Annotated in this window: 53 protein-coding genes and 1 tRNA gene (1 of these 54 running past the window's edge); 24 read left to right on the top strand and 30 right to left on the bottom strand. The window is 32.5% G+C overall.

Features of this window, described 5'->3' with window-relative positions:
• The 4 genes from B4E59_RS03405 to B4E59_RS03390 all read right to left on the bottom strand — a co-directional run.
• Positions 1–447, bottom strand: the 5' portion of a protein-coding gene (locus B4E59_RS03405; RefSeq protein ID WP_125349774.1) for an FKBP-type peptidyl-prolyl cis-trans isomerase. 504 nt of this gene lie to the left of the window's left edge; only the first 447 of its 951 coding nucleotides appear in the window; the start codon lies at positions 445–447; the stop codon falls past the left edge of the window.
• Between the two features lie 41 nt (positions 448–488).
• Complete coding sequence (locus tag B4E59_RS03400) at positions 489–920, bottom strand: DUF8439 domain-containing protein (RefSeq protein ID WP_115001825.1); 432 nt, start codon at positions 918–920, stop codon at positions 489–491.
• Positions 921–1,129: 209 nt separating this feature from the next.
• Positions 1,130–2,218 carry a DNA polymerase III subunit gamma/tau gene (gene dnaX, locus B4E59_RS03395; RefSeq protein WP_115001827.1) on the bottom strand — a complete coding sequence of 363 codons (1,089 nt, stop codon included), beginning with the start codon at positions 2,216–2,218 and terminating at the stop codon, positions 1,130–1,132.
• Positions 2,219–2,246: 28 nt separating this feature from the next.
• On the bottom strand, positions 2,247–2,603 hold the full coding sequence (locus B4E59_RS03390; protein ID WP_286495544.1) for an SdpI family protein: 357 nt from the start codon (positions 2,601–2,603) through the stop codon (positions 2,247–2,249).
• Positions 2,604–2,716: 113 nt separating this feature from the next.
• On the opposite strand from B4E59_RS03390, the gene B4E59_RS03385 reads away from it, so the two are divergent.
• The 5 genes from B4E59_RS03385 (at position 2,717) to B4E59_RS03365 (ending at position 9,964) form a co-directional block, all read left to right on the top strand.
• Positions 2,717–5,281, top strand: coding sequence for an FtsK/SpoIIIE family DNA translocase (locus B4E59_RS03385; protein ID WP_291047234.1), 2,565 nt, complete (start codon positions 2,717–2,719; stop codon positions 5,279–5,281).
• A 33-nt stretch (positions 5,282–5,314) separates the two neighbouring features.
• Positions 5,315–5,944, top strand: coding sequence for an outer membrane lipoprotein periplasmic chaperone LolA1 (gene lolA1 / locus B4E59_RS03380; RefSeq protein WP_221854525.1), 630 nt, complete (start codon positions 5,315–5,317; stop codon positions 5,942–5,944).
• A 3-nt stretch (positions 5,945–5,947) separates the two neighbouring features.
• Positions 5,948–7,408 carry an LptF/LptG family permease gene (locus B4E59_RS03375; RefSeq protein WP_291047232.1) on the top strand — a complete coding sequence of 487 codons (1,461 nt, stop codon included), beginning with the start codon at positions 5,948–5,950 and terminating at the stop codon, positions 7,406–7,408.
• A 9-nt stretch (positions 7,409–7,417) separates the two neighbouring features.
• Positions 7,418–8,542, top strand: coding sequence for a 3,4-dihydroxy-2-butanone-4-phosphate synthase (ribB, locus tag B4E59_RS03370; protein ID WP_291047230.1), 1,125 nt, complete (start codon positions 7,418–7,420; stop codon positions 8,540–8,542).
• Positions 8,543–8,650: 108 nt separating this feature from the next.
• Positions 8,651–9,964, top strand: a complete 1,314-nt coding sequence (locus B4E59_RS03365) for a gliding motility protein GldB-related protein (protein ID WP_219034404.1) — start codon at positions 8,651–8,653, stop codon at positions 9,962–9,964.
• Between the two features lie 56 nt (positions 9,965–10,020).
• On the opposite strand, the gene B4E59_RS03360 is transcribed toward B4E59_RS03365, so the two are convergent.
• From B4E59_RS03360 to rpsA, 3 genes are all read right to left on the bottom strand, one after another.
• Positions 10,021–10,980 carry an EamA family transporter gene (locus B4E59_RS03360; RefSeq protein ID WP_291047227.1) on the bottom strand — a complete coding sequence of 320 codons (960 nt, stop codon included), beginning with the start codon at positions 10,978–10,980 and terminating at the stop codon, positions 10,021–10,023.
• A gap of 62 nt (positions 10,981–11,042) precedes the next feature.
• On the bottom strand, positions 11,043–11,519 hold the full coding sequence (locus B4E59_RS03355) for an Lrp/AsnC family transcriptional regulator (RefSeq protein WP_038332665.1): 477 nt from the start codon (positions 11,517–11,519) through the stop codon (positions 11,043–11,045).
• 193 nt (positions 11,520–11,712) lie between these two features.
• Positions 11,713–13,542: a 30S ribosomal protein S1 gene (gene rpsA, locus B4E59_RS03350; protein ID WP_219034405.1), complete on the bottom strand. Its 1,830-nt coding sequence runs from the start codon at positions 13,540–13,542 to the stop codon at positions 11,713–11,715.
• A gap of 241 nt (positions 13,543–13,783) precedes the next feature.
• Between rpsA and B4E59_RS03345 the strand changes: the two genes are divergently transcribed.
• Positions 13,784–15,415, top strand: a complete 1,632-nt coding sequence (locus B4E59_RS03345; protein WP_291047223.1) for an ABC1 kinase family protein — start codon at positions 13,784–13,786, stop codon at positions 15,413–15,415.
• Positions 15,416–15,490: 75 nt separating this feature from the next.
• On the opposite strand, the gene B4E59_RS03340 is transcribed toward B4E59_RS03345, so the two are convergent.
• Positions 15,491–16,990 carry an OmpA family protein gene (locus B4E59_RS03340; protein WP_291047221.1) on the bottom strand — a complete coding sequence of 500 codons (1,500 nt, stop codon included), beginning with the start codon at positions 16,988–16,990 and terminating at the stop codon, positions 15,491–15,493.
• Positions 16,991–17,055: 65 nt separating this feature from the next.
• A complete protein-coding gene (gene smpB / locus B4E59_RS03335; protein WP_038332657.1) occupies positions 17,056–17,508 on the bottom strand; it encodes an SsrA-binding protein SmpB in 453 nt (150 codons plus the stop codon).
• A 66-nt stretch (positions 17,509–17,574) separates the two neighbouring features.
• On the opposite strand from smpB, the gene B4E59_RS03330 reads away from it, so the two are divergent.
• The 5 genes from B4E59_RS03330 to B4E59_RS03310 all read left to right on the top strand — a co-directional run bounded on the left by B4E59_RS03330 (position 17,575) and on the right by B4E59_RS03310 (position 23,117).
• Positions 17,575–19,197 (top strand): ABC-F family ATP-binding cassette domain-containing protein, encoded by a 1,623-nt coding sequence (locus B4E59_RS03330; RefSeq protein ID WP_038332655.1) that lies wholly within the window; start codon positions 17,575–17,577, stop codon positions 19,195–19,197.
• Positions 19,198–19,293: 96 nt separating this feature from the next.
• The gene (locus tag B4E59_RS03325) at positions 19,294–19,560 is read left to right on the top strand and encodes a hypothetical protein (protein WP_291047219.1); all 267 of its coding nucleotides are present in this window, start codon (positions 19,294–19,296) and stop codon (positions 19,558–19,560) included.
• Positions 19,458–20,051, top strand: a complete 594-nt coding sequence (locus B4E59_RS03320; protein ID WP_349676116.1) for a histidine kinase — start codon at positions 19,458–19,460, stop codon at positions 20,049–20,051. Before B4E59_RS03325 ends, B4E59_RS03320 begins: the two co-directional genes overlap by 103 nt.
• A gap of 31 nt (positions 20,052–20,082) precedes the next feature.
• Positions 20,083–20,742, top strand: a complete 660-nt coding sequence (locus B4E59_RS03315) for a LytR/AlgR family response regulator transcription factor (RefSeq protein WP_291047217.1) — start codon at positions 20,083–20,085, stop codon at positions 20,740–20,742.
• Between the two features lie 98 nt (positions 20,743–20,840).
• The gene (locus B4E59_RS03310; protein WP_291051268.1) at positions 20,841–23,117 is read left to right on the top strand and encodes a cation:proton antiporter; all 2,277 of its coding nucleotides are present in this window, start codon (positions 20,841–20,843) and stop codon (positions 23,115–23,117) included.
• 89 nt (positions 23,118–23,206) lie between these two features.
• On the opposite strand, the gene gyrB is transcribed toward B4E59_RS03310, so the two are convergent.
• The 3 genes from gyrB to B4E59_RS03295 form a co-directional block, all read right to left on the bottom strand.
• Complete coding sequence (gene gyrB / locus B4E59_RS03305; protein WP_125349786.1) at positions 23,207–25,150, bottom strand: DNA topoisomerase (ATP-hydrolyzing) subunit B; 1,944 nt, start codon at positions 25,148–25,150, stop codon at positions 23,207–23,209.
• A 490-nt stretch (positions 25,151–25,640) separates the two neighbouring features.
• Entirely contained in the window at positions 25,641–26,267 is a 627-nt protein-coding gene (gene rsmG, locus B4E59_RS03300) for a 16S rRNA (guanine(527)-N(7))-methyltransferase RsmG (RefSeq protein WP_125349806.1), read from the bottom strand.
• A gap of 6 nt (positions 26,268–26,273) precedes the next feature.
• Entirely contained in the window at positions 26,274–26,720 is a 447-nt protein-coding gene (locus tag B4E59_RS03295; RefSeq protein WP_038332644.1) for an XrtF-associated fRMsr-like GAF protein, read from the bottom strand.
• 95 nt (positions 26,721–26,815) lie between these two features.
• Here B4E59_RS03295 and xrtF point away from each other — a divergent pair, with 95 nt between their 5' ends.
• Positions 26,816–27,358 carry an exosortase family protein XrtF gene (gene xrtF, locus B4E59_RS03290; protein ID WP_291051265.1) on the top strand — a complete coding sequence of 181 codons (543 nt, stop codon included), beginning with the start codon at positions 26,816–26,818 and terminating at the stop codon, positions 27,356–27,358.
• Positions 27,348–27,794: an exosortase F system-associated membrane protein gene (locus tag B4E59_RS03285; protein ID WP_125349788.1), complete on the top strand. Its 447-nt coding sequence runs from the start codon at positions 27,348–27,350 to the stop codon at positions 27,792–27,794. The genes xrtF and B4E59_RS03285 overlap by 11 nt, the downstream gene beginning before the upstream one ends.
• 14 nt (positions 27,795–27,808) lie before the next feature.
• Here the strand turns inward: B4E59_RS03285 and B4E59_RS03280 are convergent, their stop codons facing one another.
• Genes B4E59_RS03280 through B4E59_RS03265 form a run of 4 tightly spaced genes read right to left on the bottom strand, consistent with a single transcriptional unit; the run spans position 27,809 to position 29,716 of the window.
• Positions 27,809–28,345 carry a hypothetical protein gene (locus B4E59_RS03280; RefSeq protein WP_286495525.1) on the bottom strand — a complete coding sequence of 179 codons (537 nt, stop codon included), beginning with the start codon at positions 28,343–28,345 and terminating at the stop codon, positions 27,809–27,811.
• Between the two features lie 2 nt (positions 28,346–28,347).
• Positions 28,348–28,662: a hypothetical protein gene (locus B4E59_RS03275; protein ID WP_219034412.1), complete on the bottom strand. Its 315-nt coding sequence runs from the start codon at positions 28,660–28,662 to the stop codon at positions 28,348–28,350.
• A gap of 12 nt (positions 28,663–28,674) precedes the next feature.
• Positions 28,675–29,424 carry a 23S rRNA (guanosine(2251)-2'-O)-methyltransferase RlmB gene (gene rlmB, locus B4E59_RS03270; RefSeq protein ID WP_219034413.1) on the bottom strand — a complete coding sequence of 250 codons (750 nt, stop codon included), beginning with the start codon at positions 29,422–29,424 and terminating at the stop codon, positions 28,675–28,677.
• Between the two features lie 28 nt (positions 29,425–29,452).
• Positions 29,453–29,716: a hypothetical protein gene (locus B4E59_RS03265; RefSeq protein ID WP_221854513.1), complete on the bottom strand. Its 264-nt coding sequence runs from the start codon at positions 29,714–29,716 to the stop codon at positions 29,453–29,455.
• Positions 29,717–29,759: 43 nt separating this feature from the next.
• On the opposite strand from B4E59_RS03265, the gene B4E59_RS03260 reads away from it, so the two are divergent.
• The 3 genes from B4E59_RS03260 (at position 29,760) to B4E59_RS03250 (ending at position 33,734) form a co-directional block, all read left to right on the top strand.
• Positions 29,760–30,554 (top strand): thymidylate synthase, encoded by a 795-nt coding sequence (locus B4E59_RS03260; RefSeq protein ID WP_180905207.1) that lies wholly within the window; start codon positions 29,760–29,762, stop codon positions 30,552–30,554.
• A gap of 89 nt (positions 30,555–30,643) precedes the next feature.
• The gene (locus B4E59_RS03255; protein WP_286495522.1) at positions 30,644–33,178 is read left to right on the top strand and encodes a M1 family metallopeptidase; all 2,535 of its coding nucleotides are present in this window, start codon (positions 30,644–30,646) and stop codon (positions 33,176–33,178) included.
• Between the two features lie 67 nt (positions 33,179–33,245).
• A complete protein-coding gene (locus B4E59_RS03250) occupies positions 33,246–33,734 on the top strand; it encodes a dihydrofolate reductase (RefSeq protein ID WP_115001867.1) in 489 nt (162 codons plus the stop codon).
• Between the two features lie 59 nt (positions 33,735–33,793).
• Here B4E59_RS03250 and B4E59_RS03245 read toward each other — a convergent pair whose 3' ends face one another.
• The 6 genes from B4E59_RS03245 to B4E59_RS03220 all read right to left on the bottom strand — a co-directional run bounded on the left by B4E59_RS03245 (position 33,794) and on the right by B4E59_RS03220 (position 39,489).
• Positions 33,794–35,128 (bottom strand): MFS transporter, encoded by a 1,335-nt coding sequence (locus B4E59_RS03245; protein ID WP_180905208.1) that lies wholly within the window; start codon positions 35,126–35,128, stop codon positions 33,794–33,796.
• Between the two features lie 18 nt (positions 35,129–35,146).
• The gene (locus B4E59_RS03240) at positions 35,147–35,779 is read right to left on the bottom strand and encodes a bifunctional nuclease family protein (RefSeq protein ID WP_038332620.1); all 633 of its coding nucleotides are present in this window, start codon (positions 35,777–35,779) and stop codon (positions 35,147–35,149) included.
• Between the two features lie 108 nt (positions 35,780–35,887).
• The gene (locus tag B4E59_RS03235; protein ID WP_115001872.1) at positions 35,888–36,844 is read right to left on the bottom strand and encodes an electron transfer flavoprotein subunit alpha/FixB family protein; all 957 of its coding nucleotides are present in this window, start codon (positions 36,842–36,844) and stop codon (positions 35,888–35,890) included.
• 26 nt (positions 36,845–36,870) lie between these two features.
• Positions 36,871–37,617, bottom strand: a complete 747-nt coding sequence (locus tag B4E59_RS03230) for an electron transfer flavoprotein subunit beta/FixA family protein (RefSeq protein ID WP_115001874.1) — start codon at positions 37,615–37,617, stop codon at positions 36,871–36,873.
• Between the two features lie 68 nt (positions 37,618–37,685).
• Positions 37,686–38,519, bottom strand: coding sequence for a twin-arginine translocase subunit TatC (gene tatC / locus B4E59_RS03225; RefSeq protein ID WP_115001876.1), 834 nt, complete (start codon positions 38,517–38,519; stop codon positions 37,686–37,688).
• A gap of 4 nt (positions 38,520–38,523) precedes the next feature.
• On the bottom strand, positions 38,524–39,489 hold the full coding sequence (locus tag B4E59_RS03220) for a KpsF/GutQ family sugar-phosphate isomerase (protein ID WP_125349795.1): 966 nt from the start codon (positions 39,487–39,489) through the stop codon (positions 38,524–38,526).
• A gap of 164 nt (positions 39,490–39,653) precedes the next feature.
• Here B4E59_RS03220 and recQ point away from each other — a divergent pair, with 164 nt between their 5' ends.
• The 5 genes from recQ to B4E59_RS03195 all read left to right on the top strand — a co-directional run bounded on the left by recQ (position 39,654) and on the right by B4E59_RS03195 (position 45,497).
• Complete coding sequence (recQ, locus tag B4E59_RS03215) at positions 39,654–41,855, top strand: DNA helicase RecQ (protein WP_291051262.1); 2,202 nt, start codon at positions 39,654–39,656, stop codon at positions 41,853–41,855.
• 66 nt (positions 41,856–41,921) lie between these two features.
• Entirely contained in the window at positions 41,922–43,457 is a 1,536-nt protein-coding gene (gpmI, locus tag B4E59_RS03210; RefSeq protein ID WP_291047204.1) for a 2,3-bisphosphoglycerate-independent phosphoglycerate mutase, read from the top strand.
• Positions 43,458–43,484: 27 nt separating this feature from the next.
• Complete coding sequence (locus tag B4E59_RS03205; protein WP_280045217.1) at positions 43,485–43,907, top strand: BT0820 family HAD-type phosphatase; 423 nt, start codon at positions 43,485–43,487, stop codon at positions 43,905–43,907.
• Positions 43,904–44,713 (top strand): type I methionyl aminopeptidase, encoded by an 810-nt coding sequence (gene map / locus B4E59_RS03200; RefSeq protein WP_115001887.1) that lies wholly within the window; start codon positions 43,904–43,906, stop codon positions 44,711–44,713. The genes B4E59_RS03205 and map overlap by 4 nt, the downstream gene beginning before the upstream one ends.
• A 34-nt stretch (positions 44,714–44,747) precedes the next feature.
• Entirely contained in the window at positions 44,748–45,497 is a 750-nt protein-coding gene (locus B4E59_RS03195) for a class I SAM-dependent methyltransferase (protein ID WP_257468107.1), read from the top strand.
• An 86-nt stretch (positions 45,498–45,583) separates the two neighbouring features.
• Here B4E59_RS03195 and B4E59_RS03190 read toward each other — a convergent pair whose 3' ends face one another.
• The 4 genes from B4E59_RS03190 to B4E59_RS03175 form a co-directional block, all read right to left on the bottom strand.
• Positions 45,584–46,276, bottom strand: a complete 693-nt coding sequence (locus B4E59_RS03190; protein ID WP_286495559.1) for a GLPGLI family protein — start codon at positions 46,274–46,276, stop codon at positions 45,584–45,586.
• 27 nt (positions 46,277–46,303) lie between these two features.
• Positions 46,304–47,338, bottom strand: coding sequence for a hypothetical protein (locus B4E59_RS03185; RefSeq protein WP_219034878.1), 1,035 nt, complete (start codon positions 47,336–47,338; stop codon positions 46,304–46,306).
• A 140-nt stretch (positions 47,339–47,478) separates the two neighbouring features.
• Positions 47,479–50,316 (bottom strand): DNA polymerase I, encoded by a 2,838-nt coding sequence (polA, locus tag B4E59_RS03180; protein WP_291047200.1) that lies wholly within the window; start codon positions 50,314–50,316, stop codon positions 47,479–47,481.
• A gap of 96 nt (positions 50,317–50,412) precedes the next feature.
• Positions 50,413–50,745, bottom strand: coding sequence for a 2Fe-2S iron-sulfur cluster-binding family protein (locus tag B4E59_RS03175; protein ID WP_286495515.1), 333 nt, complete (start codon positions 50,743–50,745; stop codon positions 50,413–50,415).
• A 143-nt stretch (positions 50,746–50,888) separates the two neighbouring features.
• On the opposite strand from B4E59_RS03175, the gene B4E59_RS03170 reads away from it, so the two are divergent.
• On the top strand, positions 50,889–51,680 hold the full coding sequence (locus tag B4E59_RS03170; RefSeq protein ID WP_286495514.1) for a TIGR00266 family protein: 792 nt from the start codon (positions 50,889–50,891) through the stop codon (positions 51,678–51,680).
• A gap of 112 nt (positions 51,681–51,792) precedes the next feature.
• Positions 51,793–53,238: a DUF5723 family protein gene (locus B4E59_RS03165; RefSeq protein WP_280049431.1), complete on the top strand. Its 1,446-nt coding sequence runs from the start codon at positions 51,793–51,795 to the stop codon at positions 53,236–53,238.
• Positions 53,239–53,299: 61 nt separating this feature from the next.
• Here B4E59_RS03165 and B4E59_RS03160 read toward each other — a convergent pair whose 3' ends face one another.
• From B4E59_RS03160 to B4E59_RS03150, 3 genes are all read right to left on the bottom strand, one after another.
• Positions 53,300–54,352, bottom strand: a complete 1,053-nt coding sequence (locus B4E59_RS03160) for an NAD(P)/FAD-dependent oxidoreductase (protein WP_115001902.1) — start codon at positions 54,350–54,352, stop codon at positions 53,300–53,302.
• 148 nt (positions 54,353–54,500) lie between these two features.
• Positions 54,501–54,574, bottom strand: a tRNA-Met gene (locus B4E59_RS03155).
• Between the two features lie 203 nt (positions 54,575–54,777).
• Positions 54,778–55,959 (bottom strand): pyridoxal phosphate-dependent aminotransferase, encoded by a 1,182-nt coding sequence (locus B4E59_RS03150; protein ID WP_291051257.1) that lies wholly within the window; start codon positions 55,957–55,959, stop codon positions 54,778–54,780.
• 112 nt (positions 55,960–56,071) lie between these two features.
• On the opposite strand from B4E59_RS03150, the gene tpx reads away from it, so the two are divergent.
• Positions 56,072–56,572 carry a thiol peroxidase gene (gene tpx, locus B4E59_RS03145; protein WP_114997736.1) on the top strand — a complete coding sequence of 167 codons (501 nt, stop codon included), beginning with the start codon at positions 56,072–56,074 and terminating at the stop codon, positions 56,570–56,572.
• A 67-nt stretch (positions 56,573–56,639) separates the two neighbouring features.
• Here tpx and B4E59_RS03140 read toward each other — a convergent pair whose 3' ends face one another.
• The gene (locus B4E59_RS03140; protein ID WP_114997739.1) at positions 56,640–57,530 is read right to left on the bottom strand and encodes a 3-hydroxyacyl-CoA dehydrogenase family protein; all 891 of its coding nucleotides are present in this window, start codon (positions 57,528–57,530) and stop codon (positions 56,640–56,642) included.
• Positions 57,531–57,671: the final 141 nt, after the last annotated feature.

Here is a 57,671-nt window from a genome sequence, read left to right as displayed (position 1 = left end):
GTCTGCATTTTTCTTAACCAAGTTTTGTTGGTGATTTTTTGCATACGTATCTAAAATTCCCATTCCCGCTTCTTGTGTAATCAACAATTTTTTGTGACGTACAACATCCATAATCCCTTGAACAATAATATCCTTGTCCATTTGATCTAATTGTTGTTGGTTAATAACCGTCTCAATTTGCTGACCAACTTGTTGACCAATCGCGTAAGATTCTCTACCTTCTTTACCTGCTTTTAAGTAATCGCGGATCCCTTTTTCTAATTGATCGTAGTTGATACTATCAGTTTCAACTAAACGTCCTCCAAGACCTTTGATTTGCTCACCAAGACCAGTTCCGAAAGCATAAGAAGCTTTTTGATCTTCGCTTTCTAATTTGTCTACAGATTTTCCTTTGTTACAAGACACTAACGACGCAACAACAAAAATCCCTAAAAGAACTTTTTTCATTATTTATAAAAATTTATTGCAAGTTTAATAAGAAACTTTCATTAATCATACAAATCTAAACCAAATTCTTCTTTTAATTTTAACAAAATCGGGTTTTTATCTGATAATTTCTCAAATTTTTCTTTGTTTGATAAGATATGATTCGTTGCTTCCTTCTCAGAAAACTTAATTTGAATACTAAAATAGTGATTCTTAAGGAATGCTCTCAAACTATTTCTGATTCGATCACGGTATTCCTCAAATTCTTGTTCCGATGAATGAGAAGTAAATTCGAAAATAATTTCATCACCTTCCAAGCCAAGTTCAGTTGTCATCAAAGCATTATAGGACGGAATATTATGTTCGATTTTTAATCGATCCAAAAATCTTTTCCAGCCTTCTTTTACTTGATCCAATGTAAACTTTTCTCGAGGCAAATCATTTCGTAAAATCTCCTCTTGATGTTCTTCTACTTTTGCTCCAGGCAAAGCCATCTTAAGACTAAACGACGAATTACCATTTGTTCTAATCGGTTTTGAAGCACGCGTATATTCTTTGACTTCTTCTGAAATCGAAGTTTTAACGTGTTGCGTATTTACCTGTTGTGAAGTTTGTCCATTTTGAGGAATAGAATTATTTTGCTGAATTTGAAGAACTTCAATTTTAGAAGTTTGTTGTTCAGAAAAATAAAACGTTGGCGGAACTATCCTATACTTTTTTTTTTAAGCCCGTTTTCTTCTGCCGTTAACGAAGCCAATTGCATCAATGCAATTTCAACTGTTAAACGAGGATTCTTACTCGATTTGTAGTTTAAATCGGCCTCATTACAAATTTCAATTGCTCCAAATAAAAACGTTGCTGAACATTTTTGTGCATGCTCCAAATATTTTGCTTTTATACGCTCACCAACTTCCAACAAACTTACTGTATTAGCTGTTTTCGCCATCAATAAATCTCGGAAATGAGCGCCCAAACCGCAAATAAATAAATGTGCATCAAAACCTTTGTTCAAAATATCATTCAATTGCAACATCGCTTGCGGAATATCATTTTCCAAACACGCGTCTGTCATCTTGAAGTAATAATCGTAATCTAATACATTCAAGTTTTCTGCTACTGAAGAATAGGTCAAATTTTTATTGGTAAAAGTTGACATTCTATCAAAGATTGATAAAGAATCGCGTAACGCACCATCTGCTTTTTGAGCAATCAAATGCAATGCATCATCTTCAAAAGTTACTTGTTCTTTTTCAGCAACATTTTTCAAATGCCCTTTGATGTCTTCAACTCCAATTCGTTTGAAATCATAAATCTGACAACGAGAAAGAATAGTAGGAATAATTTTATGTTTTTCTGTAGTTGCCAAAATGAAAATAGCGTGCGCTGGTGGCTCTTCTAAGGTTTTCAGAAACGCATTGAAAGCAGCTGTTGACAACATATGAACCTCATCAATAATGTAGACACGATATTTCCCAATTTGAGGAACAATACGTACTTGATCGATTAAATTTCTGATATCATCAACCGAATTATTAGATGCCGCATCCAACTCAAAAATATTGAAAGCAAAATCTTGATCGCCTTCTACTCCATTTTCTTCGTTGATTTTACGTGCTAAAATTCGAGCACATGTTGTTTTTCCAACACCTCTTGGTCCACAAAATAAAAGAGCTTGTGGCAATTGATTTGACTTTATCGCTTGCTCCAAAGTATTTGTAATAGACGCTTGTCCAACTACATCTTCAAAATTTAACGGGCGATATTTTCTGGCTGAAACAACAAAATTTTCCATACTATTGGCAAATATAATGGTTATAATTTTAAGAATTAAATCTATTCATTTTTTTTAATTTTTTTTCTGTCAAAACGAATGTTAAAAAACAAAAGGTAGTCATACAACCTAGTGAAATAATTGAAGCAAAGATGTAATTTATTTCAAATAAAAGTCCTGATAAGGCAATTAATAAAAAAATTACTCCAAAATAAAACATAATTTTTCTGGAATATTTTTGTGCAAAATTCCAATTCTCAATATTTTTCATTGATAAGTTTGACCTATAACCATATAATGGATTAATATTTTTTGCAGGAAAAATTAATTGTACAATTCCCATAATTATAAATATTAGACCAAATAATAAGGATAAAATAAAAAAAGGGCTTTCTGTATTCATCATAAAAAAAAATTAAATCATCTTAGTCTTTATCATTTTATATAAAATTAAATACTTTTCGTTAGATTCGTACTTTTAGATTTATTATTTTTGCTTCAATTATACTCAACCTTAAAATGGCTATAAAAAACACACAGGAAACACCAAAAACTCCTAAAAAACAAATCGTCAAAACAATTATAGGTATACTGTTTTTAGTAATCGGTTTATTACTATTAGCTTCGTTTATTTCTTATTTTTTTAATGGTTTTATGGATCAGAGCCAAATCTCTGATTTATTAGATAAAAGTCAAACCGCCGAAAATATTTTCGGGAAGTTTGGCGCATTATTAGGTGAAACATTCATTTTGCAAGGAATCGGAATTGTTTCATTTTTTGTCCCAGTCTTCTTTATTCTCTTAGGAGTTAAAGTTGCTACAAATTGGAAAAAAATTAAGCCTTTCACAACGCTTTATCAAAGCATTTTCTTCATGATTTGGTTGCCAATATTTTTTGGTTGTATTTTACCAACTCAACACATGTTTTCTGGCGTAATGGGATTTGAAATTAATGATTTCCTAAATAGCTTTATTGGTAAATGGGGTGTAATTTTATTGCTTTTCGTTAGTTTATTGATTTATTGTGTCATTCATTTCCGAATGACGTATCAATCTATCCAAGAAAAAATGGAAGAACGTGCGAAACAAAAAGAAATTGAGCGCATAGAAAAAGAGCAAGAAAAAATCAAGAGAGAACAGCTTGAATTAAGAAAACGTAAGGAAAAAGAAGAACAAGAAAAGATAAATAAATTCAATCAAGATGCTGAAAAGCAACAAGAAGATAGTTTATCGCAAGAATTAGAATTGATAGAACAACAAGAGAAAGAAGCAATTCAATCTCATAAAGTAAATCCAAACGAAGCATTTCATCAAGAATTTAAAATTAATCAACCAAAAGAGGAAGAAACAATCGAAGAAACTCCACTTAATATTACAGAATTAGTGGTTGAAGATTTGGCAGATGATGAGGAAGAAAATAATCAAGTAGATTTTTTATCAATTAATGATGAAGAAAATTTAGAAACAGAAATTCAACCAACTCAAAACTCTTCTGAAAATGGATTAGAATTAAAAGTTCAACACGTTGATGAAGAAGAAGAATTTGAAGCGACTTCTGCTCGATTGGTACAAGAGCAAGGTGAATACAATCAACGTTTAGATTTACCAAATTATCAATTTCCTCCTATTTCATTGTTAAAAAAATATGACAACGGAAATACCTTAATTGATCAAAAAGAATTAGAAACGAACAAAAATAGAATTGTCGAAACCTTAGGAAACTATGGAATCGGAATCGATGAAATTTCTGCAACAATCGGTCCTACAGTTACATTGTACGAAATTGTACCAAAAGCTGGTGTTCGTATTTCTAAAATCAAAAATCTTGAGGACGATATTGCCTTAAGTTTGGCTGCGCTTGGTATTCGTATTATTGCGCCGATTCCTGGAAAAGGAACAATTGGTATTGAGGTTCCAAATTCTAATCCTTCGATGGTTTCCATGCATTCGGTAATTGCTTCTCAAAAGTTCCAAAATGCTGATATGGAATTGCCAATTGCTTTCGGGAAAACAATTACGAACGAAACCTTTGTTGCCGATTTAGCAAAAATGCCTCATTTGTTGATGGCTGGTGCAACGGGACAAGGTAAATCGGTTGGTTTGAATGCAATTATCGCTTCGTTAATCTATAAAAAACATCCATCTGAATTAAAATTTGTGATGGTCGATCCAAAGAAAGTTGAGCTTACTTTATATTCTAAAATCGAGCGTCATTATTTAGCAAAATTACCAGATTCGGAAGAAGCAATTATCACAGATAATACAAAAGTAATTAACACGTTAAATTCACTTTGTATTGAAATGGATGATCGTTACGAATTATTGAAAAATGCTTTCGTTCGAAATATCAAAGAATATAACGCGAAGTTCAAACAACGTAAATTAAATCCAGAAGCTGGTCACAGATTCTTACCATATATTGTATTAATCGTGGATGAGTTTGCAGATTTGATTATGACAGCTGGTAAAGAAGTTGAATTACCGATTGCTCGTTTAGCTCAGTTGGCTCGTGCTGTTGGTATTCACTTGATTGTTGCAACTCAACGTCCGTCTGTAAATGTGATTACAGGAACAATTAAAGCCAATTTCCCAGGACGTGTCGCTTTCCGTGTAACGTCAAAAATCGATTCGAGAACGATTTTAGATTCGCAAGGAGCCGATCAATTAATTGGTAAAGGTGATATGTTGTACACCACTGGAAACGAATTAATTCGCTTACAATGTGCGTTTGTTGATACACCAGAAGTCGATAAAATCACCGAATTTATTGGTGAACAACGTGGTTATCCAGATGCAATGCATTTACCAGAATATGTTGGTGAAGAAGGTGGATCTAATTTAGATATTGATTTATCTGATCGTGATGTACTTTTTGAAGATGCTGCACGATTAATTGTAATGAATCAACAAGGTTCCGCGTCTTTATTACAACGAAAATTAAAATTAGGATATAATCGCGCCGGACGATTAATTGATCAATTGGAAGCTGCTGGAATTGTTGGTCCTTTCGAAGGAAGTAAAGCAAGACAGGTATTGATACAAGATGACATGAGTTTGGAACAGTTGTTGAATAATTTGAACTAAAATTTATTAAAAACAGATAGAAAATTAAATTGTATGAAAAAGATAATCTATTCTTTCATACTCTTATTAGTAGGGGTTGGAACATTAAACGCTCAATCAGCAAAACAAATCTTAGACAAAGTTTACGCTAAATATACCAACGCAAACTCGTATTACATCAAATTTGATTTTAGCCATAATGCAAATGGAAAATCAACAAGTCGTTCGGGAGAAGTTTTTGCAATGAAGCAAAAATTTAACTTGAATGTAGGCGATATCAACCAAATTTTTACAGGAACAAAATTATATACAATTGCAAAAGATGACAAAGAAGTAACTATTTCTGATGCATCTAACACAGATGATTTCTTAACACCAACTAAAGTTTTGAACACGTATCGTACTAATTTCACCTACGCTTTAACAGATAAAAAAACGGTTGGAGGAAAAACAATTCAGTATATAAAATTAACTCCAACTAAAACTTCAACAATCAAATATTCGGTTTTAGGAGTCAATACAGCGAATAATGAAATCTACGATTACAAGGAATATGGTAAAAATGGTGATACAACATCAATCATTGTAAAAGATTACGTTCAAAATTTACTTATTCACAAAAGTTACTTTAACTTTGACCAAAAGAAATATAAGTCGCAAGGCTATATGATTACTCAATTATAATCAATGTTAAAAAAACTTGACTGGTATATAATCAAGACCTTTTTAGGTCCATTTTTTTTCATATTTAGTGTTCTATTTTTCATCTTTATCGTGCAATTTGCATGGCAACAAATGGAAAAATTTGTTGGAAAAGGTTTAGAATGGTACACTATTACCGAATTACTTTTTTGGTTAGGAATTAACGTTATTCAGCTTGTATTACCGCTTACAATCCTTTTGGGGTCTATCATGACCATGGGAGGTTTTGGAGAACGATACGAATTAGCTGCAATGAAAGCGTCTGGAATTTCACTTACCAGAATCCTTGCACCATTGTTTACGTTAGTTGCTTTAATGTCTGTCGGATTGTATTTTTTCGGGGACAAAGTAATGCCTTATTCCCAACAAAAAGCGCGAACAATGTACTTCAATATCTTACAAACCAAACCAACGGTAAGTATGAAAGAAGGCGTTTTTATCGAAACCGTTCCAGGATTTCAAATGAAAATAAATAAAGTTTCGGGTGAAAATTCAGAAAAATTAGAAGATGTTTTTGTTCATCAAAATGCACCGTTTGGTGAAAATACGATGACAATTATTTCTAAAAGAGGAAATCTTGCGCCAGACAAAAACGATAATCATTATCTAAAAATGGAACTTTTTGATGGAATTGCTTATACCGATAATATCAAAAATAAAAACTTTGATCAACGCAAACGTCAAGAAAATCAATATACTAAATTTGATACATTAAACTATTATATTGACATTTCGGATATTTTAAATTCTGGTAAAGACGAAGACCCAGGAAACTCTTATAAATATTTGGACGGAAAAGGTTTAAGACATCTTATCGATTCATTAAACACAGATTATAAGAAGTATTACAAAGATTTGAAAACGAATATGTTTAATCAAAACTATTTCTATTCAATCAAAATAAAAGATATTGATACGGTAAAAACAAATATGATTTTTGACTTGAAAGAGCGAAATCGTCAAGAACAAGATCAAGTGCTTAATCAAGCTATACAAATGGTAAATCGTGATCAAGAAAATATGACGTTTTCTGAACAAGAAATTGTAAACAGAGAAAAGTTATATTCAAAAGTAAATATTCATTACCAACGAAATTTCTCGTATGCAGTAACATGTATTATTTTCTTTTTGATTGGATCATCATTAGGTGCAATCGTAAAAAAAGGAGGAATTGGAATGCCAGTTGTCATCTCAATTATCATTTTCGTTATTTATTTCATTCTTAATTTCTCGGCAGAAAATATGGCGAAAAACGGAAAATTAGATCCAACTTTTGCCGCTTGGGCAGCTAATATTATTGCGCTTCCGTTCTCTATTTTGTTTAGTTACAAAGCCAATCAAGATTCTGGATTATTTGATATCAGTATTTACGTTGATCCAATTGTAAAATACTTTAATAAGTTTAAGAAAACAAACAAAAACGAGGAGCATTCTCGTTATCAATAACATAAAACAATGGAAAATAGATCATCTCAATTAAACACAATTGAAGAAGCTTTAGAAGATTTAAAACAAGGAAAAGTTATCATTGTAGTTGACGATGAAGATCGTGAAAATGAAGGAGATTTCCTATGTATCGCCGAATTTGCAACGCCAGAAGTTATTAACTTTATGGTTACGCACGGACGCGGATTAGTTTGTACACCACTTACACAACAAAGATGTAAAGCATTAGGTTTGGACCTTATGGTTGGGCACAATACTGCAATTTACGAAACTAATTTTACGGTTTCTGTGGATCTACAAGGTCACGGATGTACGACAGGAATTTCGGCTTCTGATCGTTCTAAAACTATTCAAGCTTTAATTGACGAAAATACAAATCCAGATGATTTAGGAAAACCAGGACATATTTTCCCATTAATTGCAAAAGATGGTGGAGTTTTGGTTCGAATGGGACATACAGAAGCTGCTGTTGATTTGGCACGCATGGCAGGATATTATCCTGCTGGATGTATTGTCGAAATCTTGAAAGAAGATGGAGAAATGGCTCGCTTGCCAGAATTGTTAGAGATTGCAAAGAAATTTGATCTTAAAATTGTTTCGATTGAAGATTTGATTGCTTACCGATTAGAAAATGAATCCTTGGTAAAACGTATCGAGCAATTTCCTGCAAAAACAAGATTCGGAGAATATGAATTAATCGCTTATCAACAAACAACAAATAATCAAGTTCACTTCGCTTTGAAAAAAGGAAAATGGACAAAAGATGATGTAGTTCCAGTTCGTGTAAAATCGACAAATAGCTACTATGATTTGTTTAGCGCTTTACAAAACGGCGAAACACCATTGTTAGAAAAAACAATGAACATCATCAATGAAGAAGAAAAAGGTGTTGTAATTTTTATTAATAACATTCAAAGTTCTGAGTTGATTGAACAAAAATTAGAGATTTTCAAAAGTTTTTCTGAAGGAAAATCTAAATCAGGTGTTTTACCAGCCGATGAAAAAGATCACGGAATTGGCTCTCAAATCATCAAAGATTTAGGCATCCAAAAAATGAATTTGATTACACGCACTTTAGAAGAACCACATACGACGCAATACGGTTTGGAAATTGTAAAATGTACTAAATTGTAAGAAATAATTCATCACAATATACAAAAGCAGTTCTGAGAAGAGCTGCTTTTTTTTTTGAATCATTTTGTAACTTTTTGATTAAATTGACATCTCATATAAAAACACAATATGCAAAATAAAACTTTAGCTTTAATATTTTTTATTCTTACGAGTATTTCATTTGGACAAAATTCAATAGCTAATAAAATTTACACTTCTGATATAGATAATTTCTGGATAGCTTTTGATAGTATTCAAACTACAAATAATTATTCACAAAAAATAAAATTCATTAATACTTTATACATTGATAAAGGGACAAAAGGTTTAAAATCCTTTATGAAAGTAAGAGATTATAATGATACTCTTTATATTAAACTTATTGATAATTATCCTAAGTTTTGGAATTCTATTAGACCTAATACACTTACCATAAAAAATAAAACAAAAGAATTAACTAAAGCTGTAAAAAAACTAAAAAAACTATATCCTGAGCTAAAAGAAGGAGAAATGTATTTTACAATTGGTGGCTTGCGTTCAGGTGGAACTTTATATGAAAATATGGTTTTAGTTGGTTCTGAAATCGCTACAGGAATTCCAAAAACAGATGTTTCAGAATTTGAAAATGATTGGCTAAAAAATGTTTTTGCGAAGCAATCACTTGATAATATTATTTCACTAAATATTCATGAATATGTACACACACAACAAAAACCAAATGAAAACAACTCATTATTACACCATACCCTAAAAGAAGGTTCGTGCGATTTTATTACAGAGCTTGTTTTAGGAGAACCAATTGAAAAACAATATATTTTTTATGGAAAACAGCACTTCGATGATTTGAAAAAACAATTTAAAGAAGAGATGTTTATAGATGATTTTTCAAATTGGTTATACAATGGAGGACAAAAGGGTGAAGCTGCTGATCTGGGATATTTTATTGGATATGAAATATGTAAATCATATTACAATCAAGCTAAAAATAAAAAACAAGCGATAAAAGATATTATTGAACTGAATTATCAAGATGAAAAAGAAGTTGAAAATTTTCTAAGAAAATCTGGTTTTTACGAAGAAGGTTTTGATAAAGATCAATTAATAAAAGAATACGAAAAAAAACAACCTTATATCATAAAAATTGAGCCTTTCGAAAATGGTTCAACAAATATAGATTCATCTATCAAAGAATTTAAAATTATATTTTCTAAACCAATGAATCCAAAAGAATATTCAATAAGATTCTCAAAAAAAGGAAAAGAGTATAGTCCTAAGTTTACAAAAATCAATTTCTCTAATGATAACACTACATTCGTAATAACTATGGAATTAACTCCAACTAAAGAATATGAATTTGTAATTTCAAATGGTTTCAAATCAGAAGATGGCTACCCATTAAAATTAGACAACAATGAATTAATTATTAATTTTAAAACTCAATAATACAAAAAAAGCTTCTCGAAATCGAGAAGCTTTCTTATTAATAATCATCATAATATTTAATGCGCATAATGTTTACGAGAAACAAAATGCAGAATTTTTTGAACTAATTTCGTGTTTTTATAAAGATTCCAGTTCATTAATAAAACACTGAACAAAATTACTGCCAAACCGTAAATTTGCAAATGAGTTACGACATCATCTGTAAAAAAATAACTCAATGCAACGGCTACAATAGGGTTTACATACGCATAAGTAGAAACTTCCACAGCTGGTCGATATTGCAACAACCAAACGTAAGAACCAAAAGCAAGAATAGAGCCAAAAGTTGTTAAATAAACCATTGCCAACCAATCTTCTGTCACTACATTCGCAAAATTGAAATTAGCATATTCTCCATTGAAGATTGCAACTGTATTAAACAAAACACCAGCAGTAATCATTTGCCAAGCCGTTTTGACCATGATGTTCAAATCTTCTTTTGGCTTTGTAACTTCTTTTTTCTGCTTTTCTGTTACATATTTTGAATACAAAGAACCTAACGTCCAAGCAATCGAACAAAAGATCAGAACAATCAACCCAATCATATTTAAGAACTGCTGATCTGCATCTGCGTGCACAGTGATTGTTTGTTCATAGAATAACATCAAAACTCCAACAAAACCTAACAAAACACCTAAAATCGTAGGAATACTTGAAAAATTTTGTTTCCATTTCGGTTTATCTAACACAATAAACCAAATTGCTGCCGATGCTGCCATAATTGCAACAATTCCACTTGGTAAAAATTGTTCGGACCAAATAATCCCAGCCATATCAATAAACAACAACATAAAACCTGTAAACATACATTGTTTCACTATTTGTTTATCCCACAGCTTGTAACCTTTCAATTTACAATATCCCATCAACATTGTGCTCGCCGCAATAAAGCGAAACGAACCCAAAATAAACGGACTAAAACCATGCAAAGCCTTATCTATAAAAAAATAAGTTGATCCCCAAACTACATAAACCACGAAATACGCTGCAATAATCAGTCACTTACTTGGTTGATTCCCTTTCATTCAATCTCTATTTTTTAAATCGTTGGTATAACGATATTTTGTTCTTCTTTTATTGTTTGTAAAACTATAGTTGTACGCGTAGAAGTGATTCCGCCAATTTTACTCAAATGTTTGCGCATCAATTCCACCAAACCTTCGTTATCAGAAGTTCTCACTTTGATTAGATAACCATCTTCTCCAGCAATATCATGAACCTCTAAAACTTCTGGAATTTCGGCAAGTTGTCTTCCTACTGTTTCATCGCCGATAATATCTACGGTCTTGATAAACATATACGAAAGTAATTTTTGTCCAACTGCCACTGGATTTATTTTTGCGTGATAAGCCAAAATAACTTGCTTATTTTCAAGCTTTTTCACACGTTCTAATATTCCAGAAGGTGCCATTCCCAATTCTCTTGCGATATCTGCATTGTTAATGCGTGCATTATCTTGCATTAATCGCATGATTTTCAAATCAGTAGCATCTAAATTAAATTCTATCTTTTCCATTTCGACTGCAAAATTAAGATTATTTTGAATAATATTCAAAAAATATATTAAAAATTGTATCTTATTCTTGATATTATTTTAAACTGTAAATTAAATTCATTTTAAATTCCAGAAAAAACATCTTTATTCAAAAGAAAAGGCTGCTCAAAATTGAGCAGCCTTTCTATTATTTTAAAAAATTTCGGTTAGAGAATTAGTTTCCTCCTTCTTCCATTTTCTTTTTCAATGCAGCTAATTCATCGATATCTCCTAAAGTAGAAGTTTCGATTGTATTAGATGAATTGTTGTTGTTATTGTTGTTAGATGATCTCTCAGCTTTAACTTCTTCCTCACGGAAAGTTGCTGTATGAGAAACTACTACACGACGGAATTCTTTGTTGAACTCGATAACTTTGAAAGATGTTTCTTCACCTTTTTTGATACGAGATCCGTCTTCTTTCTCTAATGTACGAGCTGGAGCGAAAGCTTCAACGTCAGCATCTTCGAATTGAACTGTAGCACCTTTGTCAAATACATCAACTGCAACTCCTGTGTGAACTGTACCTACTGCATATTTAGCTTCGTACTGATCCCATGGGTTTTCAGTTAATTGTTTGTGACCTAAAGATAAACGACGAGCTTCTACGTCTAATTCTAAAACTACTACGTCTAAGATATCATCAACTGCACAGAATTCTGATGGGTGTTTGATTTTCTTAGTCCAAGATAAGTCAGAAATGTAGATTAATCCGTCAACACCTTCTTCTAATTCTACGAATACACCGAAGTTAGTGAAATTACGAACTTTACCTTTGTGAGTAGAACCTACTGGGTATTTAGTTGTAATATCTGTCCAAGGATCTGGAGTTAATTGTTTGATACCTAAAGACATTTTTCTTTCTTCTCTATCTAAAGTTAAAACTACTGCTTCAACCTCATCACCTACTTTTACGAAATCTTGAGCAGAACGTAAGTGAGTAGACCATGACATTTCAGAAACGTGGATTAAACCTTCTACACCTGGAGCAACCTCAACGAATGCACCGTAGTCAGCTAAAACAACTACTTTTCCTTTAACTTTATCACCAACTTTGATATCAGCATCTAAAGCATCCCATGGATGAGCTTCTAATTGTTTAATACCTAATTGGATACGAGATTTATCTTCGTCGAAATCTAAGATTACAACGTTGATTTTTTGTCCATCTTCTAAGATTTCAGATGGGTGGTTGATACGAGACCAAGATAAGTCAGTAATGTGGATTAAACCGTCAACACCTCCTAAGTCTACGAATACACCGTAAGATGTGATGTTTTTAACTTCACCTTCTAATACTTGTCCTTTCTCTAATTGAGCAACGATTTCTTTTTTCTGAACCTCGATATCAGCCTCGATTAACGCTTTGTGAGAAACTACTACGTTTTTGAATTCTGGGTTGATTTTAACAACTTTGAACTCCATAGTTTTTCCTACGAATTGTTCGTAATCACGGATTGGTTTAACATCGATTTGAGAACCTGGTAAGAAAGCTTCAATTCCGAATACGTCAACGATCATACCACCTTTAGTACGAGCTTTGATGTAACCGTTAACGATTTCTTGAGAATCGTGTGCTTTATTAACAGCATCCCATGCATTTAATGTACGAGCTTTTTTGTGAGATAAAATTAATTGACCATTTTTATCTTCACGTTGATCAACCATTACTTCAACGATATCCCCTACTTTCAAGTCTGAGTTGTAACGGAATTCGTTTAATGAAATAACACCTTCTGATTTGAAGTTGATATCTACGATAGCTTCTTTATCTGTAATACGTACAACTTGTCCTTTGAATACTTCATTCTCATGTAAGTCTTCTAAAGTTGTATCGTACATTTGCTCTAATTCAGCTTTTTCTTTACGATCTTCTTCGTTTAATCCTGATTCGAAAGATTCCCAATCAAATGATTCTGGCGCTACGTTTGCATTAGCAGACGCATCTAATACTGGAGTGTTTAATACAACTTCTTGTACCTCCTCTTGTTTTGTTTCTTTAGACATAATTCTAAAAATTTGTATCTCAATCTATTTTATTTCGGAATCTTCAAATGCAAATAAATGACCGAGAGATGTTTAACTTAATAATTAATCGCTTGATTCCTAAACCATTTTAGCGAGTGCAAAGATAAACAATTATATTTTAATATTTGGAATAATTTTAGATTCAACTCAAAGAAATTTAAGATTTTATAAAGAAATTACACACTTGTTTATTCGTAACTTGTAATCGAATCTCAACTTTATGGATAGTCTAAAGAAAATAAAACGATTTTCTAAAATCGTAAAAGTCGTTTCTAAATATGGTTTTGAAGAAATTCTTTCTCGCGGAAACGATTTATTTCATTCTGACCAAAACAACGAATTTTTCAACCAATCATTCAATCAACGTTTCCGAATGGCTTTGGAAGAACTTGGTCCGACCTATATAAAATTTGGACAATTATTGAGTAATCGAAAAGATTTGGTTCCCGAATCTTTGGTTGAAGAACTAAAAAAATTACAAGATAATGTTCCGCCAGAAGAAATTGACATCAAACAAAAAATTAGAGACGAATTTGGAATAGAACCTGACGAACATTTTCTTTTTATAGAAGAACAACCTTTTGCTGCAGCAAGTATTTCGCAAGTTTATCGCGCAACTTTATTAAATGGTGAAAAAGTTGTTTTCAAAGTAAAACGATCTAATATTCAGAAAATAATTGAATCTGATTTAGCCCTGATTCGAGATATTGTTCATTTTTTGGAAAAAAAATATGAGAAACTTCAAAAATTATTCATTTCTGAAATCGAAAAATCATTTGAAAATTCAATTCTGAAAGAACTTTCATTAACTAATGAATTTCAAAATATTGAACGATTCAGGAAAAACTTCGAGAATAGTAAAGATGTTTATGTGCCAAAAACGTACGAAGATTATTCGAACAACAATTTTCTTTGCATGGAATTCATAGAAGGTTTCAAGGTAAATGATGTTGAACAGTTAGAAGCTTTAGGAGTTGACCCGAAAAAAATCGTACAGAAAGGTTTTGATGTTTATTTGAAACAATTACTTGATGATGGATTTTTTCATGCTGATCCACATCCCGGAAATATTTTTATTTTAAAAGATGGACGTTTAGCTTTTATAGATTTTGGTTCGATGGGAATTTTAGCCATCAACGAAAAAGAAGCTTTAGAAAATGTAGTGATTGATTTTGGATTAAAAAATCCGAAACGAATTGTTCGTTCACTCAAAAAAATGGCAATTAAACATTATATCGAAAACGAAAAACAATTAGAACGTGATATTGCAGATATTTTCGATTATTTAGAATACAATACTGTTGATACGATAGAAGTTCAAATCATCATCAAAAAATTCAATCATATTCTGCAACGAAATCATGTTTTATTACCCGAATATGTTTACATTTTACTACGCGGAATTGCACTTATAGAAGGAATTGGACAACAATTACATGCTGATCTTAATGTACAACGTTCAATGCGTCCGTATGCGGTAAAATTGGCTCGACAAAAATTTCATCCAAAATATTTGAGTAAAAAAGCAATTGATAATTTCAAAGATATTCAAGATTTAATCAACGATTTACCAGAAGACACCTTAAAATTAATTGAAAAAGTAAACAATGATAAATTGGCTTTAAACTTCAAGATTGACCAAATAGATAATATTCAGAAATTAATAAAAGATAGTATCAATAAACTTGTTTTAGCTATTCTTACTTTAGCTTTTGGAATTGGAGCAAGTATGCTTGCGAATACGACTGTTCGTCCCATAGTTTTGGATATGCCGTTACTTTCTTGGATTGGCTATTTGTTATCTATTTTTACAGCTGGTTGCATCATTATATTGGTTTTTAGAAAGAAATAATTTTAATCCTAATTTCATAAAAATAAAATAGCCACCTCAATGAGGTGGCTATTTCTATTGTAAGCTATTCAAGAATTATTTTTTCTTTTTTGTAGCTGGTTTTACAACTTTAGTTTCTGTAACTACCGCTGTTTTTGGTAATACCTCAACACGTCTGTTTTTTTGGTAACACTCTTCAGTGTTTTCAGTACATAATAATTGAGATTTTCCTAATCCACGAGGAGTTAAACGAGCTTTATCAACTCCACCTCTTTCAGCTAAAATATTAACTAACGCTTGAGCACGTTTTAAAGATAATGTTTTGTTGTAAGCATCTTTACCTCTTTGATCAGCATGTCCGTCAATGTAGAAGTTTTTCGCTTTTAAATCATCAGAATTTAAAATTTGAGCTGCTACACGTACGTCTTCGTAAGAAGAAGGAACTATTTTATCAGAGTTGTACTCGAATAAGATGTTAGATAAACGTTTTGCTACGTGAACTTCTGTCCATGGACATCCGTTATTTTCTTTTGGTCCTTTTTCTGTTGGACAAGCATCATCTTTATCTGGAATACCATCTCCATCTGTATCTGGACAACCTTGGAATTCAGCTAAACCATATTCGTTTGGACAAGCATCATCTTTATCTAAGATTCCGTCTCCATCTGTATCTGGCCAAGGACATCCATTGTTTTCTACTGGACCAGCAACTTCTGGACAAGCATCATCTTTATCTGGAACTCCGTCACCATCTGTATCTGGACAACCTTGGAATTCAGCTAAACCAAATTCTGTTGGACAAGCATCATCTTTATCAAAGATTCCGTCTCCATCTGTATCTGGACATCCGTTTGTTGCAGGATCTCCTGTAGCGATACCTGGAGTATCTGGACATGCATCTTCGTCATCAGGAATACCATCATTATCTCTATCTTGTTTTCCGAAACGGAAAGTAACACCTACTGTGTGTTGGAAGAAATCGAAATAATTGTTTCCTCCGTAAGCTGGTAACCAGTTGTAATCAGAAGCAACATTTAAACCGAAGTTCTTAGTAAACCAAAAGTTAATACCACCTCCTAAAGAAGCTACAAAGTGATTTTTCTCTAAATCTTCTGCTTCAGTAATTTGGTATGTACCTCCATTTTCGTTACCGTAGTAAGCTGTCAATGGAAATTGTAATCCTGTGTAATCGTATCTGTGGTAACCAGCACCTACACGGATATATGGATCAAACCAAGAATCTTCTTTTAAGATATAACCATTAGCTAACTTATAACGTAAACCTAAACCAGCGTTAATGAATAACTCATCTTTAATAGCTAATCTGTTGTTATCAACTTCACCTACAGAAGCAGTTAAATCAACATCAAAAGATCTGTTTAAGTTACGAATAATAGATAATTTAGATAAAGGAGGAACGATATCCCAATTATCTGTTTTGAAATACTGGTTGAATGGTCCAGTCACTGAGTTGTGATCAACTGCGTGAGCACCAACTGTAATTGCCCAAGGATTCTTAGAATTCTGAGCATCTACAAAAGAATTACCCGCTAGGAATAATACTACTGCAGATAATAATAGATTAAACTTTTTCATTATCAAATATTTAGCGTTTTAAATATATTAAATTTTACTTAATTTTATACAATTATAAGACAAATTTAAGAATTCTTTATCATTCTATCCAAATCTCTTTTCAAATCTTTTCCTTTTATTGTGTTTCTTTTGTCAAAAAGTTTCTTCCCTTTTGCCAAATATATCTTCAATTTTGCCAACCCTTTATTGTTTATAAATAGCGTGGTTGCTACAATCGTTAATCCAGTCTCTTTCGTTTTGCGTTCTAATTTTCTCAACTCAGATTTTTGTAATAAAAGTTTTCTGTCTCGTCTAGTTTTATGATTAAAGTATGTTCCCCAATCATATTCGTCAATAAACATATTGACAATATAGAGTTCTCCATCCTTCATTTGACAAAAACTTTCGGTAATCGAAGCTTTTCCCATTCGGATAGATTTTATTTCAGTCCCAAATAATTGGATGCCGGCTTCGTAAGAATCTAATAATTCATACTCAAACCTTGCACGTTTATTCTTAATCGTAACTTCTTTCTGCACTTTATTTTATTCCAATTAAAATTTGTAACTTTGCCGGAAGGTCAAACAAACATCATACCAAAAATTATGTTAAATGTTTCTAATTTATCGCTTCAATTCGGCAAGCGTGTACTTTTCGACGAAGTTAATATAAAATTTACAAATGGCAACTGTTACGGGATAATTGGTGCCAATGGAGCAGGAAAATCTACTTTCTTAAAAATATTATCAGGTGAAATCGATCCAACTTCAGGACAAGTTAGTCTTGAAAAAGGAAAACGTATGTCTGTTTTAGAACAGAATCACTTCAAATATGACGAATATACAGTATTGGATACTGTTTTACGTGGAAATAAAGTATTATACGATATTAAAGAACGTATGGATGCTTTATATGCTAAACCAGATTTTTCTGAAGAAGATGGTATCAAAGCAGGAGAATTAGGTGTCGTTTATGAAGAAATGAACGGATGGAATGCAGAATCTGATGCTGCTACATTATTATCGAATGTAGGAATTGATTCGGATATGCATTATACATTAATGGGAGATTTAGATAATAAAGCGAAAGTTCGTATTTTGATTGCTCAAGCTTTATTTGGAAATCCTGACGTGTTAATCTTAGATGAGCCTACCAACGAATTGGACGTTAATACAATTCAATGGTTAGAGGATTTCTTAGGTAATTTCGAGAATACTGTAATCGTTGTATCGCACGACCGTCACTTCTTAGACGCAGTTTGTACGCATATTTGTGATTTAGATTTCTCTAAATTAAACCTATATTCTGGTAACTATACATTCTGGTACGAGTCTTCTCAGTTAGCTGCAAAACAACGTGCGCAACAAAACAAAAAAGCAGAAGAAAAGAAAAAGGAATTACAAGATTTCATTGCTCGTTTCTCTTCTAACGTTGCTAAAGCAAAACAAACGACTTCTCGTAAAAAAATGATCGAGAAATTAAATATCGAAGATATCAAACCTTCTTCTCGTCGATATCCAGCACTTATCTGGGAACAATCGCGTGAGGCTGGTGATCAAATCTTAGAAGTAAACAATTTATCTGCTTCTGTAGATGGAGAAGTTTTATTTAAAGATGCGAACATCAACTTGAAAAAAGGTGATAAAATTGGTATTTTCTCTCGTAACTCGAAAGCAGTTTCTCAATTTTTCGAAATTCTTTCAGGAAAAGCTCAGCCAGATTCTGGAGATTTTACTTGGGGAATTACAACAACACAAGCGTATTTACCTTTAGATAATACAGATTTCTTCAAAGAAGATATCAACTTGGTTGATTGGTTACGTCAATATACAGAATCAGACGATGAACGTCACGAAGAATTTATGCGTGGTTTCTTAGGGAAAATGTTATTCTCTGGAGACGAAGCTCTTAAAAAATCTTCTGTTTTATCAGGAGGTGAAAAAATGCGTTGTATGTTCTCTCGCATGATGTTATTACGTGCAAACGTATTATTGTTAGACGAGCCAACAGGTCACTTAGACTTAGAATCGATTACAGCATTGAATAATTCTTTGGTTAATTTCAAAGGAACAATTTTAATGGGTTCTCATGACCACGAATTGATTCAAACAACTTGTAACCGTATTATCGAGTTAACTCCAAACGGAATCATCGATCGTTATATGACGTATGATGAATTCTTAGATGATCCAAAAGTAAAAGAATTAAAAGCAAAATATTACGCTTAATAATTTCTTTCACCATATTTCTAAAAATCCAGAAGGTTCTACTTTCTGGATTTTTTTATTCATAAATTATTCTATCTTTGAGTTAGAATTTTTCGCATGATTCAACTTCCTACCATATTACTTTATCTCGTTATTGCATTGATTATTTTTCTAATCATTATGATTACATATTTAATCCATTCATTAAAATCTGAGAAAAAAATAAGTCATGAGCAAACGCAACGTTTAGACAATTTATCTACAAAAGTTGATGAGTTAAAATTGGAGTCATACGAAGCAAAATTGAATCCACATTTGTTCAAAATATTCTCAATTCGATTCAATCCAATGCGTACCAAACCTATTATACGATTGATAAATTAGCTAATGTATTGGATTATATTTTGTACGAAAGCAAAGACAATTTTGTGACGATAAAAGATGAAATAGATTTCACTAAAAACTTTATTGAAATTAATAAAGTAAAAGTTTCGCCTTTGTTTGATTTTCAAGTTAAAACGAAAATTGATGAAACTTCACCTTACTATCAAGAAAAAATTATTTTACCTTTATTAAGTATTGATTTTATTGAAAATGCTTTCAAACATACCGATTTTCAACAAGCCAATTCATTTATAAAAATTATGCTTGAACTGAATAATAAATCATTTCAAATTCAGGTAATGAATAAAATTTCTCCAAAAAATAGTTTGAAAAAAGAAACTGGCGGACATGGAAGTCAATCATTAGAACACCGCTTGAAAATGGTTTACGACGACGATTTCTTACTTTCTAAAACTATTGTACAGGATATTTTTGTAGCCAACTTAAAAATAAATTTACATGAGTTTTACACTAAAATGCATACTAATTGACGACGAAATTCTTGGGTTAAAGTACCTGAAAATGTTGTGTGAACAAATGGAAGACATCGAAGTTGTGAAAGCTTATGTTGATCCTGAATTATTCATTAACGAAATCGAAAATCTTGATTTTGACTTTTGTATTTTAGATATCGAAATGCCTAAAATAAATGGTTTACAAATCGCTAATTTATTAAAAGAAAAACCGTTTATTTTTTCCACTGCTTATAAGGAATATGCTGTTGATGCTTTTGATTTAGACGCGACAGATTATATTCAAAAACCAATCAAAAAAGAGCGTTTACAACAAGCTGTTGACAAAGTAAAAAAACGTTTACAAAATAATTTTTCGACACCAAATAATTTTGTACAATTAAATTCAGACAAAGGAAAAATTTTGTTGCAGTTTAATCAAATTTTGTACATTACAACTTCTAGTGTTGACAGCCGTGATAAAGTGGTTTATTATCAAGATTTATCGTTCTTAATTTTGAAAAATATCACACTCGATGCATTATCAGAAATGTTACCCGAAAAAGATTTTGTCCGCATCAATAAACGAGAAATAATTAGCTTGCATCATATTAAATATTTTCACTCAGACAATGTTACTTTAGATGTTTTATCAAAAGAAAATAAAGAAATTAATTTGGTGTTAAGTGAAGTTTACAAAGCTAATTTTATTGCTCAAATTTCAATTTGATTACAAAAAAAATCCATTTCATTACATTTTACTCAAGTTTAAAAAATATTGATATTTTTCTGTAAATTAATTTCTGACTTTTGTTAAAAATTAACGCCATGAAAAAATCGACAAGAAATTCTATTTTTTATATAATAACCATTCTACTTTGTTCAATCATGATGTATTTTATTGTGATTAAAGCAGAAGAAATGGAAGCTGGGAAACATGTTGTTCATGCTGCAAATGGAAGCAATTACTTCAATGATTTCATCAACAGTATTACACATAATATTGGACACCCTCTTGCTATTTTATTAGCACAAATTGTGACCATTATATTTACCGCAAGAGTTTTTGGATGGATATTTAATAAAATTGGACAACCAACTGTAATTGGAGAAATTATTGCAGGTATTTTCCTTGGTCCTTCTTTCATTGGAATGCATTTCCCAGAATTTTTCGGAGATCTTTTCCCAAAAGAATCATTAAGAAACTTAGAATTTATCAGTCAAATCGGTTTGATTCTATTCATGTATGTCATCGGAATGGAATTAGACCTTAAAGTGCTAAAGAAAAATGCACAAGACGCCATAGTTATTAGTCACGCGAGTATCATTATTCCATTTACACTTGGTTTAGCTCTAGCTGGATTAATTTATATGGAATTTGCTCCAGAAGGAATTAACTTTCTATCATTTGCCCTTTTTATCGGAATTTCGATGAGTATTACAGCCTTTCCCGTTCTGGCTCGTATTGTACAAGAACGCGGGATTAGCAAAACTCGTTTAGGTTCTATTGTAATTACTTGCGCTGCTGCCGACGATATCACGGCTTGGTGTTTATTAGCCGCGGTTATCGCAATTGTAAAAGCTGGCTCATTCATCAGTTCATTGTATGTTATTTTACTAGCAATTGTTTACGTTATCGCGATGGTTCGTTTCGTTCGTCCTTTCCTAAAGAGAATTGCAGACGTACATTCGAGCAAAACAACGCTTACAAAACCTATCATTGGAATCTTTTTCTTGGTCTTAATTATTTCTTCATACTTAAGTGAAATCATAGGAATTCATGCATTATTTGGAGCTTTTTTAGCTGGAAAAATTATGCCTGAAAATGTGAAATTTAGAAATTTATTCATCGAAAAAATAGAAGATGTTTCATTGGTTTTATTACTTCCGCTGTTCTTTGTTTTTACAGGTTTAAGAACACAAATTGGATTATTAGATAGTCCACATTTATGGCAAACTGCGGGAATGATTATTTTGGTAGCTGTAACAGGAAAATTTGTTGGAAGTGCAGTAGCCGCTAAATTTGTTGGGCAAAACTGGAGAGACAGTTTGACCATTGGTGCCTTAATGAATACACGAGGTTTGATGGAATTAGTCGTGTTAAACATTGGATATGATTTAGGTGTCTTAACACCAGAAGTTTTCGCTATGATGGTGATAATGGCTTTGGTCACAACTTTTATGACAGGTCCAGCTTTAGATTTAATCAATTGGATTTTTCGAAAACAAAAGACAGAAAATGAACTTTCTGAAATTAGTCAAAGTCAGAAATATAAAATATTAATTGATTTTCAAACACCTGAAAAAGGTGCTGAATTGTTACGAATAGCTAATAGCTTTATCAAAAAACAAGACGAAAACTCACTTGTTTCCGCAATTCATGTGATGAAAAGTAGCGAAGTGCAACATTTCAATCTTGAAGATAGAGAAGCAGAAATTTTTGAACCGATTATTGAGGTTTCCGAAGAATTACATCAAGATGTAACAACCATGTTCAAAGTTTCTACAGATATGGTTTTTGAGACAATTGATATTGCACAAAAAGGTGATTACGATTTGATGTTGATGGGTGTTAGAAATTCTATTTATTCAGGTTCGTTATTAGGAAATATTTTAGGATTTACGACAAAAATTATCGATCCAGATATTTTGATTGGTCAAGTTACTGGAAAAGAAAACATGTTTGATCATTCAATTTTCAACGAAAGAACGAAACAATTATTGAACAAATCAACAGTTCCTGTTGGTGTTGTTTTGGATAAAAATTTCACAAAAGCTGAAAAAGTTTTTCTTCCTCTTTTCGGAAATAAAGATGCCGATTTACTGAAATATGCACAACGTTTAATCTCGAATAGCGAATCTCAAATTATTATTGTAGACGTGAGCGGTTACACAAAACGTCATTCAGAAGTAAAAGAAATTATTCGTAGTATCGAAAATATTGCTCCAAATCATATTAGTCTTTCGTACAAACAACAACTGGATAAAGAGTTTTTAGATGAAATGGATTTGATGATGATTAGTATGAAAAGTTGGAAAAACTTAATCGAAACAAAAAGTATTTGGATTTCCAATGTACCAACAACATTGATTATTTCGGAGTAAATCTTCTTCATTCAAGATTTATATATTCAATTACAAAAAATAAATCCAGCTTAAAAGCTGGATTTATTACTTTATATTATTCAAATCGATTAAACATCAATTTTTGCATAGTGTGCATTTTTCTCGATAAACTCACGACGAGGCGGTACATCATCACCCATCAACATAGAGAACACGCGATCTGCTTCTGTTGCATTGTCAATCGTTACTTTACGCAACGTTCTGTGCTCTGGATTAAGAGTTGTATCCCATAATTGCTCTGCGTTCATTTCCCCAAGACCTTTGTATCGTTGAATTGTAACTCCTTTACCAGAACCATCTGTAGAAAATTCTGCAGTTAAACGTTCACGATCTTTTTCATCCCAAGCATATTCTGCTTTCGCTCCTTTTTTGATTAAATATAAAGGTGGCGTTGCAATGTAAATATGTCCTTGCTCAATCAATTCTTTCATGTAACGGAAGAAGAATGTCAAAATTAATGTCGCGATGTGAGAACCGTCGACATCGGCATCGGTCATAATTACAACCTTGTGGTAACGTAATTTTGAAATATTAAGTGCTTTCGAATCTTCTTCAGTTCCGATTGTTACACCTAAAGCTGTATAAATATTTTTAATCTCTTCGTTATCCAAAACTTTGTGCGCCATCGCTTTCTCTACATTCAAAATCTTACCACGCAATGGTAAAATTGCTTGAAAATGACGATCACGACCTTGTTTTGCCGTTCCTCCGGCAGAATCTCCCTCGACTAAGAATAACTCAGATTCTTCTGGCTTACGAGAAGAACAATCCGCTAATTTCCCTGGCAATCCGCTTCCTCCCATAGGATTTTTGCGTTGTACCATTTCACGAGCTTTCTTCGCTGCCTGACGAGCTTTTGCTGCTAAAATTACTTTATCAACAATTTGTTTTGCTTCTGTTGGATTCTCTTCTAAGAAATTCGTTAACATTTCTGCCACGATTTTATCAACCGCAGGAGAAACCTCAGAGTTTCCTAATTTCGTTTTCGTTTGACCTTCGAATTGAGGCTCCATTACTTTTACCGAAATCACTGCTGTTAATCCTTCACGGAAGTCATCTCCAACGATTTCAACTTTTTCTTTTGCAAGATTAAAGTTTTCTTCAGCATATTTTTTCAATGTACGTGTCAATGCACGACGGAAACCAGATAAATGTGTTCCACCTTCGTGTGTATTGATGTTATTTACATACGAATGTACATTTTCGTTATACGATGTATTGTATCGCATTGCAACCTCAACTGGAATTCCATCGCGTTCACCTTCCATGAAGATTACTTTGTCCATAATAGATTCGCGGCTACCGTCGATAAACTCAACAAATTCTTTTAATCCTTCTTCAGAATGAAAAGTTTCTGTTACAGGATTTCCATCAGCATCTTTTTCGCGTTCATCAACCAATACAATATTGATTCCTTTGTTCAAGAAAGCTAACTCACGCAAACGATTTGCTAAAGTAGAATAGTTATATGTTTGTACTTCTTGGAAAATTGTATCATCTGGCGTAAAAGTTACTGTTGTACCACTTTTATCAGTCGTTCCAACTTCTTTTACATCGTACAAAGGTTTCCCTTTCGAATATTCCTGAATATATTGTTTTCCGTTCTTGAAAACTTCTGCCGATAAATGGTTAGAAAGTGCATTAACACACGAAACTCCAACACCGTGCAAACCTCCAGAAACTTTGTACGTATCTTTATCAAACTTACCACCTGCACCAATTTTCGTCATTACAACTTCTAATGCAGATTTTCCTTCTTTTTTATGTAAGTCGACAGGAATACCACGTCCGTTATCTTCGACACGAATCGAGTTTCCTTCTAAAATTGTTACCTTGATTGTATCACAGTATCCTGCTAAAGCTTCATCAATAGAGTTATCAACAACCTCGTAAACTAAGTGGTGTAATCCTCTAACTCCGACGTCTCCAATGTACATCGATGGACGAAGACGTACGTGCTCCATTCCTTCTAACGCTTGGATATTATCCGCCGTATATGTGTTATTACTCATAATATGTCTCTAACTTTTTAAAACAAACAAATATAGTGAATTTTGACGAGAAAACCTCTTAAAAAGAACTTAAAGTATTGGATAAAATAACGTTTTAAAATTTAATTTTTGGATTAATTCAATAATTATTGTGTTTAAACTTTTTTACTAAGCAAAACGTGATATAACTCTTTAATCTCTTTTTATTTTCATTTTTTTCTTGATAAAAAAACGAAACAAAAAAATCAAGGTTATAAATCTTTGACTAAAAATTATCAACACTTCGATAATGATTTAAAAATTCACATACGTTCATTAAATCATTTATAACCTACGCTTATTCAATTTTATTAACGTCAAAGCTTTAAATACCATTATTTTTAAACCTTAAAAAAAAGAAAAATAGCTGAATAATTAAAAATCACTATTTGAAAGTTTAAACAAGATTATTGTTAAAATAAAAAACCGAAATCAAATTGATTTCGGTTTTCAAGTATATAATTTCTATAAATTAAATATCTTTCTTTTCTAAATAAACGACTTTCTTCGTTTCGAAGAAATCTTCGTCAAAAAAGTTTTGAATATCAAACAAAACAGCATTTGGAAAACCTGCTAATTCTTCTGTCAAATCACCTCCTTTTAGATATAATAAGCCATTAGGAAAAGGATTAATCGCTTCTTTTTTAAATTTTCCTCGAATCCATTCTGCGAATCTTGGCATTGCTGTCACCGCACGAGAAACCACAAAATCGTATTTATCTGTTAATTCTTCGGCACGTTTTTGTTCTGCTTTTACGTTCGTCAAACCTAAACCGTCAGCCACACCTTTTACAACCTTGATTTTTTTTCCGATAGAATCTACCAAATGAAACTGAACATTCGGAAACAAAATTGCCAACGGAATTCCTGGTAAACCACCTCCAGTTCCTACATCCAGAACAGAAGAACCATCTGCAAATTCCATCACTTTTGCAATCGCTAAAGAATGTAAAATATGGTTCGTATAAATTTCATCAATATCTTTTCGAGAAACAACATTGATTTGATCGTTCCATTCTTTGTACAAATCACCAACTTTCGAAAATTGTTCGATTTGTTTTTCCGTTAAATCAGGAAAATATTTTAAAATTAAATCAATCATTGCTTAAATAATTTCTGAAACTCGCTGACAAACGTAATCTAACAACTTTGTATCGTCTTCTGTAAACGGATTAATTTTATGCGAATCGATATCAATTTGACCAATATTTTCTCCATTTTTGAAAATTGGAACAACAATTTCAGCTTTCGTTTCTATTGAACAAGCCAAATAATTATCTTGTGCATAAACGTCTGGCACAACAAAAGTTTCGTTAGATTCTGCCACTTGCCCACAAATTCCTTTACCATAAGGAATTATTGTATGATCGGTAGCTGCACCAACATAAGGTCCAAGTTTTAGTTCATTTTTATCTCCATTCTTGAAATAAAATCCCACCCAATTATAGTATTCAACTTCGTCACTCAACAATTGACAAATCTTTTGTAATCTATCTTCCGTAGAAATTGCGCTATCAATTATGACATCCACGCGTTTATGTAAATCTTGCATTTTGTTACTTCTAAAAAAGCAAATTTATTGATTAATCATAACTTAATCAAAAGTTGACGTTTTTCATTTATATTTGTTCAAGATTTTTTAACCAAATGAAAGAATTTAAACCTTTATTGTTATTCCTTGCACGTTTTTTAGGAACTTACATTATTTTAAGTTTAGCTTATAAATTGTATTTGGATCAATATTTACCGCACAATAACCCTGATCCGTTTACAAAATTAACGTCAGATGTAACAGCTTTTGGCTTGAACAAATGTGGTTTTTTTACTTTTTCTAATATTGAAGAAAATCAGCCTTGGATGCGTTTGGTAATGGACGGACAAGTGGCGTCTATTGTAAATGAAGGTTGTAATGCGATTTCTATTTTGATAATTTTCATAGCGTTTATCGTTGCTTTTTACACGAATTTCAAACAAACTTTTTTGTTTATTTTGTCTGGTTTAGCAATTCTTTTTGTGATGAATATTTCGAGAATTATGTTGTTAAATTATATTTTTAGATACCACGCAGAATATGGTAAAATGGCGCACGATTATCTATTCCCTGCAATTATTTATGGTTCAATCGTGATTCTTTGGATTGTTTGGATCAAATTTTTTGTAACAAAATACAATAAGCAAAATGCTAAATAAATATTTACGTTATGCAATTGCAGTTTTACTTGTTTTTGGATTAATATTAGTCCGAAAATTTGAAGATATTTTATTTTATGATCCTTTCTTAGAATACTTTCATTTTGTTGGACATTCAAAATTTCCTGAAATTGATTTACCAAAATTAAACGCAAGTCTGATGGTTCGCTATCTAATTAATACATTATTAACGGTATTAATTGTTTGGTTTATTTTCTGGAAAAAAAGTTACGTTAAATTCTCTATCATTATTATGATTATCGGATTAATCGTTCTTTTACCAATCTATAATTATTTGATTTCAACACATTTTTCATCAGGCGAAATGGTTTTATTTTATGTGAGAAGATTTCTCATTCAGCCCATGTTTTTATTAATTTTAGTTCCTTGTTTTTATTACCAAGAAATACAACATAAAAAAACGGTCGAAAATTAATTTTCGACCGTTTTTTATTTTTTATTTTGACTTTGAAAAATATCTTCCAAAAATTTTATTTTTTCTTCTTCAGACATCGGTTTTTCTCCATTATCATTTAAAGTAATCCCTGTTAATTTATTATTACGAACCGAAAATAATAAATATGAATTTAAATCTATATTTCCTTTTACTTTCTCCTTAAATATTCTCCAAATTATATAATTAGAGTTTCTCTTTAATTCTGATACTAATACTTTTTCTCCGGTTTTCCAATAATCAGTCTCCCATTTATAATATTTCTCTAAAAGTTCACTTTCAGACAAACCTGTTTCATAAAATTCATATTTTTCTGGTTTCGCTACGACAATCATTAAGCTAACATCGGTTTTCTTATTAACAAAATGATATTGACTTGAACTTTTAAGTTGTCCTTTATGTTCCCATTTTCCAGGGAATTCAAAATATTCTTCATTAATGATATAATGAGAAACTTTTTGAGCATTAACAAAATTTGAAAAAAATAATATTACAAAAAGAAATGTAATTTTTAAAAAACTATTTGCTTTCATAATTACAATCCCGATTCTTCTTTTTCTTGTTGCGCATCTAACTTTGCTTGCTCTTTTGCAGCTGCTTCTTGTGCTTTTTGTTCTGCAACTTTACGTTTTTCTTCGTTTGCAATTTCTGCATTCGCTTTGTTCACTGCTTTGTATTTGTACAACCAACCTAAGAATCCACCAAGTATAAATCCAACTCCAGCACCTCCTGTTATTCCGACTAAAAATTCTTTGTCCGCAAATAATCTTGAGATATCTAAATTTGTAAAATAGTACATTGCAACGCTAATCGCAATCAACAAAAATCCAATAAAAGTAGAATAGGTCATCGTTATATGTTTTTAAAATAAATCTTGTAACATTCTTTGGCGAACAGCTTCGTACAAAATCGCTCCAGCCGCAACCGAAACATTCAGTGAAGCAGTTTGTCCAGCCATAGGCAATTTAATAATTTTATCCGAAATTTTAATAATAGAATCCGAAACTCCATCTTCCTCACTTCCCATCACAATAGCTGCAGGAACAGAGAAATCTGCATCATAAATAAATTCTGCTGATTTTTCAGAAGCACTAAAAATTGAGATTCCAGCCGATTGTAAATATTTAATAACATTCACTAAATTTCCTTCTTTACAAACCGGAATATTGTACAACGCTCCTGTCGAAGTTTTGATCGCATCTGCATTTACAGAAGCCGAACCTTTTGCTGGAATAATAATTGCATCAACACCAACACATTCTGCTGTACGAGCGATTGCACCAAAATTACGAACATCAGAAACACGATCTAAAATCAAGATAAAAGGTGTTTTTCCTTGTTCCCAAATTTGAGGTAATACATTTTCGATTGAATCAAATTCGATTGGCGAAATAAATGCATAGACTCCTTGGTGATTTTTTCCTGTAAAACGATTTAGTTTTTCTACAGGTACATAACTTACAGGAATTTCATATTCAGTGATTAATTTTCTCAATTCAGAAAAAATTTCACCTTGTAAACCTTTTTGAATAAAAATTTTGTCGATTGTTTTCCCTGCTTCAATCGCTTCTATTACTGGTCTTAAACCAAAAATTCCCGCTTCGTTTTTCATAAGTGCAAAGATAAAAAATTATACGTAACTATTTACCTATCCTTCTCTTCAATTGTTGTAAATAATTTGGAAAGCTCATATACAACATGCAACCAATAACAATTAGCGAAATCATTGAGATTAAATTTAGTTTGATATGAACAATTTTTGACACAAAAACAACCACCAAAACAACATTAAATAAAGTTTGGAAATAAAAATGTTGCGCAATTTTTCGTCCAAAATCTGATTTGCTATACGAAGCAAAAAACATAAAAAGCACTAAAATTGTAAAAATTAAACTAATTTTCATTCTAAAAAAAATCACTAAATTTGAAAGGTTAAATATACTCAAAATGCAACAATATCACGATTTATGTAAAAAGGTTTTAGCAGAAGGCGCTTTTAAAGAAGACAGAACGGGAACAGGAACTAAAAGTATTTTTGGTTACCAAATGCGTTTCGATTTGTCGAAAGGTTTCCCTTTGGTGACGACTAAAAAATTACATTTAAAATCGATTATCTACGAATTGTTGTGGTTTTTGAAAGGTGATACGAATATCAAATATTTAACAGATAATGGTGTAAGAATATGGAACGAATGGGCTGACGAAAATGGTGATTTAGGTCCTATTTATGGTCATCAATGGCGTTCATGGGGGAAACCAAATGGAGAAGTTGTTGACCAAATTAAAGTTGCGATTGATCAAATAAAAAATAATCCTGATTCACGTAGAATTATAGTTTCTGCTTGGAATGTTGGAGAATTAGATCAAATGGCTTTAGCTCCATGTCATGCATTTTTTCAGTTTTATGTGAATGATGGAAAATTATCGTTGCAATTGTATCAACGTAGTGCAGATATTTTCTTAGGTGTTCCATTCAATATTGCGTCATATGCGTTATTACAAATGATGGTTGCACAAGTTTGTGATTTAGAAGTCGGCGATTTTGTGCATACTTTTGGAGATGCACATATTTACAAAAATCATTTTGAACAAGTTGAACTACAATTAACACGCGAACCTTTTCCTCTTCCAACAATGAAAATCAATCCGAATGTAAAGGATATTTTTGATTTTACATACGAAGATTTCGAATTAGAAAATTATCAAGCTCATCCTCACATCAAAGGAATTGTAGCAGTTTAATCATAAAAAAACACTTAAAGTCTCCAAATTGGAGGCTTTTTTTGTAACTTTTCGAGAAAATTATCAACCAATAGAAATAAATTTTTACGATGAAAAAACGAATCCTTTGGCTTTCATCAGCCTTTATTATATCAAGTCTTACTTATGCGCAAGTAATGACGCCACCGCCGAGTTATAACGAAAACCAAACGAACAAATTAGATATTTATCGTGCAGAAGCAGAACGAATTAATAATCTTGTTCATACCAAATTGGATCTTAAATTTGATTATGCAAAAGAGCACGTTTTAGGTGAAGCTTGGGTAACATTGAAACCACATTTCTATGCTACAAACAAAGTTACATTAGACGCAAAAGCAATGTTGATTAGCGAAGTCGCTTTGGTAAATGGTGCTACAAAAAAAAAATTAAATTATAAATACGATGATTTACAATTAGTCATCGATTTGGATAAAGAATACAAAAAAGATCAAGAATATACACTTTACATCAAGTATACAGCGCGTCCAAACGAAGTAAAACAAGAAGGAAGTGCGGCCATAAACGATGCAAAAGGTGTTTATTTTATCAATGCAAAAGGTGAACGACCAAATTATCCAACTCAAATTTGGACACAAGGCGAAACTGAATCTTCTTCTTGTTGGTTCCCGACAATTGATAAAACGAATCAAAAAACTTCACAAGAAATCACGTTAACATATCCTGATAAATATGTTTCATTATCAAATGGAACAATGAAATCTTCGAAGAAAAATTCGGACGGAACAAAAACTGATTATTGGAAATTTGATAAAAAACATGCGCCATATTTATTCTTTTTCGGGATTGGAGATTACGCAGTCATCAATGATAAATGGAAAAATATCAATGTTGATTATTACGTAGAACCAGAATATAAAGATGTTGCAAAGCAAATTTTTGGTAATACACCAGAAATGATTCAGTTCTTTTCTGATAGATTAAACTATCCTTATCCTTGGGATAAATATGCACAAATGACGGCTCGCGAATATGTTTCTGGAGCTATGGAAAATACAACAGCTTCTTTATTTCATGATGGTGTTCAGCAAAAAGCTGGTCAATTAGTCGATGAAAACACTGCTGAATATGTTATTGCGCACGAATTATTTCACCATTGGTTTGGAGATTTAGTTACGGCTGAAAGTTGGGGAAATTTAACAGTGAATGAATCGTTTGCTAATTATTCTGAATATTTATGGTTTGAATATAAATACGGAAAAGAGAAAGCGGATGAGCATCGTTACAACGAAATGTTTGGTTATAAACAAGGCGATGGACCAACGAAAAATTTGGTTCGAGTTCATTACAATTCTCGCGAAGACATGTTTGATGGTGTTTCGTACAACAAAGGTGGAATTATCTTACATATGTTGAGAAACTTCTTAGGAGATGATGCTTTCTTCAAAGGTTTGAACAAATATTTGAAAGATAATGAATACGGAAAAGCTGAATCTACTCAATTACGATTGGCTTTGGAAGAAGTTTCTGGTCGTGACTTAAATTGGTTTTTCAATCAATGGTATTACGAAAATGGTCATCCAAAATTAACAGTTGTTTCAGATTATTCTTCAGCAAATAAAAAAATAAAAGTTGTTGTTCGTCAAGATGCTTCAAAATTATTTGAATTTCCTTTTGCGATTGATATTGTCGAAAATGGAAAAACAACGCGTCAACAAGTTTGGGTTCCAAAACAAGCCGAAACTGTTTTCGAATTTGCAGCAAACCAAAAACCTGATGTCGTTATTCCAAATGCGGATCAAGTTTTATTAGCAGATATCGACGATAAAAAACCTGTTGAAGATTTTATTGCGCAATACAAAGCTGGAAAAGGAAATTACACGACACGTTTATTAGCGATTGAAGCAATGGCAAATGCGCAAGCAACTAATCCAAAAGCGGCTGATGCCTTGGTTAATGCTTTAGATGATTCATTTGATGGATTAAGAATTTATGCGATTCATAAATTGGACACAAAATCAAAAACGATTGTTGATAAAGCTTCATCAAAATTAAAACAATTGGCTTCTAATGATCCTAAAACATTGGTTCAAGCGGCTGCTTTAAGTGCTTTGAATGATGCCAATATTTATGATGTAGCAATTTTCGAGAAAGCTTCAAAAAGCCCTTCATTTAGTGTTCAAGGAGCCTCGTTAACTGGAATCTTAAAAAATAATCCTTCAAAAATTAATGATTTAACAACTAATCTTGATAATGAAGTGATTAAAGGTTCACCAGATTTAGCAATGGCATTAGTTCCGACTTGGATCAAAAATAATCAATTGGATAAAGCTGCTTTAATTTCGGAATCTGCTGCGATGTATGAATTCGTAAAATTCCAAGATCCAGAAAAAGGAAAAATTGCTGAACAAGCTTTCAATTGGATTATGAACAATGACACACCAGATGCAACGGCTGAAATTGCTAAAACATATTCGCGTTATTATCCATATTTGAAAGAACAAAATCCACAAGCAGGACAAGCTGTGAAAATGATGGCTGAAAAAGCATTGCAAGTAAAAACGAATGCTGCAAAAACAATTAAATCAGCAACTATTGCAAAACAAGTGGAGCAATTACAAGATGCTATAAATAAAATGAAATAATTCACTAAAATTATTATATTTGTTAAGCTATCCTTGCAAGAGGATAGCTTTTTTTACCTTATAACTTATGATAAACATTGTAGTAGCAAAAGCAAGCAACAACGTAATTGGTGCAAAAAATGATTTGATTTGGCATTTACCAAATGATCTGAAACATTTCAAAAGTATAACTTCTGGGCATCCTATTATTATGGGACGAAAAACGTTCGAATCATTGGGTAGACCTTTACCAAATCGTACCAATATTGTTGTGACAAGAGATCAGAATTGGAATACAGAAGGTATCGAAATTGCGTCTTCTTTACCAAAAGCAATAGAAGTTGCGAAAAAAATTGACGATGATATTTACATTATCGGTGGTGGAAATATTTACAAACAAGCGATGGAATTTACTGATATTTTGTACATCACAGAAGTTCATCACGAATTTGATGGAGACACTTATTTCCCAGAAATAGACTTGGACGAATGGGAAGAAGTAGAACGAGAAGATTTCAAAAAAGATGAAAAACATCCATATGCTTACTCGTTTGTGACGTATAAAAGAATAGATTAGAAACTTTCGTGCATAAAAAAAGCAAGAATTTTGATTCTTGCTTTTATATTTTTTACACCTTAATGTTTTACATCTTGTACTTCGTCTGGATTGTGTTTGTATTTGAACACAATTGCGAACAATACCGTAACAACTAATGCGTAGCCTGCGAAAATAAACCAAGAATGTCTCCATCCTTCTAGCTGCAATGTCAAATCAGTTTGACTATACACTAAATGATTCACGATGTATTGTGCAATTAACATTCCGATTGTTGCTCCAAAACCATTGGTCATCATCATAAAAACTCCTTGTGCAGAAGAACGAATTTCTTCGTTTGTTTCTTTGTCTACATACAACGAACCTGATACATTGAAAAAATCGAAAGCGATTCCGTAAACAATCATTGATAAGATAAACATCCAAACGCCAGATCCTGGATCTCCTAATCCAAATAATCCGAAACGTAAGACCCAACCTACCATTGCCATCAACATCACGATTTTGATTCCGAATCGTTTTAGCACGAAAGGAATTAATAAAATACACAATGTTTCAGAAACTTGAGACAACGAAATTAAAGCATTTGCATTACTTGCTCCCCACGTATTGGCATAATCTGGAATATCCTTAAACGTTGTGATAAATGGATTTGCATATCCATTTGTAATTTGCAAAGAAACGCCTAAAAGCATTGAAAAGATAAAGAAAATTGCCATTTTTCTATCTTTAAATAATGCAAAAGCTTTTAAACCAAATGCATCAGAAATAGATTGTTTTTCAGAACTTTTGTTAACTGGGCAATTAGGTAATAAGAAACTGTATAAAAACAATATAACTCCTAAAAATCCAGATACAAAGAACTGATAATAATTGGATTGAAAACTTACGAATGTTGGATCACTTGAAAAGTTAAATCCAAAAACACCATCTTTAAATCCAGAGAAATTAACAAATAACATCGCTACAATAAAACCAACTGTTCCAAACGTTCTGATTGGAGGAAAGGATTTGATTGTGTCTAAATTATTTTGTTTTAAAATTGTGTAGGCTGTTGAGTTAGAAAGGGCGATTGTTGGCATAAAGAACGCCACACTAACCGAATAAAGTGCGAAGATTGTTGTAAAATCTACATCGTTTCCAGCTGTCATTCCGTAATAACCTGCTGCAAACATAAAAATCGCAGCTAATAAATGATTCAATCCCAACAAACGTTGTACAGGAATCCATCTATCCGCTACAATACCCATTATTGCGGGCATAAAAATCGACACAATACCTTGCATCGCGTAAAAAAGACCAATTTTTGGACCTAAGCCAACTGATCCTAAGTAATTTCCCATAGAGGTTAGGTATGCTCCCCATACCGCAAACTCAAGGAAACTCATGATTGTAAGTCTAAGCTTTACAGACATAATTATTTGAAATAGTTATTAGTTTCCCATGTTATCGATTTGATCACGAAGGCGAGCTGCCAATTCATAATCTTCATTCTTCACAGCTTTTTCCATCTCAGTTTCAAGTTCAGATTTTGTCCAACCTTCATATTCGTTGATATCAGACAAATCATTTTCCAAACCAGCCAAGATATCCAAATCATCTTCGAAGTTATTTGCTGCGCGACGTATATTTTCTTCTTCTTCAATAACGTCCAAATGAATTCCAGCTTTTTCTACAACATTATCATAGGCATAGATAGGTGCATTGAAACGAACAGCCAATGCAATTGCATCAGAAGTTCTCGAATCAATCTCGGCACGTTGTCCATCATCATTCACAAAAACAATATTCGAATAAAAAACACCATCTTCTAATTTATAAATATAAATAGAATCAACATTCAATTGAAATTCTTTTCCTAATGAAATAAACAAATCGTGTGTTAATGGACGAGGTGGATTAATATCTTTCTCTAAAGCTAATGCGATTGATTGTGCCTCAAAGCTCCCAATAATAATTGGCAACTTTCTTCCTCCTACATTTTCCTCTAGAATCAACGCATATGCGCCAGTCTGAGTTTGACTGTAAGATATTCCTTTAATATTTAATCTAATTAAATTGTCCATTTGGGCGTAAATCTATGAAAAACTGATGAATATTTAATCTTTTTTTAATGAATAAAAAAAATCCGAACCACCTAAATGATTCGGATTGAATTTATAATCTTAAAATGATTAAGCTTGACCTTTATATTTTTTTAACTCTTCAGTTAATTTAGGAACAATCTCAAAAGCATCTCCTACGATTCCGTAATCAGCCGCTTTAAAGAAAGGCGCTTCTGGATCATTGTTGATGACAACAATTGTTTTAGATCCATTAACTCCAGCTAAGTGCTGAATAGCTCCTGAAATACCAACTGCGATATATAAATTTGGCGCAATTGCTTTTCCTGTTTGTCCTACGTGCTCAGCATGCGGTCTCCAACCAATATCAGCAACTGGTTTAGATGATGCTGTAGCAGCTCCTAAAACTTTTGCTAAATCTTCGATCATTCCCCAGTTTTCAGGACCTTTCATTCCACGACCTGCAGAAACAACAATATCCGCTTCTTTCAAATCGATTTTATCAGAAGAAGCCATTTCTGTTGAAACAACTTTTACTTTTGCATCTGCATCAGAAACTGATACTGAAGCTGATTCTTCTGAACCTGAAACTGCATTTTCTTTTGCTCCGAATGCGTTTTGTAGAACTGTAACTACAACTTTTCCTGAAACTGCAACAGTTTCTACTCCTTTTCCAGAGAATGCTTTACGTGCAACTGTGAATGGAGAAACTGCTGTTGGAGATTTTTCTACATTTGTTACTAAAGATGCTCCTGTTTTGTATGCTAAAACTGGTGCTATAGTCGCTCCTTCGTTTGTTGATGGTAAAACCACAACATCTCCTTGAGCAACTTCAGCCAAAGCTTTTGCGTAAGAATTTGCATCAAATTTTGCTAAAGCTGCATTATCAACTTTAACTACTTTAGATGCTCCATATTTATATAATTCGTCAGCAGTAGCATTTCCAAAAACGATTGCTGTAACAGTATCTCCAGCAACATCAGCTGTAGCTTTTGCGTAAGAAACTGCTTCTAATCCTGCTTTTTTATATTTTCCGTCGTGTGACTCTGCGTATACAAAAATTGCCATTTTTTAATTTCTTTTTAGGTGAATAATTAGATTACTTTAGCTTCTTCGTGTAATAATCTTACCAATTCTGCTACATTGTCTTTGTCGATTAATGTTACATTACCTCTTTCAGCAGGTTTTACATAACCAACAACTTCAACTTTAGTTTCTGTCGCTTCTGGTGCAACAACTGCGATTTGTTTTGTACGCGCTTGCATAATTCCACGCATATTAGGAATTCTTAATGCAGCCTCGTCAACCAATCCTTTTTGTCCTGCGATAACAGCTGGTAAAGTAACTTCTACAGTTTCTTTTCCTCCGTCAATTTCACGAACAGCTTTTGCAGAAGAACCTTCTACATCAAGACCGATACATCCGTTTACAAAACCATAATCTAACATTGCAGCAACTAATCCTGGTACAGAACCTCCATTATAATCAATTGATTCTTTTCCTGTCAATACTAAATCAAAACCACCATCTTTAGCAGCTTTTGCGATTTGTGTAGCAACAAAGAAATCATCGCGAGCATCAGCATCAATACGAATTCCATCATTCGCACCAATCGCTAAAGCTTTACGCATAACTGGATCTACAGTTGCATCTCCAACAGTTAAAATTGTAACAGTAGCTCCTTGTTTTTCTTGTAACTCTACTGCTTTATTTAAACTAAATTCGTCGTGCGGGTTAATAACGAACTGAACACCATTTTTATCAAATGATTTTCCGTCAGCTGTGAAGTTGATTTTTGCTGTAGTATCTGGTACACTACTAATACAAACTAATATCTTCATAATTTTGTGTTTACTTTTTCTTTTATGTAAAAATAACTAATTTATTTTATTATGCAAGCATAACATTGTTAATTCTTTACTAAGTCGTTACTTTTCGCTTTCAATTGTTTTTTATAAACTGAATTTGAAACCAATACACTTAGTTCGTACAATAACCAAAGAGGAATTGTAACTAAAATCATACTGTACACATCGTTTGGTGTAATTGCAGCTGCAATCACTAATACAACAATAAATGCGTGTTTACGGTATTCTTTCAAAAATTTTGGTGTTAAGATTCCAATACTCGTTAAGAAGTAAACGAAAACAGGCATCAAAAACATAACTCCCATCGATAATAATAATTGAACAAATAAATCGATATAACTTGGCAACGTCCATGTATTTCCTACACCAAAAGGATCGTAAGTGAATAAAAATTGTGTACACAATGGTAGCAACATATAGTAACTAAATAAGACTCCTGTTACAAAGAAAAACGAAACAGCGAAAATGGTAAATCCTGCATATTTTCGTTCAGCTTCTTTTAATGCTGGTTTTACAAATCGCCAAATTTCAAAAATAATATAAGGAATTGCGATAATTACACCACACACAATTACTGCAAAAAATTGTGAAGTGATCTGTCCTGATGGATTAAGATTGGTCAATTCTTTCGAAATATCAAATGATTCGGTATAAATTTTTCCGAAACCTGTTAATTCACCAAATTGATTAAAAATATCAAACGTTGGAAAAGTTGATTTTAATGGAGCCATAATCACATGTTCCACCAATTCGTCCCAATAAATAGCGACTGCAATAGATGTAATCACAATTGATAAAATAGAACGAACCAAATGTCCTCTCAACTCACCAATATGAGCCAAAAATGACATACTCGATTTTGTATTATCTGCCATACGCTTATTCGATTCCTTCGTTTAAAATTGAGTGAATATCCAAAATTCCATAATAATGATTTTCTTCATCAACCACCACCAATTGTCCAATACTGTTGTGACGAAGAATCGCTAAAGCTTCTCTTGCTTTTTCAGCTTTTTTGATTGTTTTCGGATTCATTGAAGCAATATCTTTCGCAGTTAAATGTGCAAAAGTTTCATTATTTAATAACATTCGGCGCAAATCTCCATCTGTTATCACACCAACAATTTTATCATTATCAATCACAACTGTAATTCCATGACGACCTGATGTTAATGAATTAATGACTTCTGTAATCGAAGAATCTGGATGCACAGAAGGTTTTCTTTCTGGATCAACAATATTTTCTACTGTCCACAATAATCGTTTTCCTAAAGCTCCACCTGGATGATATTTTGCAAAATCGTTTTGTGTAAACGCTCTCAATTTCATCAAAGCTACCGCCAATGCATCACCCATTACCAATTGAGCCGTTGTAGAAGTTGTTGGTGCCAAATTTACGGGACAAGCTTCTTTATCAATATTAACATCCAAAACAATGTCTGAATTTTTTGCTAATTCTGATTTCAAATTTGATGTTAAACCAATCAAAACTGATGCATATTGTTTAAGAATCGGAGCCAAATATGTAATCTCTGGCGTATTTCCACTTTTCGAAATACAAATCACCACATCTTCTGGTCGTACAAGACCCAAATCGCCATGAATAGCTTCCGTCGCATGTAAAAATTGACTTGGAGTTCCGGTAGAATTTAAGGTTGCTACAATTTTATTTGCAATGTGTGCACTCTTTCCTACTCCAACAACTACCAACTTTCCTTTCGTGTTATATATCGCATTTACCGCATCAACAAAAGACTCGCTAATACGAGAAGCTATTGCTTCCAGCGCTTGAATTTCTTCTCGAAATACCCCTTGCGCTATTTGTATTAATTCTGAATTTTCCACAATAAAATTTCTATTGTCTATTTTTAAAATTTTTCGTACTTTTACTCTCCTTTTTTATTTACACTCAATTATATATAAATCATATAAAATTTATGTGTATATTTAAGAGTTATCAAATATAGGAACTATTTAATTTATAATATTAATTTTAGTCTTTTGTGTAGATGGAAGCCACTTCGAAAAACTTAACATCTTACCTAAAAAAATATTTTGGTTTCGACCAATTTAAAGGACAGCAGCACGAAATCATTACAAGCTTACTAAATAAAGAAGATGTATTTGTTTTGATGCCAACTGGAGGAGGTAAGTCTTTATGTTATCAATTACCGGCATTAATGTCAGATGGAGTCGCGATTATTGTGTCCCCTTTAATCGCGCTGATGAAGAATCAAGTAGACGCTATACGTGGAATTTCTGAAAATGATGGAATTGCCCACGTATTAAACTCATCTTTAAACAAGTCAGAAACGAAAACAGTTATGACAGATATTAAAGATGGAGTAACTAAAATGTTGTACGTTGCACCCGAATCTTTGACAAAAGAAGAATACATCGATTTCTTTAAATCGGTAAAAATTTCTTTTTTTGCTATTGATGAAGCGCACTGTATTTCTGAATGGGGACACGATTTTCGACCAGAATATCGTAATCTAAAAGCGATTATCAACAAAATTGGTGATGCGCCAATTATTGCTTTAACTGCAACAGCAACACCAAAAGTACAAGAAGATATTCAGAAAACTTTGGGAATGCAAAGCGCTAAAGTTTTTAAAGATTCTTTTAATCGTACGAATTTATTTTACGAAATCCGCCCAAAGGTTGATCAAGACAAACAAATCATCAAATTTATCAAACAAAACGATGGTAAATCTGGTGTCATTTATTGCTTGAGTCGTAAAAAAGTTGAAGAAATTACGCAACTTTTACAAGTAAACGGAATCAATGCCATTCCTTACCATGCAGGTTTAGACGCCAAAACACGTAGCAAACATCAAGATATGTTTTTGATGGAAGATGCAAGTGTCGTTGTCGCTACAATTGCTTTCGGAATGGGAATTGACAAGCCAGATGTACGTTTTGTGATGCATTACGATATGCCAAAATCGTTAGAAAGTTATTACCAAGAAACTGGTCGTGCAGGTCGCGATGGTGGTGAAGGTGTTTGTATTGCTTTCTATGATTATAAAGATATCGAAAAGTTAGAAAAATTCTTAGCAAGTAAACCTGTTGCAGAACGCGAAGTTGGAATGCAATTACTTTCTGAGGTTGTAGCATATGCCGAAACTTCGATGTCGCGTCGTAAATTTTTGTTACATTATTTTGGAGAAGAATTCGACGACAAAAACGGCGAAGGGGCAAATATGGACGACAATATGCGCAATCCTAAAAAAATGATTGAAGCAAAAGATGATGCAGTAATTGCATTAGATGTTGTTCAGAAAACAAATCAAAAATTAAAATTAAATGATGTTGTAAATGTTATAGTTGGTAAAGAAACTTCTATTACAAAATCATATAATTTGAGCTCTGAAGATTTCTTCGGAATTGGAAAAGCAAAAGAAGATTATTATTGGAAATCTATTTTACGCCAATTAATTGTACGTAATTTATTAGAGAAAGAAATCGAATCATATGGTATTTTAAAAATTACCAAATCTGGAAAAGATTTCATTAGTAAGCCAACTTCTTTTGAAATTGCCGAAGATATTGATTTCAAAAAATTATTATCAGAAGGTAGCTTTGAAAAAGAAGAAACATCTTCTGCACCTATTGCTTTTGATGATGTTTTATTGAAACAATTGAAAGATTTACGTAAAAAAATCTCTAAAAAACATCAAATTCCACCTTTTGCAGTTTTCCAAGATTCGAGTTTAGATGATATGACAATGCAATATCCAACAACAGTTAAGGAGTTAACAAATGTGTTTGGTGTTGGAGAAGGGAAAGCTCAGAAATTCGGAAAAGAATTTGTAGATTTTATTGCGCAATATGTTAAAGACAACGACGTTATTCGACCTGAAGATATGGTGATTAAACAAGTTGCTGACAAATCGAGTCACAAAGTTTATATCATTCAATCGACAGACAGAAAGTTAAATCTTGAAGATGTTGCGGAAGCAAAAAATATGACGATGAGCGATTTACTTTCAGAAATGGAAAGTATCGTTTATCAAGGAACAAAATTAAATATCAATTATTATATTGACGAAGTTTTGGACGAAGATCAACAAGAGGAAATTTATGAATTCTTGATGGACGCAGATTCTGACTCAATGTCATCATTATTAGATGAATTTGGTGACGATTATGATGAAGAAGAATTACGTTTAATGCGTATCAAATTCATCAGTGAAGTCGCAAATTAAACCATACAAAAAATAAACTTTCAGCCCAAGGAATGCTTATCTTTGGGCTTAATTATTACAAGAAAAATGAACAATAAAGCAATATTAATGATTTTGGACGGATGGGGAATTGGACCAAACCCTGCTGTTTCTGCAATCGCGCAAGCAAATACACCTTTTGTAGATAGCTGTTTCGAGAAATTTCCACATTCTACGTTGGATACGTTTGGTTTAGCCGTTGGTTTACCAGAAGGACAAATGGGGAATTCGGAAGTTGGACATATGAATTTGGGTGCTGGACGCGTAGTTTTCCAAAACTTAGTTCGAATCAATATGGCGGTTGAAAACGGAACGTTACAAAACGAACCTATCTTAAAAGATGCTTTTCAATATGCTTTAGAGTATAACAAAAAAGTACATTTCATTGGTTTAGTTTCTGATGGTGGTGTACACTCACATATCAATCATTTGAAAGGTTTGTTAGATGCAGCAAATCAATCAGGTTTACAACAAAATGTTTTTGTACATGCTTTCACAGATGGTCGTGACACCGATCCAAAATCTGGCGAAGGATTTATCACAGAATTGATGAATCACATGACAAAATCAACAGGAGAAATCGCTTCGATTACTGGTCGTTATTATGCAATGGATCGTGATAAACGTTGGGAACGTGTGAAATTAGCATTCGATGCAATGGTAAATACAGTTGGTAAAACAACAACAAATCCATTAGAAGCAATTCGTGCATCTTATAATGAAGGCGTAACAGATGAATTCATCAAACCGATTATTGTAACGGATGGAAATGGTCAACCAAAAGCTAAAATCGAGAATGATGATGTAGTGATTTGTTTCAATTTTAGAACTGATCGTGGACGTGAAATCACAGAAGTTTTAACGCAACATGATTTTCCAGAATTTGGAATGCATAAATTAAATCTAAAATATATCACTCTTACAGAATATGATGCTACATATACTGGAGTTGCGGTAATTTTTGATGAGAAAAATATTGTAAATACGTTAGGAGAAGTTATTTCTAATGCTGGTCGTAAGCAAATTCGTATTGCTGAAACTGAAAAATATCCACACGTAACATTTTTCTTCAATGGTGGTCGCGAAGAACCTTTCGTTGGTGAATCTCGTGTTTTATGTGCTTCGCCAAGAGATGTTGCTACTTACGATTTGAAACCAGAAATGGCTGCATATGATATTACAAATGCAATTGTACCAGAAATCGAAAAAGAATCAGCGGATTTCATTTGTCTTAACTTCGCTAATACAGATATGGTTGGACATACAGGTGTTATGTCTGCGGCAATAAAAGCTGCTGAAGTAGTAGATTCTTGTGCGGAGAAAATTGTAAATGCAGCTTTAGAACATGGTTACAATGTGGTGATTTTGGCTGATCACGGAAATTCAGATTTTATGATGAACGAAGATGGATCACCGAATACGCAACATACAACGAATCCTGTTCCATTTATTTTGGCTCAGAAAAATATCGAATGGAATGTTGAGCATGGTAAACTTGGAGATATTGCACCAACTATCTTAACTTTGATGGGAATTGAAATTCCAACTGAAATGACTGGAAACATTATTGTTCAAAAAAAATAACCTAAATAACTTTAAATACTTACAAACATGATTAATAAAATTATTGCTGTTGACTTTGATGGAACTGTGGTAGATGATAAATATCCAGAAATTGGAAAAGCTAAAATCTTCGCTTTCGAAACATTGAAACAATTACAAAACGACGGATATCGCCTTACTTTATGGACTTATCGTAGTGGTAAATATTTAGACGAAGCTGTTGAGTTTTGCAAACAAAATGGTATAGAGTTTTATGCCATCAACAATAGTTTTGACGGAGAGGATTTTGATAAAAATACGCAAAGTCGAAAAATAAATGCCGATATCTTTATCGACGATAGAAATTTAGGAGGTTTCCCAGGTTGGAGTGACGTTTATCAAATCATTACAAAAAAGATTGAATTAAGTGTTCACGCAAACGGGCAAAAAGCTCCTGAGAAGAAAAAGAAAAGAGGATTTTTCGGATTATGATACATTTAAAAAGTAAAGAAGAATTAGAACTAATGTACCTAAGCGCTCAATTGGTTTCAAAAACCTTGGGTATGTTAGCCAAAGAAGTAGTGCCTGGTGTTACAACCAATCATTTAGATAAATTAGGAGGCGAATTTATTCGCGACAATGGTGGATATCCTGCATTTTTAGGAATGTACGATTTCCCTAAAAACCTTTGTATTTCTCCAAATCAACAAGTTGTTCATGGAATTCCAAACGATGAACCACTTAACGAAGGAGATATTGTTTCGGTAGATTGTGGTGTTTATATGAATGATTTTTACGGAGATCACGCTTATACATTTGCAGTTGGTGAAGTAGATGCTGAAACTGAAAAATTATTACGCATTACAAAAGAATCTATGTTCAAAGGAATAGAACAAATGAAAAAAGGTAATCGCGTAGGTGATATCGGTTTTGCAATTCAACAATATTGTGAAAAAGAAGGTTACGGAATCGTTCGTGAATTAGTTGGACACGGATTAGGTCGTAAAATGCACGAAGAACCACAAGTTCCGAATTATGGACGTCGTGGATCTGGTAAAAAAATTGAAGAAGGAATGGTGTTAGCCATCGAACCAATGGTAAATATGGGAACTGAAAAAGTCTTCTTTCATCCAGATGGTTGGACGGTTACAACGCGCGATGATAAATATTCGGCTCACTTCGAACACGATGTTTGTGTAGTGGATGGCGAACCAAAATTATTGTCAACTTATCAGTTTATTTACGATGCTTTAGGAATCGTATCTGACGAAGAAAAACCATTTTTATTCAAACCTTAAGAAAACTTTTGTGAAAAAGCTTTTAAAAAAAATCATGAATATTCTACCTCGTCCTTTATTAATACAAGGTAGTTATATTATTCGTCCTGTTTTAGTTTGGTTTATGAAAGGAAATCGCTTCGTAGACCCAATTGATGGACAAGGTTATTATAGTTTGTTGCCTTATGGTTACGAAAAACAGCGTGATAATGTACTTTCACCCGGAACTTTTTCATTAGAAAGACATCGCTTGATGTGGTTGTACCTAAAAAATGAAACGTCTTTCTTTACTGAAAAAGCTAAAGTTTTGCACATTGCTCCAGAGCAATCTTTTATCAAGCGTTTTCGTGCGATGAAGAATTTAGAATACATCACAAGTGATATAGAATCGCCTTTGGCAGATGTAAAAGCAGATATCTGCGATTTACCTTTTGGTGATGATACATTTGATATCATTTTTTGTAATCACGTTTTGGAACATATTCCTGACGATCACAAAGCGATGAGCGAATTATTTCGTGTCATGAAACCAGGAGGTTGGGGAATTCTGCAAGTTCCAATTTCGTATCAACGTGATGTAACGTACGAAGATCCAACGGTTACAACAAAAGAAGAACGTAAAGAAAAATTTGGACAATATGATCACGTTCGTGTTTATGGTTTAGATTATTACAAACGTTTGGAAGATGTAGGATTTATTGTAGAAAAAGCAGATTACACCAAACAAATTCCTTCGGAAGATGTACTAAAATATTGTTTAGAAAAAGGTGAAATTTTACCAGTTGTTCGCAAACCAGCGGTATAATTCATTTAAAAATAGTCAAAATAAAAGCGTTACTTTTTTGAGTAACGCTTTTATTTTGACTATTTTTCAACTCCTTCATTCGATGTTTACGATGCATTCATATCGTTTTGCATTTCTCTTAACGTCATTACTTTTCCTCTTGTAGGTAAATTAATTTTAAGATTTTCTTTCAAAATTTCAAGTTGATTAATCTTAAAAATCACTGTAAAATAAGGCGAAATAATTTCTGCTTGTAAAATCAACCCCGGTAAATTCGAAAAATAATAAGGTCCATCTTTATATCTTATTTCAGGCGAATACCAAGCCGTAAATTCATTTCCATCTCGATCTTGATCAATCGCTTTTACGACATTATAACCATTAATCACAGCTTTTTCTTTCGTTAATTTCCAATTAAAATTAGGTATATTTTCTTTAACCAAATACGTTTTTACATTAATATCAAACTGTTTATAATATTCATTTTTAGAAAAATCTTTATACAAAGGATTTTGTTCCGATTTCAAAATCTCTTGTACAACCATATCCGCTTCATGTTGTGCGTTATTCACTTTTGTATCTGCTCGAAAAACAGATAAATTTTTATTACTTTCTAATATAAAATCGACAAAAACTCCTCTATCTATAGCCATTTTGAAAGCTGGTTGCAAATTCTTTGAAAACATATCCTTCGATTGTTCATAATCAAAAATAAATTCGGCTTTGTAAGTTGCTCGTATGCTTTCTTTTTGCGTTTGTGCTGACAGATTAATTCCTAAAAACGAGGTAATTGCGACAATTATATTTTTATTTATTGGGTTTTTATTTTATTTAAAACTTTTTCTAATATCCATCTTTTCGTTCACCGATTTGTTGAACTCTGAAAAAGATTGCGTGTTATAATCATTTACGATTATACTAAAATTCATATCTAAATCTGTTTTTTCATCATCTTTTTCATAAGTAGTGTTCCAAATTGCAGACGTTTCTTTCAACACCCAATTCCCGTTATGAGGACGATATTTATAAACAACTTTTGCTTCTCTTAAAAATTCATTTTCTGAATATTTAGTTTCCGGAATAGTCGTTTCCCAATAAAACTCAACAACAGCAAATGTATCTTTATCAATTGTCAGAAATACATCTCTTGATTTTGTTTTTATTGTAACTTCATAAACAAAACTATCTCCATATTTTGTTAATGATAAATTAGATTCTTCATATTTCTTTTCCTTTAATAAGTATACAAATTGCTTAATATATTTTTCTTTCAAATAAATACTCTCCAAATAATAAATCAAACGAATATTTGAATTTGGTTCTCGTCCACTTTTTATTTCGTTGTTTACAATTCCTTTTGATTTAATTTTCAAATCTCCTCGTTTAAATTTAAACTGTAAATCTGCATCAATAAAATCCCGTTCATTATTATTAAATAACAAATCTTGTTGAAAATTAACTAAGAAATAATATTGTTCAATATTAAAGTTTTTATCATAATTATCATAAACTTTCTGTAGAACATCTTCGGCTTTCAAGTTTGTTACAAAAGCTTCTTTTAACTCGATTTCGGATACTCTTTCGAGTTTGATTATCATTTCAGATTTTAATTCCGATACGTTGATTATTGCATCTTGATAATCTTTTTTCGAAACGATTAACTCATCTGTTTGCGAAACATTGTTTAAATCAACCACAACTTTTCCTTTCATGTCTGATACAAAATTCTTAGTCGAATTTTTGAAATATACATCTGCATCATAAAGTGGTAAATTATCCGAAAGGTCTAATATTTTTAGATTTATAATTTGAGCATTTAAACAAATCGTAAACAATGTAAATAAGTAAAATAGTTTTTTCATATAATTTAAAATCAATAATGAATTAAAGATATATTTTAATCTCGTTAAGAATTTGTTAATCAGAATATTTTGTAGATATTTTAACAAAAAAAAACGCTACTAAAAAGTAACGCTTTGTAATTATTGTAAATAATATTTTTCTAATGAGCTTCTAACCAATTCGCTCCTACTCCGACTTCTGCAATCAACGGAACATCCATTTGCATTGCAGCTTCCATAGTCGATTTGATTAATTCAGAAACTTTTTCAAACTCATCTTTGGGTGCATCAAAAATTAACTCATCATGCACTTGTAAAATCATTTTGGTTTTATAATTTTTCTTCAATTCTTTCTGAATTTGAATCATTGCCATTTTCACGATATCCGCCGCAGTACCCTGTATTGGCGCATTTACAGCATTTCGCTCAGCATGCGAACGCACCACAGCATTTCTCGAATTGATATCTTTCAAATAACGGCGACGACCCATTAACGTTTCTACAAAACCTTGGTCACGAGCTACCTCAACTTGTTTTTCGATATACGCTTTCAACGTTGGATAAGTTTCATAATACGCATCAATCAATGCTTTGGCTTCTTTACGAGAAATATTTGCTTGATCTGCTAAACCAAAAGCCGAAACACCATAAATAATTCCGAAGTTTACCGTTTTCGCTTGACTACGTTGTTCACGCGTCACCTCATCTAAATCTACATTGAAAACTTTTGCGGCAGTAGAAGCGTGAATATCTTCTCCATGTTTGAAAGCTTCTACCATTGCAGGATCTTGTGACATTTGTGCAATCAAACGCAATTCAATTTGCGAATAATCGGCAGAAATAATCACATGATTTTCATCTCGCGCAACAAAGGCTTTACGAATTTGCTGACCTTCTTCTGAACGAATCGGAATGTTTTGTAAATTCGGATTTACAGAAGACAAACGTCCCGTTGCAGCAACCGTTTGCGCGTATGTTGTATGCACGCGACCAGTTTTTGGATTCACCAATTCTGGCAACGCATCAATATAAGTCGATTTTAATTTTTGTAATTGACGGTACTCTAAAATATCATTGATAATTGGATGCTTATCTTTCAGTTTTGATAAAATTTCTTCTCCTGTTGCATACTGACCAGTTTTAGTTTTCTTCGCTTTTGGATCTAATTGTAATTTATCAAACAAGATTTCTCCCAATTGTTTTGGCGAATTAAGATTGAATTCTTCTCCAGCATCTTCCTGAATTTTTGCTTCTAATTCTCTTAATTTCGCTTCGTGTTTTACCGAAAGTTCTTTCAAGAACGGAACATCCAAATTAACACCTTCCAATTCCATATCAGCCAAAACTTGCATCAATGGCATTTCAAGATCAGTGAATAATTTGTGTGTATTTGATTTGATTAATTCTGGTTCGAAAAGATTTTTCAACTGATTTGTAATATCAGAATCTTCTACTCCATATTCGGTTTGCTCCATCAACGGAACATCACGGAAATTCTTTTGATTCTTTCCTTTTTTTCCAATCAAACTTTCGAGTGAAACTGGTTGATAACTCAAATATGTTTCTGACAACACTTCCATATTGTGATGCATATCTGGATTAATCAAATAATGCGCAATCATCGTATCAAAATTTTGACCTAAAACAACAATGTCATATTTGTTTAAAACTTTAATATCATATTTTAGATTTTGACCAATTTTCGAAATTGATTCATCTTCAAAAAATGGTTTAAATTCGTTGATAATTGCTTTTGTTTCTTCAAAATCTGTTGAAAAAGGCACATAATAACCTTTTCCTTTTTCCCAAGAAAACGAAATCCCGACCAATTCTGCTTCTAACGCATCCAAAGAAGTTGTTTCTGTATCGAAAGTCACTTCTTTTTGTTTCAGAATATTTCTCAACAATAATTCTCTTCCTTTTTTCGTATCGATTAATTGATACAAATGATTGGTTGTTGAAATATCTGTAAAAGCTGAATTTTGTGGAACGATTTCTTCATCAGACGTAAAATCGAACAATGATTGTTGAGCCATTTGCACTTGATTCGAAGAAATCTGACTTGCCGCAGAAATTTCTTCTTGCGCTTCTTTGATAATTCCCGAAACATCCAAACCATAAATTCTGTAAACCGTTTCTAACATACGACGGAATTCTAACTCCGTGAAAAGTTCAGTAACTTTTTCTATATCTGGCGGGCAAACCGTTAAATCTTCTTCATCAAATTCTACAGGAACATCTGTAATAATCGTTGCTAATTTCTTCGAAAGAATTCCAAGCTCTTTATTCTCTTCAATCTTTTCTTTAGCTTTCCCTTTCAGCTTATCTGTATTCGCTAAAAGGTTTTCCAATGATCCAAATTCTTTCAAATATTTACTTGCCGTTTTTGCTCCAACACCTGGTAAACCTGGAATATTATCCACAGCATCACCCATCATTCCAAGGTAATCGATAACTTGAATTGGATCGTCGATTTCAAATTTTTCTTTTACTTCTTCAATTCCCCAAATCTCAACACCTTTTCCATTTGCAGCAGGACGATACATTTTAATTTTTTCCGTTACCAATTGCGCAAAATCCTTATCGGGTGTCACCATATAAGTTGTATAACCAGCTTTCTCTGCTTTCTGTGCTAATGTTCCGATCACATCATCTGCTTCGTAACCTTCGGCGAAAAGTACTGGAATTTTTAACGCTCGTAAAATATCTTGAATATACGGAACGCCTTGACGAATGGCTTCTGGCGTTTCATCACGATTTGCTTTATATTCAGGATAATCTACCGTACGAACTGTTGCTTGACCAACATCAAAAACAACCGCCAAATGCGTTGGTTGTTCACGTCGAATGACATCGAACAAGGAATTCGTAAATCCCATAATTGCCGATGTATTGAAACCTTTTGAGTTGATTCGTGGATTTTTGATAAATGCATAATACCCTCTAAAAATTAAGGCATAAGCATCTAACAAAAAAAGTCTTTTATCTAATTGATTCATTTAATAAGTTTTAAGTATTACGCCAAACGTTTTACGCTAAACGATAATAACAAAATTGTAACGTAGAACTTATAACGTACCACGTAAAACTAAAATTTAATATTCTGGTGCTAATTCAACAACTAATCCATCCATTTCATTCGAAAGATGTAACTGACAACCTAAACGTGAATTATCTTTCACATTAAATGCCTCTGCTAACATTGCATCTTCATCAGGCGTCATTTCTGGTAATTGAATTTCTGGTGTTAAGACATAACATTGACAAGAAGCACACATCGCCATTCCACCACAAATACCAATGGTTCCTTCTGGTGCTAATTCGTAGGCGCGCACAAGCTCCATGATATTCATATTCATATCAGTAGGCGCGTCAACTTCGTGCGAAACACCTTCTCTATCTATAATTGTAATTTTAATATCTGCCATAATACTTTTTCAAGTTAAACAAAAATACGGATTGTTTACTTTCAAAAAAAGAATATACCTCATTGGTTCATATTTAATACTAATTTTAAATAAGAACTGTTACGAATTACGAATTTTGTCGACTAATTAGTAAAATTAAAAAAATGAATTCACACGAAATAGATTATAAAATTTACGGTGAAGAAATGCAATTTGTCGAAATTGAATTAGATCCACAAGAAACTGTTGTAGCAGAAGCAGGTAGTTTTATGATGATGGATGATGGTGTAAAAATGGAAACAATTTTTGGCGATGGTTCTCAACAAAGTGGTGGAATTTTCGGAAAATTATTAAATGCCGGAAAACGAATGTTAACAGGTGAAGGTTTGTTTATGACTTCGTACACAAATTACGGACAAGGAAAAAAGAAAGCGTCTTTTGCTGCACCATATCCAGGAAAAATTGTTCCGATAGATTTACCAGAAGTGAACGGAAAATTTATTTGCCAGAAAGATGCTTTTCTTTGTGCTGCAAAAGGAGTTTCGGTTGGAATTGAATTTAATCGAAAATTAGGAACTGGACTTTTTGGAGGAGAAGGTTTCATTATGCAAAAATTAGAAGGCGACGGAATGGCTTTCATTCATGCTGGTGGAACATTACATCGTCGTGTTTTACAAGCTGGCGAAGTTCTGAAAGTTGATACAGGTTGCATTGTTGGTTTCGAACAATCTGTTCATTACGATATCGAATTTATAGGCGGAATTAAAAATACATTTTTCGGAGGAGAAGGTGTTTTCTTTGCTACATTAAGAGGTCCTGGTGTTGTATATATACAATCTTTACCTTTTAGCCGATTGGCTGATCGTATTATTGCACATGCACCTTCTGCAGGCGGTTCTTCACAAGGTGAAGGTTCTATTTTAGGAGGTTTAGGAAGATTAATTGATGGTGATTAAAATTTAATTTTATAAAGAAGGGTTTCAAATTGAAACTCTTTTTTTTGAGCTGTACGTAAAACCGTAATTTATTTCAATTGATTTTTCTTATTTATAATAAAAATTTTATCATTTGAAAAAACTTCTATTAACCGTTATTTTTTGTTCAGGATTTACGTTTGGACAAAATATTTTATCTTTTAGTAATGATCAATATAGCGGGATTAACGGTAGTGTTTTTTCTCCGACAACTTCATATTTTAACCCGAATAAATGGGATATTAATATTATTTCTGAGGATATTTTATTCAGAAATGATTACGCTTACGTATCCGATCAAAACGTATTAGGTTTAATAAAAGGTGAAACAAAATCAGCAAATATAAAAGCTGGAATAAGAGGAGAAACGCATTCTAATATTTTAGATTTCGCAACTAGAAATACGATTTCTTATCATTTGGAAAATGATTTTCTGGGACCTTCCGTTTCTTTTAAAAAGAAAATTAATAATCAAACTTATCGTCTTGGAATTTTCACCCGACTTCGTACACAAGGTTCTATTAAAGATTTAGATAATTATTTTCGTTTTAGTAATCAGAATGAAATAGAACCAAAAAATTATGAGTTTGAACCTACAAAGACAAATGCAATGAATTGGGCTGAATTAGGCTTAAATGTTTCGACAAATTTGTATACAACTAATACTTCTGAAGTTATTATTGGGGCAAATATTAAATATCTTTTGGGTTTAGATGGCGCGTATATCAAAAGTAAAAACGCGATAAAATTAGAAGCTGAACCAACTATAACAAGTACAATCGACAATCCTGATGCAAATATTTATGCGTCAAATTATGATATAAAAGCAGGATATTCTACCAATTATGATTTTGATCGAGATAAATATGTTTTACGAAATAGAGGAAATGGAGTTGGAATAGATTTAGGAATTTCTTTTGTGAACAGAAGAGCGAATGATGAATTATATGATTTCAAATTTTCGGCAAATTTATTAGATGTTGGATTAGTAAAATTCAGAGGCGATAACCATCATTTCTACAATCCCTCGCAAAGAGTTCAAATTCGTAATAATCCAAAATTAGATGGAGTTGAATTTGAAAGTGTTGATCAATATTTAGGACTTTTGAGCAAAGAAGTTTATGGTGATGAAACAAAATCTAAAACGGGAAATAATTTTTCGATCGGTTTACCAACGAGTTTACATCTTAATCTGAGTAAAAAAATTATTGAAAATCATTACTTAAATTTCAATTTGATGCAACGAATTCCAGTTTTTGAAAATAGTTTGAAACGTATCAATGTGCTACAAACTTCTTATACTATCCAAAAAAATGGATTTGGAATTGGACCTTCCCTTTCTATCTATGATTTTGAAAATATAACATTTGGTGGGTATGTAAGAATTGGCCCTCTAATTTTGGGCAGTGATAATGCAATTCCAATCGTTTTTAAACAGAAAAAATTAACTTCTGCGAACTTTTATTTTGGATTAAAATTTTATCCTTTTTGGGACAATGAAGCCAAAAGACGAAGTAGAGAACCTTGTGAATGTGAATAAAAAAAACCTTTTACGCAAAACGTAAAAGATTTAAAAAATATTTCTATTTATTTTGTTAAAATTAGTCAATAGCTTTGACAACCGCTTTTTCGGCTTCTTTTCTTGTCCCGTCGAAACCATCAACACCAGAAACTGTTGTGTATTTCAAGACAAATTTTTTCCCAGGATTCATTCTATTGTAAACAGACTGACACATTAGCGTTGCTTCATGGAAACCACATAAAATCAACTTCAATTTTCCTGGATAAGTATTTACATCACCAATCGCGTAAATTCCTTCGATATTTGTTTGATAATCTAACGCATTATTTACCTTGATTGCATTTTTCTCAATCTCCAATCCCCAATTTGCAATAGGACCTAGTTTTGGAGAAAGACCAAACAATGGAATAAAATAATCTGTTTCAAGTTCAAAAGTTTCACCTTCTTTTTCAATTACCAAACTTTCCACTTTTCCTTCACCTTTGATTCCAGTAATTTCAGCTGGAGTAACCAAATTAATTTTTCCTGCTTTTTTCAATTCAATTACTTTATCAACAGAATCTAAGGCTCCACGGAATTCATTTCTTCTGTGTACCAACGTAACTTCGGCAGCAACATCAGCCAAGAAAATAGACCAATCCAAAGCAGAATCACCACCACCAGCAATTACGATTTTTTTATCACGGAACAATTCAGGATTTTTTACAAAATACTCCACTCCATTTTCTTCGTATGCTTCGATGTTTTCGATAATTGGTTTACGAGGTTCAAAAGATCCAAGACCACCTGCAATCGCAACTGCTTTTCCTTGCACTTGCGTTCCTTTATTAGTTGTTACAATAAAAGTTCCGTCTTCTTGCTTATCGATTGTTGCAGCTTGTTCGTTCAATGTAAAACCTGGCTCAAATTGTTTGATTTGCTCCATCAAATTATCAATCAATTCACCTGCACCAACAGAAGGATAACCAGGAATATCAAAAATTGGTTTTTTTGGATACAATTCTGTCAATTGTCCTCCAGGTTGAGGAAGTGCATCAATAATATGACATCTCATTTTTAATAAACCTGCTTCGAAAACGGCAAAAAGACCAGTTGGTCCAGCTCCGATTATAACTATATCTGTTTGAATCATTTTTTTGAATTTTATTTAGAACGTTACTAAATTGAATGCAAATTTAATGAATTTGAAAGGATTAATCGATGATTATCATCAGAAGTCTAATAATATTTATTGATAATAAAAAAGACAAATTCAATAATGAATTTGTCTTTTGAAGTTGTAGCGAAGAGCAGAATCGAACTGCCGACCTCAGGGTTATGAATCCTGCGCTCTAACCATCTGAGCTACCTCGCCTTGTTTTTAGTGGTGCAAATATAAGAGGTTATTTTCGATTAAAACAAATCTTTTTTGAAATATTTTCAATAAAAAGTCGCTTAAATAGGCTAATCAATTGAATTTCATTAAAATTAAAATCACATTTTTTTTAAGAAAATATCATCCACAAAAAAATCCTCAAGTAAAACTTGAGGATTTTGATATTTTATCTATTTTTCTACTTACGCTAAAGCATTTTTGATACGTGTCATTGCTTCTTTCAACTCTTCTACAGACGCCGCATACGAGATACGAATACAATTTTTAGACCCGAAAGCCGAACCAGAAACAACTGCAACTTGTGCATGCTCTAATAAATATAAAGCTAAATCATCTGCATTGTTAATTGTAACGCCATTGTATGTATTTTCGAAAGTTGCCGTAACATCTGGAAATAAATAGAAAGCTCCTTTTGGTTCGTTTACTTTGAACGTTGGAATTTCTCTTGCCCAACCTAACATCAATTCACGACGTTCTGCAAACGCATCAACCATGTATTGAACAGAACTTGGATCTGCTTCTAAAGCCGTAATTGCAGCACGTTGAGCGATAGACGTTGCTCCCGAAGTCACTTGTCCTTGTAACGTTTCGCATGCTTTTGCTAACCAAGCTGGCGCTCCAATGAAACCAATTCTCCAACCTGTCATTGCGAAAGCTTTTGCTAAACCATTTACAGTTACTGTTTGATTATAAACTTCTGGGAAAGATGCAATCGAAACATTTTTTTCTCCGTAAACAATGTGCTCATAAATTTCGTCCGAAATAATAATCACATCTGGATATTTTGCTAAAACCTCAGCCAAACCTTTCAATTCTTCTCTTGTGTAAACTGATCCTGACGGATTACAAGGAGATGAATAAATAATAGCACGAGTTTTATCTGTAATTGCAGCTTCTAACTGTGCTGGTGTAATTTTGAAATCAGCTTCTAAAGTTCCTTCCACAAAAACTGGCGTTCCTCCTGATAATTCTACGATATCTGAATAAGAAACCCAATAAGGTGTTGGAATAATTACTTCAGTTCCTTCGTCTACAATTGCTTGTAAAACATTATAAATAGATTGTTTTGCTCCAGTAGAAACAACAACTTGATTTGCTGTATATTCAATATTGTTATCACGTTTAAACTTCTTACAAATTGTTTCCTTCAAATCTGCATACCCTGCAATTGGAGGATATCCTGAATAATTTTCGTCGATAGCTTTTTTAGCTGCCTCCTTGATAAAATCTGGTGTATTGAAATCTGGTTCTCCAATACTTAAACTAATCACATCGATTCCTTGTGATTTTAATTCTCTTGCTTTCGCAGACATTGCAATAGTTGCAGATGGTTTCAAATTCTGTAAACGCTTTGAAAGTTGCATAATATTTGTGTGTTATTTGTAATGTAACAATTTATTATTGCGAAGATACTTTTTTCTCCGTAGAATTTTGTTACTTTTAATCATTAAAAATCTAAGAATAAAATAAAAAATTATGGCTGAAATTACATTCAAAGGAAATCCTATTCATACAGGCGGAGATTTACCTATAATTGGTGAAAAAGCGCCGATTTTTGCTTTAACAGCAGGAGATTTAAGCGACAAAACATTGGCTGATTATGCTGGAAAAAATGTTGTTTTAAATATTTTTCCAAGTGTTGACACTGGTGTTTGTGCGCAATCTGTACGAACTTTTAACAAAGAAGTTTCTTCTGCTGCAAATACAGTTGTGTTATGTATTTCGAAAGATTTACCTTTCGCTTTATCTCGTTTTTGTGCTGCCGAAGGTTTGGATAATGTAGTCACTTTATCTGATTTCAAAAATGAAGAATTCGCAAATGCTTATGGTGTTAAAATGGTTGATGGACCATTAAATGGATTATTATCTCGCGCAGTTGTAGTAATTAATCCAAATGGAGAAGTTGCTTATGCAGAACAAGTTCCTGAAATTGGACAAGAACCAGATTACACACATGCTTTAGCTGCAATTAAGTAATCAAAATAAAAAAAAGCGTTACCCGAAAAGTAACGCTTTTTGTTTTGACTATTTTGTGTAAGATAAACTACTTCGCAAACTGAGCAGCTAATTTTTCTGCTTTTTTAGATTCTGAATAATCATAGAATCCTTCTCCAGATTTTACTCCTTTTTTACCAGCAGTTACCATGTTAACTAACAATGGACAAGGTGCATATTTAGGATTTTTGAAACCATCGTACAACACTTCTAAGATTGATAAACAAACGTCTAAACCGATAAAATCTGCTAATTGTAATGGTCCCATTGGATGAGCCATACCTAATTTCATTACTTCGTCAATTTCTTTCACGCCCGCAACTCCTTCATATAAAGAATAAATTGCTTCGTTAATCATTGGCATTAAAATACGATTGGCGATAAAACCTGGATAATCATTCACTTCAACTGGAACTTTTCCTAATTTTTCTGACATTTCCATAATCGCTTTCGTTACTTCGTCTGTTGTATCGTAACCACGAATAATTTCAACCAATTTCATCATCGGAACTGGATTCATGAAATGCATTCCAATCACTTGTTTTGGACGACTTGTAACAGACGCAATTTTTGTAATCGAAATAGAAGAAGTATTAGACGCTAAAATTGCATTTGCTGGCGCAGCTTCATCAATTTGTTTGAAGATTTTCAATTTCAAATCTAAATTTTCTGTTGCAGCTTCTACAACTAAATCCGCATTTTTTACCGCTTCCGCAGTATCTGTAAATGTTGTAATATTATTTAAAGTTGCTGTTTTGTCAGCTTCCGTAATTTTTTCTTTGGCGATCATACGCTCCAAATTTCCAGCGATTGTTTTCAATCCACGCTCCAAACTATCTTGAGAAACGTCAACCAAATTCACTGCAAATCCTGATTGTGCGAAAACGTGAGCAATTCCATTCCCCATCGTTCCAGCTCCAATAACTGTAATGTTTTTCATCTTTTTGTATGTTTGTTTTTATTATTTATTTTTTTTCGAGATTCGAAGTTCGAAATGAGTTTTGCGAAATTTGATTTTTCAGAATGAGAAGCTGAAATGAATTCAGCTTGACAAATTTTCGTCATTCTGATTTCTATGACA

This window comes from Empedobacter sp. UBA2044 (genome assembly GCF_002333005.1).
Taxonomy (GTDB): domain Bacteria; phylum Bacteroidota; class Bacteroidia; order Flavobacteriales; family Weeksellaceae; genus Empedobacter; species Empedobacter falsenii_B.
Note: the sequence above shows the minus strand (reverse complement) of the source record. Positions and strands in the feature narration are given on the sequence as shown.

Bases quoted from the DNA above. Each gene is read 5' to 3' on its own strand.
- B4E59_RS03375 (WP_291047232.1), top strand. From the start codon at position 5,948: ATGTTAAAAAAACTTGACTGGTATATAATCAAGACCTTTTTAGGTCCA.
- ribB (WP_291047230.1), top strand. From the start codon at position 7,418: ATGGAAAATAGATCATCTCAATTAAACACAATTGAAGAAGCTTTAGAA.
- tpx (WP_114997736.1), top strand. From the start codon at position 56,072: ATGGCTGAAATTACATTCAAAGGAAATCCTATTCATACAGGCGGAGAT.
- B4E59_RS03160 (WP_115001902.1), bottom strand. From the start codon at position 54,352: ATGATTCAAACAGATATAGTTATAATCGGAGCTGGACCAACTGGTCTT.
- gyrB (WP_125349786.1), bottom strand. From the start codon at position 25,150: ATGAGTAATAACACATATACGGCGGATAATATCCAAGCGTTAGAAGGA.
- gpmI (WP_291047204.1), top strand. From the start codon at position 41,922: ATGAACAATAAAGCAATATTAATGATTTTGGACGGATGGGGAATTGGA.
- B4E59_RS03245 (WP_180905208.1), bottom strand. From the start codon at position 35,128: ATGTCTGTAAAGCTTAGACTTACAATCATGAGTTTCCTTGAGTTTGCG.
- B4E59_RS03285 (WP_125349788.1), top strand. From the start codon at position 27,348: ATGCTAAATAAATATTTACGTTATGCAATTGCAGTTTTACTTGTTTTT.
- recQ (WP_291051262.1), top strand. From the start codon at position 39,654: ATGGAAGCCACTTCGAAAAACTTAACATCTTACCTAAAAAAATATTTT.
- B4E59_RS03255 (WP_286495522.1), top strand. From the start codon at position 30,644: ATGAAAAAACGAATCCTTTGGCTTTCATCAGCCTTTATTATATCAAGT.
- B4E59_RS03175 (WP_286495515.1), bottom strand. From the start codon at position 50,745: ATGGCAGATATTAAAATTACAATTATAGATAGAGAAGGTGTTTCGCAC.
- B4E59_RS03325 (WP_291047219.1), top strand. From the start codon at position 19,294: ATGATTCAACTTCCTACCATATTACTTTATCTCGTTATTGCATTGATT.
- B4E59_RS03275 (WP_219034412.1), bottom strand. From the start codon at position 28,662: ATGACCTATTCTACTTTTATTGGATTTTTGTTGATTGCGATTAGCGTT.
- map (WP_115001887.1), top strand. From the start codon at position 43,904: ATGATACATTTAAAAAGTAAAGAAGAATTAGAACTAATGTACCTAAGC.
- B4E59_RS03260 (WP_180905207.1), top strand. From the start codon at position 29,760: ATGCAACAATATCACGATTTATGTAAAAAGGTTTTAGCAGAAGGCGCT.
- lolA1 (WP_221854525.1), top strand. From the start codon at position 5,315: ATGAAAAAGATAATCTATTCTTTCATACTCTTATTAGTAGGGGTTGGA.
- B4E59_RS03315 (WP_291047217.1), top strand. From the start codon at position 20,083: ATGTTGTGTGAACAAATGGAAGACATCGAAGTTGTGAAAGCTTATGTT.
- B4E59_RS03265 (WP_221854513.1), bottom strand. From the start codon at position 29,716: ATGAAAATTAGTTTAATTTTTACAATTTTAGTGCTTTTTATGTTTTTT.
- B4E59_RS03195 (WP_257468107.1), top strand. From the start codon at position 44,748: ATGAATATTCTACCTCGTCCTTTATTAATACAAGGTAGTTATATTATT.
- xrtF (WP_291051265.1), top strand. From the start codon at position 26,816: ATGAAAGAATTTAAACCTTTATTGTTATTCCTTGCACGTTTTTTAGGA.
- B4E59_RS03230 (WP_115001874.1), bottom strand. From the start codon at position 37,617: ATGAAGATATTAGTTTGTATTAGTAGTGTACCAGATACTACAGCAAAA.
- B4E59_RS03385 (WP_291047234.1), top strand. From the start codon at position 2,717: ATGGCTATAAAAAACACACAGGAAACACCAAAAACTCCTAAAAAACAA.
- B4E59_RS03390 (WP_286495544.1), bottom strand. From the start codon at position 2,603: ATGATGAATACAGAAAGCCCTTTTTTTATTTTATCCTTATTATTTGGT.
- tatC (WP_115001876.1), bottom strand. From the start codon at position 38,519: ATGGCAGATAATACAAAATCGAGTATGTCATTTTTGGCTCATATTGGT.
- B4E59_RS03355 (WP_038332665.1), bottom strand. From the start codon at position 11,519: ATGGAAAAGATAGAATTTAATTTAGATGCTACTGATTTGAAAATCATG.
- B4E59_RS03400 (WP_115001825.1), bottom strand. From the start codon at position 920: ATGGCTTTGCCTGGAGCAAAAGTAGAAGAACATCAAGAGGAGATTTTA.
- rlmB (WP_219034413.1), bottom strand. From the start codon at position 29,424: ATGAAAAACGAAGCGGGAATTTTTGGTTTAAGACCAGTAATAGAAGCG.
- polA (WP_291047200.1), bottom strand. From the start codon at position 50,316: ATGAATCAATTAGATAAAAGACTTTTTTTGTTAGATGCTTATGCCTTA.
- B4E59_RS03295 (WP_038332644.1), bottom strand. From the start codon at position 26,720: ATGCAAGATTTACATAAACGCGTGGATGTCATAATTGATAGCGCAATT.
- B4E59_RS03150 (WP_291051257.1), bottom strand. From the start codon at position 55,959: ATGCAACTTTCAAAGCGTTTACAGAATTTGAAACCATCTGCAACTATT.
- B4E59_RS03345 (WP_291047223.1), top strand. From the start codon at position 13,784: ATGGATAGTCTAAAGAAAATAAAACGATTTTCTAAAATCGTAAAAGTC.
- B4E59_RS03280 (WP_286495525.1), bottom strand. From the start codon at position 28,345: ATGAAAGCAAATAGTTTTTTAAAAATTACATTTCTTTTTGTAATATTA.
- B4E59_RS03310 (WP_291051268.1), top strand. From the start codon at position 20,841: ATGAAAAAATCGACAAGAAATTCTATTTTTTATATAATAACCATTCTA.
- B4E59_RS03205 (WP_280045217.1), top strand. From the start codon at position 43,485: ATGATTAATAAAATTATTGCTGTTGACTTTGATGGAACTGTGGTAGAT.
- B4E59_RS03250 (WP_115001867.1), top strand. From the start codon at position 33,246: ATGATAAACATTGTAGTAGCAAAAGCAAGCAACAACGTAATTGGTGCA.
- B4E59_RS03365 (WP_219034404.1), top strand. From the start codon at position 8,651: ATGCAAAATAAAACTTTAGCTTTAATATTTTTTATTCTTACGAGTATT.
- dnaX (WP_115001827.1), bottom strand. From the start codon at position 2,218: ATGGAAAATTTTGTTGTTTCAGCCAGAAAATATCGCCCGTTAAATTTT.
- B4E59_RS03235 (WP_115001872.1), bottom strand. From the start codon at position 36,844: ATGGCAATTTTTGTATACGCAGAGTCACACGACGGAAAATATAAAAAA.
- B4E59_RS03185 (WP_219034878.1), bottom strand. From the start codon at position 47,338: ATGAAAAAACTATTTTACTTATTTACATTGTTTACGATTTGTTTAAAT.
- B4E59_RS03240 (WP_038332620.1), bottom strand. From the start codon at position 35,779: ATGGACAATTTAATTAGATTAAATATTAAAGGAATATCTTACAGTCAA.
- B4E59_RS03330 (WP_038332655.1), top strand. From the start codon at position 17,575: ATGTTAAATGTTTCTAATTTATCGCTTCAATTCGGCAAGCGTGTACTT.
- B4E59_RS03140 (WP_114997739.1), bottom strand. From the start codon at position 57,530: ATGAAAAACATTACAGTTATTGGAGCTGGAACGATGGGGAATGGAATT.
- rpsA (WP_219034405.1), bottom strand. From the start codon at position 13,542: ATGTCTAAAGAAACAAAACAAGAGGAGGTACAAGAAGTTGTATTAAAC.
- B4E59_RS03170 (WP_286495514.1), top strand. From the start codon at position 50,889: ATGAATTCACACGAAATAGATTATAAAATTTACGGTGAAGAAATGCAA.
- B4E59_RS03340 (WP_291047221.1), bottom strand. From the start codon at position 16,990: ATGAAAAAGTTTAATCTATTATTATCTGCAGTAGTATTATTCCTAGCG.